The 57671-nt window shown below is 38.4% G+C and carries 57 protein-coding genes and 1 riboswitch (2 of these 58 running past the window's edge); of the genes, 7 read left to right on the forward strand and 50 right to left on the reverse strand.

Going from position 1 to position 57671, the window contains the following annotated elements; translation table 11 throughout:
- The 18 genes from PGC35_RS02895 to PGC35_RS02980 form a co-directional block, all read right to left on the reverse strand.
- A protein-coding gene (locus PGC35_RS02895; protein ID WP_375218125.1) for a serine hydroxymethyltransferase crosses the window boundary here: on the reverse strand, positions 1–331 show its start. The gene continues 905 nt to the left of window position 1, outside the view; 331 of the gene's 1236 nt are visible here — the first part of the coding sequence; the start codon lies at positions 329–331; its stop codon lies off the left edge, out of view.
- A 20-nt stretch (positions 332–351) separates the two neighbouring features.
- Positions 352–897 carry a TIGR01440 family protein gene (locus tag PGC35_RS02900; RefSeq protein ID WP_056828050.1) on the reverse strand — a complete coding sequence of 182 codons (546 nt, stop codon included), beginning with the start codon at positions 895–897 and terminating at the stop codon, positions 352–354.
- A 28-nt stretch (positions 898–925) separates the two neighbouring features.
- A complete protein-coding gene (gene rpiB, locus PGC35_RS02905) occupies positions 926–1363 on the reverse strand; it encodes a ribose 5-phosphate isomerase B (protein WP_375218126.1) in 438 nt (145 codons plus the stop codon).
- Positions 1364–1580: 217 nt separating this feature from the next.
- Entirely contained in the window at positions 1581–2885 is a 1305-nt protein-coding gene (locus tag PGC35_RS02910; RefSeq protein ID WP_053590528.1) for a methyl-accepting chemotaxis protein, read from the reverse strand.
- Between the two features lie 2 nt (positions 2886–2887).
- Positions 2888–3328, reverse strand: coding sequence for a low molecular weight protein arginine phosphatase (locus PGC35_RS02915; RefSeq protein ID WP_375218127.1), 441 nt, complete (start codon positions 3326–3328; stop codon positions 2888–2890).
- A gap of 100 nt (positions 3329–3428) precedes the next feature.
- A complete protein-coding gene (locus tag PGC35_RS02920; RefSeq protein WP_053590530.1) occupies positions 3429–3932 on the reverse strand; it encodes a manganese efflux pump in 504 nt (167 codons plus the stop codon).
- Positions 3933–4152: 220 nt separating this feature from the next.
- Positions 4153–5178 carry an L-threonylcarbamoyladenylate synthase gene (locus PGC35_RS02925; RefSeq protein ID WP_375218128.1) on the reverse strand — a complete coding sequence of 342 codons (1026 nt, stop codon included), beginning with the start codon at positions 5176–5178 and terminating at the stop codon, positions 4153–4155.
- A 68-nt stretch (positions 5179–5246) separates the two neighbouring features.
- Positions 5247–5780: a stage II sporulation protein R gene (locus PGC35_RS02930; RefSeq protein ID WP_375218129.1), complete on the reverse strand. Its 534-nt coding sequence runs from the start codon at positions 5778–5780 to the stop codon at positions 5247–5249.
- 45 nt (positions 5781–5825) lie between these two features.
- Positions 5826–6683 (reverse strand): peptide chain release factor N(5)-glutamine methyltransferase, encoded by an 858-nt coding sequence (gene prmC, locus PGC35_RS02935; RefSeq protein ID WP_375218130.1) that lies wholly within the window; start codon positions 6681–6683, stop codon positions 5826–5828.
- Positions 6676–7755: a peptide chain release factor 1 gene (gene prfA, locus PGC35_RS02940; RefSeq protein WP_375218131.1), complete on the reverse strand. Its 1080-nt coding sequence runs from the start codon at positions 7753–7755 to the stop codon at positions 6676–6678. Before prfA ends, prmC begins: the two co-directional genes overlap by 8 nt.
- Positions 7756–8057: 302 nt before the next feature.
- On the reverse strand, positions 8058–8630 hold the full coding sequence (locus PGC35_RS02945) for a thymidine kinase (RefSeq protein ID WP_053590535.1): 573 nt from the start codon (positions 8628–8630) through the stop codon (positions 8058–8060).
- Between the two features lie 134 nt (positions 8631–8764).
- On the reverse strand, positions 8765–8980 hold the full coding sequence (gene rpmE, locus PGC35_RS02950; protein ID WP_375218132.1) for a 50S ribosomal protein L31: 216 nt from the start codon (positions 8978–8980) through the stop codon (positions 8765–8767).
- A 159-nt stretch (positions 8981–9139) separates the two neighbouring features.
- On the reverse strand, positions 9140–10423 hold the full coding sequence (gene rho, locus PGC35_RS02955; protein ID WP_056828064.1) for a transcription termination factor Rho: 1284 nt from the start codon (positions 10421–10423) through the stop codon (positions 9140–9142).
- A 507-nt stretch (positions 10424–10930) separates the two neighbouring features.
- Positions 10931–11893 carry a class II fructose-bisphosphatase gene (gene glpX, locus PGC35_RS02960; protein WP_056828065.1) on the reverse strand — a complete coding sequence of 321 codons (963 nt, stop codon included), beginning with the start codon at positions 11891–11893 and terminating at the stop codon, positions 10931–10933.
- Positions 11894–12072: 179 nt separating this feature from the next.
- The gene (locus PGC35_RS02965; protein WP_375218133.1) at positions 12073–13350 is read right to left on the reverse strand and encodes a UDP-N-acetylglucosamine 1-carboxyvinyltransferase; all 1278 of its coding nucleotides are present in this window, start codon (positions 13348–13350) and stop codon (positions 12073–12075) included.
- A gap of 19 nt (positions 13351–13369) precedes the next feature.
- Entirely contained in the window at positions 13370–14017 is a 648-nt protein-coding gene (fsa, locus tag PGC35_RS02970; RefSeq protein WP_375218134.1) for a fructose-6-phosphate aldolase, read from the reverse strand.
- A 93-nt stretch (positions 14018–14110) separates the two neighbouring features.
- A complete protein-coding gene (locus PGC35_RS02975; RefSeq protein WP_375218135.1) occupies positions 14111–14968 on the reverse strand; it encodes a class II fructose-bisphosphate aldolase in 858 nt (285 codons plus the stop codon).
- A 166-nt stretch (positions 14969–15134) separates the two neighbouring features.
- On the reverse strand, positions 15135–15494 hold the full coding sequence (locus PGC35_RS02980; RefSeq protein ID WP_053590542.1) for a response regulator: 360 nt from the start codon (positions 15492–15494) through the stop codon (positions 15135–15137).
- Between the two features lie 141 nt (positions 15495–15635).
- Between PGC35_RS02980 and PGC35_RS02985 the strand changes: the two genes are divergently transcribed.
- On the forward strand, positions 15636–16154 hold the full coding sequence (locus PGC35_RS02985; protein ID WP_375218136.1) for a DUF2529 family protein: 519 nt from the start codon (positions 15636–15638) through the stop codon (positions 16152–16154).
- Between the two features lie 984 nt (positions 16155–17138).
- Here the strand turns inward: PGC35_RS02985 and PGC35_RS02990 are convergent.
- From PGC35_RS02990 to PGC35_RS03095, 22 genes are all read right to left on the reverse strand, one after another.
- On the reverse strand, positions 17139–18734 hold the full coding sequence (locus PGC35_RS02990) for a CTP synthase (protein WP_275789260.1): 1596 nt from the start codon (positions 18732–18734) through the stop codon (positions 17139–17141).
- 297 nt (positions 18735–19031) lie between these two features.
- Positions 19032–19592 carry a DNA-directed RNA polymerase subunit delta gene (gene rpoE / locus PGC35_RS02995; RefSeq protein WP_375218137.1) on the reverse strand — a complete coding sequence of 187 codons (561 nt, stop codon included), beginning with the start codon at positions 19590–19592 and terminating at the stop codon, positions 19032–19034.
- Between the two features lie 319 nt (positions 19593–19911).
- A complete protein-coding gene (gene icmF / locus PGC35_RS03000) occupies positions 19912–23169 on the reverse strand; it encodes a fused isobutyryl-CoA mutase/GTPase IcmF (protein ID WP_375218138.1) in 3258 nt (1085 codons plus the stop codon).
- A 60-nt stretch (positions 23170–23229) separates the two neighbouring features.
- The gene (locus PGC35_RS03005) at positions 23230–23850 is read right to left on the reverse strand and encodes a TetR/AcrR family transcriptional regulator (protein ID WP_375218139.1); all 621 of its coding nucleotides are present in this window, start codon (positions 23848–23850) and stop codon (positions 23230–23232) included.
- A 9-nt stretch (positions 23851–23859) separates the two neighbouring features.
- Positions 23860–24999, reverse strand: coding sequence for an acyl-CoA dehydrogenase (locus PGC35_RS03010; protein ID WP_275789255.1), 1140 nt, complete (start codon positions 24997–24999; stop codon positions 23860–23862).
- Between the two features lie 120 nt (positions 25000–25119).
- Complete coding sequence (locus tag PGC35_RS03015; protein WP_375218140.1) at positions 25120–26256, reverse strand: acyl-CoA dehydrogenase; 1137 nt, start codon at positions 26254–26256, stop codon at positions 25120–25122.
- 12 nt (positions 26257–26268) lie between these two features.
- On the reverse strand, positions 26269–27120 hold the full coding sequence (locus PGC35_RS03020; RefSeq protein ID WP_375218141.1) for a 3-hydroxybutyryl-CoA dehydrogenase: 852 nt from the start codon (positions 27118–27120) through the stop codon (positions 26269–26271).
- Complete coding sequence (locus PGC35_RS03025) at positions 27117–28325, reverse strand: acetyl-CoA C-acetyltransferase (protein WP_375218142.1); 1209 nt, start codon at positions 28323–28325, stop codon at positions 27117–27119. Before PGC35_RS03025 ends, PGC35_RS03020 begins: the two co-directional genes overlap by 4 nt.
- A gap of 238 nt (positions 28326–28563) precedes the next feature.
- Positions 28564–30717, reverse strand: a complete 2154-nt coding sequence (locus PGC35_RS03030; protein WP_375218143.1) for a (Fe-S)-binding protein — start codon at positions 30715–30717, stop codon at positions 28564–28566.
- A 611-nt stretch (positions 30718–31328) separates the two neighbouring features.
- Positions 31329–31991, reverse strand: a complete 663-nt coding sequence (locus PGC35_RS03035) for a hypothetical protein (protein ID WP_375218144.1) — start codon at positions 31989–31991, stop codon at positions 31329–31331.
- Positions 31984–32466, reverse strand: a complete 483-nt coding sequence (locus PGC35_RS03040; protein ID WP_375218145.1) for an ECF transporter S component — start codon at positions 32464–32466, stop codon at positions 31984–31986. Before PGC35_RS03040 ends, PGC35_RS03035 begins: the two co-directional genes overlap by 8 nt.
- Positions 32467–32471: 5 nt before the next feature.
- Positions 32472–33062, reverse strand: coding sequence for a cob(I)yrinic acid a,c-diamide adenosyltransferase (locus PGC35_RS03045; protein WP_375218146.1), 591 nt, complete (start codon positions 33060–33062; stop codon positions 32472–32474).
- 5 nt (positions 33063–33067) lie between these two features.
- The gene (locus PGC35_RS03050; RefSeq protein WP_375218147.1) at positions 33068–33448 is read right to left on the reverse strand and encodes a bifunctional adenosylcobinamide kinase/adenosylcobinamide-phosphate guanylyltransferase; all 381 of its coding nucleotides are present in this window, start codon (positions 33446–33448) and stop codon (positions 33068–33070) included.
- Positions 33400–33999 (reverse strand): histidine phosphatase family protein, encoded by a 600-nt coding sequence (locus PGC35_RS03055; protein WP_375218148.1) that lies wholly within the window; start codon positions 33997–33999, stop codon positions 33400–33402. Before PGC35_RS03055 ends, PGC35_RS03050 begins: the two co-directional genes overlap by 49 nt.
- On the reverse strand, positions 33969–34721 hold the full coding sequence (gene cobS, locus PGC35_RS03060; RefSeq protein WP_375218149.1) for an adenosylcobinamide-GDP ribazoletransferase: 753 nt from the start codon (positions 34719–34721) through the stop codon (positions 33969–33971). The genes PGC35_RS03055 and cobS overlap by 31 nt, the downstream gene beginning before the upstream one ends.
- Positions 34718–35539 (reverse strand): cobyric acid synthase, encoded by an 822-nt coding sequence (locus PGC35_RS03065; protein ID WP_375218150.1) that lies wholly within the window; start codon positions 35537–35539, stop codon positions 34718–34720. Before PGC35_RS03065 ends, cobS begins: the two co-directional genes overlap by 4 nt.
- 9 nt (positions 35540–35548) lie before the next feature.
- Entirely contained in the window at positions 35549–36079 is a 531-nt protein-coding gene (locus PGC35_RS03070; protein WP_375218151.1) for a bifunctional adenosylcobinamide kinase/adenosylcobinamide-phosphate guanylyltransferase, read from the reverse strand.
- On the reverse strand, positions 36052–37128 hold the full coding sequence (locus tag PGC35_RS03075; protein ID WP_375218152.1) for a pyridoxal phosphate-dependent aminotransferase: 1077 nt from the start codon (positions 37126–37128) through the stop codon (positions 36052–36054). Before PGC35_RS03075 ends, PGC35_RS03070 begins: the two co-directional genes overlap by 28 nt.
- Positions 37115–38074, reverse strand: coding sequence for an adenosylcobinamide-phosphate synthase CbiB (gene cbiB, locus PGC35_RS03080; protein WP_375218153.1), 960 nt, complete (start codon positions 38072–38074; stop codon positions 37115–37117). Before cbiB ends, PGC35_RS03075 begins: the two co-directional genes overlap by 14 nt.
- A gap of 1 nt (position 38075) precedes the next feature.
- Positions 38076–39545: an adenosylcobinamide amidohydrolase gene (locus tag PGC35_RS03085; protein ID WP_375218154.1), complete on the reverse strand. Its 1470-nt coding sequence runs from the start codon at positions 39543–39545 to the stop codon at positions 38076–38078.
- 1 nt (position 39546) lies between these two features.
- Complete coding sequence (locus tag PGC35_RS03090) at positions 39547–40530, reverse strand: FecCD family ABC transporter permease (RefSeq protein WP_172794321.1); 984 nt, start codon at positions 40528–40530, stop codon at positions 39547–39549.
- 4 nt (positions 40531–40534) lie between these two features.
- Positions 40535–41503, reverse strand: a complete 969-nt coding sequence (locus PGC35_RS03095; protein ID WP_275789225.1) for an ABC transporter substrate-binding protein — start codon at positions 41501–41503, stop codon at positions 40535–40537.
- Positions 41504–41631: 128 nt separating this feature from the next.
- Positions 41632–41771, reverse strand: a riboswitch (cobalamin riboswitch).
- Between the two features lie 684 nt (positions 41772–42455).
- Here PGC35_RS03095 and yyaC point away from each other — a divergent pair.
- The gene (gene yyaC, locus PGC35_RS03100) at positions 42456–43067 is read left to right on the forward strand and encodes a spore protease YyaC (RefSeq protein ID WP_375218155.1); all 612 of its coding nucleotides are present in this window, start codon (positions 42456–42458) and stop codon (positions 43065–43067) included.
- 58 nt (positions 43068–43125) lie between these two features.
- Here the strand turns inward: yyaC and argS are convergent, their stop codons facing one another.
- Complete coding sequence (argS, locus tag PGC35_RS03105) at positions 43126–44793, reverse strand: arginine--tRNA ligase (RefSeq protein WP_375218156.1); 1668 nt, start codon at positions 44791–44793, stop codon at positions 43126–43128.
- A complete protein-coding gene (locus PGC35_RS03110; protein WP_375218157.1) occupies positions 44794–45213 on the reverse strand; it encodes a YwiB family protein in 420 nt (139 codons plus the stop codon).
- A gap of 188 nt (positions 45214–45401) precedes the next feature.
- On the opposite strand from PGC35_RS03110, the gene PGC35_RS03115 reads away from it, so the two are divergent.
- Positions 45402–46487 (forward strand): GGDEF domain-containing protein, encoded by a 1086-nt coding sequence (locus tag PGC35_RS03115; RefSeq protein ID WP_375218158.1) that lies wholly within the window; start codon positions 45402–45404, stop codon positions 46485–46487.
- A gap of 392 nt (positions 46488–46879) precedes the next feature.
- On the opposite strand, the gene speB is transcribed toward PGC35_RS03115, so the two are convergent.
- Positions 46880–47752, reverse strand: a complete 873-nt coding sequence (speB, locus tag PGC35_RS03120) for an agmatinase (RefSeq protein WP_375218159.1) — start codon at positions 47750–47752, stop codon at positions 46880–46882.
- A gap of 4 nt (positions 47753–47756) precedes the next feature.
- Positions 47757–48590 carry a spermidine synthase gene (gene speE, locus PGC35_RS03125; protein ID WP_056828117.1) on the reverse strand — a complete coding sequence of 278 codons (834 nt, stop codon included), beginning with the start codon at positions 48588–48590 and terminating at the stop codon, positions 47757–47759.
- Positions 48591–48768: 178 nt separating this feature from the next.
- Between speE and PGC35_RS03130 the strand changes: the two genes are divergently transcribed.
- Entirely contained in the window at positions 48769–50835 is a 2067-nt protein-coding gene (locus tag PGC35_RS03130) for a transglycosylase domain-containing protein (RefSeq protein ID WP_056828120.1), read from the forward strand.
- Between the two features lie 266 nt (positions 50836–51101).
- Here the strand turns inward: PGC35_RS03130 and PGC35_RS03135 are convergent, their stop codons facing one another.
- Positions 51102–51617: a YwhD family protein gene (locus PGC35_RS03135; RefSeq protein WP_375218160.1), complete on the reverse strand. Its 516-nt coding sequence runs from the start codon at positions 51615–51617 to the stop codon at positions 51102–51104.
- 66 nt (positions 51618–51683) lie between these two features.
- Between PGC35_RS03135 and PGC35_RS03140 the strand changes: the two genes are divergently transcribed.
- Complete coding sequence (locus PGC35_RS03140) at positions 51684–51869, forward strand: 2-hydroxymuconate tautomerase (protein WP_053590572.1); 186 nt, start codon at positions 51684–51686, stop codon at positions 51867–51869.
- Between the two features lie 556 nt (positions 51870–52425).
- Here PGC35_RS03140 and PGC35_RS03145 read toward each other — a convergent pair.
- The 3 genes from PGC35_RS03145 to PGC35_RS03155 all read right to left on the reverse strand — a co-directional run bounded on the left by PGC35_RS03145 (position 52426) and on the right by PGC35_RS03155 (position 54594).
- Positions 52426–52941 carry a YwgA family protein gene (locus PGC35_RS03145; RefSeq protein WP_275789210.1) on the reverse strand — a complete coding sequence of 172 codons (516 nt, stop codon included), beginning with the start codon at positions 52939–52941 and terminating at the stop codon, positions 52426–52428.
- 13 nt (positions 52942–52954) lie between these two features.
- Entirely contained in the window at positions 52955–54250 is a 1296-nt protein-coding gene (locus PGC35_RS03150; RefSeq protein ID WP_056828127.1) for an HD domain-containing protein, read from the reverse strand.
- Positions 54251–54366: 116 nt separating this feature from the next.
- Positions 54367–54594 carry a YuzB family protein gene (locus PGC35_RS03155; RefSeq protein WP_375218161.1) on the reverse strand — a complete coding sequence of 76 codons (228 nt, stop codon included), beginning with the start codon at positions 54592–54594 and terminating at the stop codon, positions 54367–54369.
- 158 nt (positions 54595–54752) lie between these two features.
- On the opposite strand from PGC35_RS03155, the gene PGC35_RS03160 reads away from it, so the two are divergent.
- Positions 54753–55376 carry an RsfA family transcriptional regulator gene (locus tag PGC35_RS03160; protein ID WP_053590576.1) on the forward strand — a complete coding sequence of 208 codons (624 nt, stop codon included), beginning with the start codon at positions 54753–54755 and terminating at the stop codon, positions 55374–55376.
- A 154-nt stretch (positions 55377–55530) separates the two neighbouring features.
- Here PGC35_RS03160 and lipL read toward each other — a convergent pair whose 3' ends face one another.
- Together lipL and pta are read right to left on the reverse strand one after the other, a co-directional pair.
- Entirely contained in the window at positions 55531–56370 is an 840-nt protein-coding gene (lipL, locus tag PGC35_RS03165) for an octanoyl-[GcvH]:protein N-octanoyltransferase (RefSeq protein ID WP_375218162.1), read from the reverse strand.
- 12 nt (positions 56371–56382) lie between these two features.
- Entirely contained in the window at positions 56383–57327 is a 945-nt protein-coding gene (gene pta, locus PGC35_RS03170) for a phosphate acetyltransferase (protein WP_375218163.1), read from the reverse strand.
- A gap of 151 nt (positions 57328–57478) precedes the next feature.
- Between pta and hemQ the strand changes: the two genes are divergently transcribed.
- Positions 57479–57671 carry the start of a hydrogen peroxide-dependent heme synthase gene (gene hemQ, locus PGC35_RS03175; protein ID WP_053590579.1) on the forward strand. Its footprint extends 557 nt past the window's final position, so 193 of the gene's 750 nt are visible here — the first part of the coding sequence; it begins with the start codon at positions 57479–57481; its stop codon lies off the right edge, out of view.

Here is a 57671-nt window from a genome sequence, read left to right on the forward strand (position 1 = left end):
TGTCACCTGGTTGTAACGCAGTCATATATACTGCCATATTCGCTTGAGAACCTGAATGTGGTTGAACATTTGCATGCTCAGCTCCAAAAATTTCTTTTAATCGATCACGAGCGATATTTTCCACTACATCAACATGCTCACAGCCACCATAGTAGCGTTTACCTGGATAGCCTTCTGCATATTTATTTGTCAGTACAGAGCCTTGCGCTTCCATAACTGCTTCTGAAACAAAGTTTTCTGATGCAATTAACTCAATATTTGCTTGTTGACGTTTTTTCTCTGCCAGCATAGCTTCATGTACCGCTGGATCTTGTGCTAAAATCTTTTCCACTCTTAGTTCCTCCTCCAATATCATCCGTAAAATGCACGTTCTCCGCCAATTAGCTTTGGACGTGTTCTCGCAATCGTAACGATCGCTTCCCCAATATGCTTTGTGGACACGCGAATCGGAACAGCAACAGGTTTCAATTGCATACCAATAAGCGTTTGTCCTATGTCAATGCCGGCATGTGCTTGTACATGCTCGACAACTACAGGGTCTTGAAATTGAGTGTACGCATAGGCAGACATAGAGCCACCTGCACGAACAACTGGAATAACCGAAACTTCTGGTAATCGATAGAGAAGCTGGGTTTCTCTTTCCATTGTTATTGCTCGATTTATATGTTCACAACCTTGAAATGCTAAATGAACCTTATTTCGATCAGCAAAAGCACGCAAAGGTTCATATAAAACCTCGGCTACCTCTAAGCCACCAGCAGTACCAATTTTCTCGCCGATAATTTCCGAAGTTGAACAGCCAATAACAAATAGATCATTCTCTTTTAAGAACGCTTGCTGCTCAACCTCGAGTAGAAGCTGTTCTATTTGTTGTTTCCACAAACTTTTCGCTTCCATCTAATAATCGCCTTCTTCTATTTATAAATTAGTTCTCTAATGCCGAAATTTTTTCTACACGGCGCTCGTGACGTCCACCTTCAAAGTCTTGTGCAAGCCAAGTAGCTACGATTTCTCTAGCAAGTCCTGGACCTATTACACGTTCACCCATTGCAAGAACATTAGAGTCGTTATGACATCTTGTTGCTTTTGCAGAAAATACATCATGCACTAATGCACATCGAATACCTTTTACTTTATTCGCCGCAATCGACATACCAATACCTGTACCACAAATTAATATACCACGATCAAACTTCCCATTTGCCACACCTTCTGCTACCGGCATTGCATAATCAGGATAATCGACTGAATCATCGTTTGCTGGACCGAAATCCTCATAGGAAAGTCCAAGCTCTTCTAATTGTTGAATAATTTCTTTACGGAGATTATTACCACCGTGATCGGAAGAAATCGCTATTTTCAAATCGTTCCCTCTTTTCTGTTCATATTCCTACTCATCATACCATTATTCTGCACAAAAAAATACAATTCACACGAAGTGAATTGTATTTTTTGACGAATTTCTGTCATTTCTTTTAAAATACTTGTTATTTTAATATATTCTTCACTAAAAAACGAACAATAACTATTATTATATCATTATTATTCGGTTTTTTTATTATACGAACAAAATGTATACATTATTTTGTATTACGATCAAAAAGGCTTATTACATTATATAATTCTTCAGATTGTTTCTTTAAATCAACTGATAAGTGATCGATTTCTTCAATAGAACGTGCTTGTTCATCAGTAGCACTTCGTACCTCTTCTGCTCCTGCGGATGTTTCTTCTGCAATTGCTGCAACCTCTTGTGATTGTTGGGCTGTACTTTCAATATTTGTTAACTGCTTTTCAACCAATGAAGATATTTCTACTACTGATTCAGCCATCTCATGTATTTTATTGGACATACCTTCTACTGCCTCGTTTGTCTCAGAAACACGCTTCGCTTCACCTACAGCAAAGCTTACTTGATTTGTCATTTGTTGAACGACAGTTTGCACATCCGTTTGGATAGCAAGGATAAGCTCAGATATCCCTTGTACCGCCTTAGCACTTTCATCCGCTAGTTTGCGAACTTCTTCAGCTACAACTGCAAACCCTTTTCCATGCTCTCCCGCACGTGCAGCTTCAATAGACGCATTTAATGCAAGCAAGTTCGTTTGAGCAGCGATATCTCCAACTAACTGAATAATACTTTCTACTTTTCCTGCGTTTTCTTCTAATTGATGCACATTTCCTAATGCTGCCTCACTGCCAGAAGCAATCTTCTGGATCCCATTAACAAGCGATTGTATAGCTTGCGTAGTTTGGGCTAGTCCATGAATCATTTCCTGCGATTGTACAGAAGACTTTTCAGCACGTTTATTTACTTCTGAAGCAAGCGTTCTTACGTCTTCTACAGATTCTGCTGTTTCTTGTACTGCTATCGCTGATTGTTCTGCACCTTGTGAAATTTGCGCAATTGTACTTGCGATTGCTTCCGCTTGTTCCGATGCCACAGATGATTGCGCTGATAGTTGTTGAACAGTATTATTTGTCTTCTCAAAGTTCTTTTCAATACCTTGGACCATTTCTCTTAAATTCACAAGCATCGCCTGAAATGCCACTGCAACGGATTGAATCTCATCTTTGGATTTCGGAACTTCCACATCCACTCCAATTTTTCCTTCTGAAGCAAGATTTGCAACTTTTTCTAGATTAAATAAAGGCTTAATAAGTAATCCACTAAAAAAGTAAGCCAATATACCAGACCATAAAATACCTAACGCGTACATAGCAATCTCAAAAGGTACAGATTTAGTAGTAGTATCAAAGATAAGCGGTTGTATAAAATTAATAAAAATAGCACTTGTTGTATATGTAATTAAAGCTAAAACAGTGACAAACAACACAATCTTCTTTTGTATTCCGAACGCATACTTCTTCTTTTTTTCTTTCATCCTTAATCCCCCTGAAGTTTTTTCACTAGTTCATCCGTTAGTACATTCAATTCTCTATACGTAGCTTCATATGTACGCAAGTCTCCACCATATGGATCAGATACATCACGTACAGCTTGGGGTGTTACGTACTCTGTGTACATGTAGACTTTTGATATCGCATGCGGAAATGCAAAGATGATAGCTTGTTTATGGGATGCCGTCATTGTTAATATGATATCTGCCCAGTCAACTATTTGTTCATTTAATGCGGATGATTTATGTTTAAACTGGATAGATTCATTCTCCAATACTTTTTGCCCATTTGAAGACATATTACCTCCAACCATCGCATAAATACCTGCTGAACGAACCTCCACACCATTTAAATGACGCTCTTTCAACAATGCCTCTGCAATTGGACTACGACACGTATTTCCTGTGCAAACAAATAATATATTCATCGTACTAATTCCCCATCTCTAGTATATAATAAAAAGTCCTATAATTGTTTTAAATTTTATGATTATTTTTGACTATATTTTGTGAATCTACATAATTCGGTTAATTATTTTGTAACGTTAAAATTCCCATTATTAATAAAATCAATCCCGCAAATCTCATGATGAAAGCACGGTTCATAATTGCATACTTATAAATTATATTTTGCGCAATAAACACTGCTAAAAATGAAAAAATTCCCGAGCTGAGTATGAATATAAACTTCTCTACTTTTAGCATACCAAATGAAATACTTACTGAAAAGGTATCAACGCTTGCTACGACGGCCAATAGAAACGGAGATAAAAGAGGAGCCTGCTTTGGAGATTGTGTAAGAATCATTTGTAATCCCAGTAATGAAAGAAGAACTCCAGATAAATAGGGACTTGCATGCTGAAGATAATTCTGCACGATAATCCCTGCGTAATAACCTATCAAAGGAAAAAGCATATGTAATGCTGCAACCCATGCAGCAAGAGTAAATACTTGTTTTCTATAAGATACAAGAGAAAACAATATTAGTACATCCACAGACATTAATACACCAGCCAAAATTTCACGCCACAAAAAAATCTCCCCCGTCCATTTGCATAATTAACTATATGCAAACTATTAGGAGAGAATACACTCAGACTGTATGAGAAACGCCTTCATTCTTCGTTGCTAGCACTCGTTGTAAGCTCATGAACTTAAGTTCTATTCACTTTCGACTCGCCCGACAAGCTTTTCCATTACAGTCTTAAAACTATTCCTCTACATCTATATCGCTGATACATAAAGAGATTTATTAACTATACCAATTACCTTTAGCGGCCTTTTCTAATCTATTCATGATCGCACTTCCAACTCCATGTTTAGGAAAAGCTGGTACAAGGACTAAATCAGCATCTGATTCATCACATTTTCTAAGGGCTTCATACAACAGGTGTGCAGCATCTCTTAGTTGATTTTCCTTGCCTAATGTAAAAAAGTAATCCGCATTACTTTCACTGTATAGGTCACTTGCAATTAGAGCTACTTTTTTATGATCACTATGTATGCTTTCCACTGCTTTTTGAACTTCAATTATAGAAGCTTCTATTAAATAGACTGGAGCATCCGGTGCGTAATGTGCGTACTTCATTCCTGGCGCTCTCGGAGCTTCTGCTTTGTCTGTCAATTTTGCTTCATTTACTGGACCAATCACTTTTTCAAGCATTTCTTTTGTAACTCCACCAGGACGAAGAATTGTTGGTTTGTCTGTTGTAACATCCAAGACAGTAGATTCTAAGCCAATCCCTGTTGTACCTCCGTCTACTATTAAAGGTATCTTTCCTTTTAAGTCATGTAGCACGTGGACTGCCTGAGTCGGACTAGGTTTTCCGCTTCTATTTGCACTCGGAGCAGCAACTGGTTTTTTTAAACGTCTAAGTAATTCTAGGGCTACTGGATGGTCAGGCATTCTCACACCAACTGTATCTAATCCGGCAGTAACGTTTTCAGCAAGAGTATCTGGTTTTAATGGCAAAATCAACGTTAGGGCTCCTGGCCAAAATGCATCCATACATTCCATTGCAAGCTTTGGTATATTCATCGTAAATGAATGGAGATCTTTTTTATCACCAATGTGAACAATTAATGGGTTATCCTGAGGTCTTCCCTTTGCCTCGAATATTTTTCGGACAGCAGCTTCTTTGGTAGCATCAGCACCCAAACCATAAACTGTCTCTGTTGGAAATGCGACCGTTTCTCCATCATTTAATAAATCCACAGCTTGTGTATAACCATGTTCTTTTGTGGACAAGTTATCCACACTCACAATTTGTGTTTTCATGTCGTAATTACTCCTTTCTCTAAATGTTGTCCACATTTTGTGTATAACTATTAATTATATGTGGATTATTATGTGGAAAACTTCTTTTTTAACCATTCCCATACAAAAAATTTAGGTTTCTCTTTTTTCTTTTCTTCATCCTTATAACAAACTTTTGGAAACAGTGCACACCACCAATTATCCCCACGACCACTGCCTATTGTAATAACAATCGAGTCTACGTGTGTTTGTGCTACTATCCCATCATTCCACACTTTCGGAGGAAATAATGCTTGTCCTGTGGATAAAGTGATTTTTTCTTCATATTTTTCTGACAACTTATCCACAACTTGCTCTAACTCGACATATGTTTCCTGTGGATTACTTTGGTACGTTCTTAAAATGGGCTCAATATTATCTCTTACTTCATTTTTAAATTGTTGATCTTCTACCGAATTGCTATTGGCAATAAGACGAAATCTTGTTCCATCTGTTTGCTCCATAGGTTGAAATAGAATAAATAAACAAAATTGAATAAGTAGCAACATCCATACAAATAAAATAACCGCGTCTATTTGTTTGCCAATCCTCGGTGCTCTTTTTATCTCGTAATCTGGTAACATATAACATTCCTCCCTTAGGAACATTGTTACCAATAGATTCATAACTTATTCATTGATTGTACAAAAAACAAAACGATTTTTTTTATTAATGTCCTTAACCACTTCTACTGCCGCATTAGGAAATGCTTTTTGAAGCATCTTTTGGACAGCCGCGCCCTGCTCGTAGCCAATCTCAAAGCCTATTAAACTTGGGATATTCATCATGGCAGGGAGCTGTTCTGCCATTTTTCTATATAATTGCAAGCCATCTTCTTCTGCAAACAACGCTAGATGTGGCTCGTATTCTATTACAGTATCGGAAAGGGAATCTGCTTCATGTTGTCCAATGTAGGGTGGATTAGATAAGATGATATCCCATTTTCGATTTGCAATAGGTGCGAGTAAATCACCTTGTTTAAATTGAACTTCGGCTTCTAAACGCTGAGCATTTTTCATCGCAACTCGGAGTGCTTCGGTCGAAATATCGGTTGCAGTTACTATAGTATGTGGCATTTCTTTTTTTATGGAAATCGCAATAGCACCACTTCCAGTTCCGATATCAGCGACCTGTATGACTTTATTGATATCGAACAATTTTAATGCACGTTTTTTTACATCTTCTATTAATTCTTCTGTTTCGGGGCGAGGGATTAAGACGTTTTCGTTTACTATAAAATCTCTCCCATAAAACGTTTCCTGTCCAATAATGTATTGAAAAGGACGACCAGTTGCATGCTCCTCCACATATGCCCAAAAAGTTTGGAACGCTTCTTGGGATATTTCTTCATACATAGCCATCATCAATTCGGAATAATTTTTCTTTAATACATGCTGCAACAAATAACGAGCCACTTCTTTTTCTCGATTATTCTCTTCTAAAAAAGAAGAAGCCCGGGTTAGGGCCTCATAAGTTGTTTTACACATTCGTATCATTCATTCTTTCTAATTTTTCTGCTTGATCCTCCAATATTAATGCATCCACTATTTCATTCAGCTTTCCTTCTAAAATCTGGTCAAGCTTTTGAATTGTTAAACCGATGCGATGATCCGTCACACGATTTTGTGGATAATTATATGTTCGAATTCGCTCTGAACGGTCACCAGTCCCGACGGCAGATTTACGAACTGCATCATATTCGGCTTGTGCTTCTTGACGGAATTTATCAGCAACCCGAGCACGTAGAATTTTCATAGCCTTTTCTCTGTTTTTAATTTGCGATTTTTCATCTTGCATGGAAACTGTAATGCCTGTTGGTAAATGCGTCATACGAACGGCTGACATAGTCGTATTAACGGATTGTCCACCCGCTCCAGAAGATGCAAATGTATCCACACGAACGTCCTTTTCATGGATATCAACATCCACTTCCTCCGCTTCCGGAAGAACAGCAACAGTTGCAGTAGATGTATGAATACGTCCACCAGACTCTGTTTCTGGTACTCGTTGTACTCGATGTGCACCGTTCTCATATTTCATTCTGGAATAAGCATTCGTTCCATTAATCATGAAAATAATCTCTTTGAATCCACCAAGTCCAGTAGGAGAAGATTCCATAATATCAATTTTCCAGCCTTGTGTTTCTGCATATCTACTGTACATTCTGAATAAATTCCCTGCAAATAAAGCGGCTTCGTCTCCTCCAGCAGCTCCACGAATTTCCATAATAACGTTTTTATCATCATTCGGATCTTTTGGAATTAATAGAACTCTAAGACGTTCTTCAAGCTCTGCAATTTGGTTCTCCAAATCATTTACTTCTTCTTTTACCATATCACGCATATCCGCATCGAGCTTTTCTTCTAACATTAGTTTTGCGTCATTATATTGACTTTTTGCATCCTTGTATTCACGGTACGCATCAACTGTTGGCTGCAAATCTGATTGCTCTTTTGAATATTCTCTTAGTTTTTTTGTATCGTTGACCACATCTGGGTCACTAAGCAATTCATTTAAATTATTATAACGATCTTCTACCGATTGTAATCGATCAAACATCGAGCTCACCTCGTTCATTTAAGTCTATATCATTCCTATTATAAAGAAAAAGTCTCTTCCTCGCTACTTTTTCTAATAAAATAGCGAAGGGAGACTAATTTGTCCGTGGGAGCAACCATTTCTCATACTCTGATATATTGCGTGTACAAAATGGCACTTCGAGCCTAATTACGTTGCAACCGAGACCGATTCACGGCTATACGAGACCATTTCCCTCTGAAACGAGACTAAATCCAGAGAAGTCAGGCCATTTCTCAAAATAAGAGTTATCTCACGTGAGATAACTCTTTGAAGTCCATTATTTATAGAGGTGGATTGGCGTGGCATTTTCGACATACAGGGTAATAAGTGTCATTGCCACCAATTTGAATTTGCTCCCCAGTATATACAGGCTTTCCTGCTTCATCAACACGTAAATTCATAATTGCTTTTTTATGGCAGAACCAGCAGATCGTCTTCATTTCCTCGATTTTATCGGCATAGATCAGCATATAACGGCTACCTTCAAATAACTCATTTTGAAAGTCATTTTTTAATCCAAAGCCCATCACCGGAATGTCTAGCTCGTCCACTACTTTAGTCAATTGTAAAACATGCTCTTTTTTCAAAAATTGTACTTCGTCAATTAACACACAATAAGGTTTTGGTGAATGCTCTTTTACCAATTCATATAAATTCGTATCGTCATATGTAGCTGTTGCTTTTCTCTTTAAACCTATTCTACTAGAAACATATCCTACTTCATCTCTTGTATCGATTCCAGGTGTAAAAATAAGAACAGGTTTATTTTGTTCTTCATAATTATGTGCAACCTTCAAAATCTCAATAGATTTTCCGCTATTCATTGCACCGTGCTTAAAAAATAATTGTGCCATTTGAATTCTCCTTGTGAATCTTCTAATTTTCCTCTATTCATTTATAACATAAAGAGGCTGGCATCTACATAGATAATAATCAAAAAATCAAAAATACCTGCAAAACACAAATGTGCTTTGCAGGTACTTGGTAATTAGTTATTAGCTTCTTCTTTGATACCGTATTTTTTGTTGAAGCGATCAACACGGCCATCCGCAGCTGCGAATTTTTGACGTCCAGTATAGAATGGGTGACATTCGTTACAGAACTCGACACTGATGTTTGATTTTACAGAACCAGTTGTGAATGTGTTACCACATGAACATGATACTGTTGCTTCTTTGTAATCGGGATGAATTCCTGCTTTCATCTCTATCTCTCCTCTCGCCCTGAACCATCTGGAACAGAGTTGGTTATAAAACTGATACCTTACACGATCCGATTGATTGCCAATCGTATATGTAGCAGAAAATTGTAAACTTACATTGAACATAATAGCATGTCTGATATTAAAATGCAAGTTCTTCGATTATAGAGAAACTTTCCCACTACGATGCGCTTTCATTTCTACTGCCAGTTGCTCAAAGAATGCTTCGTTCGTTTTTGTTTGTCGGAGTTTTTTCAAGAAACGCTCCGCAAAATCGGATGAATCGGAAAAAGTTTTGCGAATAGCCCAAAGCTTGTCTAATTGATCTTTTGGAATGAGAAGTTCTTCTTTTCGCGTACCCGAGCGACGAATATCGATTGCCGGGAAAATACGACGTTCTGCAAGACTTCTATCTAAATGAAGTTCTAAGTTACCTGTACCTTTGAACTCCTCATATATTACTTCATCCATACGAGACCCAGTATCAACTAATGCAGTAGCAAGAATCGTTAAACTGCCGCCTTCTTCAATATTACGGGCAGCTCCAAAAAATCTTTTTGGACGATGGAATGCAGCAGGGTCAATCCCTCCGGAAAGTGTACGTCCACTTGGAGGGATTACTAAATTGTATGCACGGGCAAGACGCGTGATTGAATCCATTAAAATGATTACATCACGTTTATGCTCTACTAAGCGCATTGCTCTTTCTAAAACAAGTTCCGCTACTTTCACATGATTTTCTGGAACTTCATCAAACGTGGAGCTCACAACATCCGCCTTTACTGAACGTTCTATATCTGTAACTTCTTCTGGACGCTCATCTATTAATAAAACAATCAGTTCCGCATTTGGATGATTCGTCGTAATAGCATTTGCGATTTCTTTTATTAATAACGTTTTCCCTGCTTTTGGAGGTGCAACAATTAAACCACGTTGTCCGTATCCAACAGGTGCTACCAAATCCATTATGCGAGTCGATAGTTTTTCAGGAACGGTTTCTAATTTAATATGGCGGTCCGGATATAAAGGTGTTAGAGCAGGAAAATGAACTCGTTCCTTCGCTATTTCTGGATCTTCACCATTTACTAGTTCCACATGAAGTAGGCCGTAATAACGTTCACTTTCTTTTGGAGGACGAACTTTTCCTGTTACTTTATCACCATTTCGAAGGTCAAATCTTCTAATTTGAGATGCCGAAATATAAATATCCTCTGAACTCGGAGAGTAGTTAATAGGACGTAAGAATCCAAAGCCCTCTTGTTGAATAATCTCTAAAACACCTTCCATGAAGAAGAAGCCTTCTTGTTCTGCTCGAGATTTTAAGATAGCAAAAATAAGTTCTTTCTTTGTAAGCTTGCTATACGCTGCAATTTTGAACTTTCTTGCAAGTGTATAAAGCTCTTTTAGAGTCATACTTTCTAACTCATTAATTGTTGTTTGTGTCATTGGCGTTGCACCACTCTTTATTTTATTTTTATGTTCCTATTTATTTTTGGGAATCAAATACAACAAGTTGAATTTACGACAACTATTGCTCTCCTTTAGATTCGCTACATAATTGATGGCTTCATCTAAATGGATTGTCTACACTTATCTATTTGTAACTGTTGATTAAGGTTAATAGGATTGAAGTTTGTTAAGAGGATAGATACCCAATCAGAATTGGCTGTAACAAATGCAGTTTTAGATGTCGTGAACTTAGAATACCTCGACTGACAAGCGTTTTCAAGACTTTTTGAGGTCCGACCTTCTGATTTATGCATTTGTCTCCAAGATGGCCTAATCTGTTATGGAGGATATTCATGTGAGAAGTTTTATTTTATCACGCTTTATGTAAGACTCTCATGAAGGAAGCACAACAAAGGTTATGTTGACAGGCAACATCTTTGAAAGCTTCCTAAGAGTCTAAACTACTAATCATTTTAGAATTGAATTAAGCGATAAAAGTTATTCTTATAGAACTAAATTCGGTTTTTTCTTTAAGCTGTGTCTTCCTTCAACAAAACGAATTGTACCTGATTTAGCTCTCATAACGATTGAGTGCGTTGAACCAAATGCACCTTTGAATTGTACTCCACGAAGAAGTTCACCGTCTGTTACACCAGTTGCTGCAAAAATCGCATCGTCACCTTTTACTAAGTCTTCCATACGTAAAATTTTGTTTACGTCTAGTCCCATTTTAATACAACGAGCAAGCTCTTCATCATTTTGCGGCACTAGTTTTCCTTGTATTTCTCCGCCTAAACATTTTAATCCAACCGCAGAGATAACTCCCTCAGGAGCTCCACCCATTCCAAATAAAATGTCAACGCCAGTATTATCAAAAGCTGTGTTAATAGCTCCAGCTACATCACCATCATTAATTAGCTTAATACGTGCACCAGCAGCTCTAATTTCATCAATAATTTTTTGATGACGGTCGCGACCTAAAATCGTTGCAACTACGTCTTGTATGTCTTTATTTTTTGCACGTGCAACTGCTCGTAAATTATCAATAACAGGTGCGTTAATATCAACTTGACCAACAGACTCTGGACCTACTGCCAGTTTGTCCATATACATGTCTGGAGCATGAAGTAGATTTCCACGATCAGCAATTGCAAGAACTGCAAGAGCATTCCATCCACCTGAAGCTACAATATTTGTACCTTCTAACGGATCCACTGCCACGTCAACTTGAGGACCACCAGTTCCATGTCCAAGCTTTTCTCCGATATATAACATCGGTGCTTCGTCCATTTCACCTTCCCCAATTACTACGACACCTTCCATTGGAATTGTGTCAAAAACTGTGCGCATTGCAGTAGTTGCTGCGTCATCTGCTTCATTTTTTAATCCGCGTCCCATCCAGCGTGCAGATGCGATTGCTGCTGCCTCTGTTACACGAACTAATTCCATTGATAAACTACGTTCCATTTAATATATGCCTCCCGTTTTACGGTTTATATTCCGGTCTGTGTTTCTTCCTGTACCATTGTAGCATATTTGTCAAATAAGAAAAGTAAGGCGCCGGTTATCAGCAACGAGTTTGTTAACATGCAAAATGGGCATTTTGCCTTGTGCTGATAGGCGCCTATAGTCTGAGTGGAAGTACTTTATTCTGAGTTTACTTCTATTTCTTTAATTTCCACTCTTCTAATATCTGCTCCTAGTCCTCGAAGCTTTTCAATAATGGAACTATAGCCACGTTCTATATGGAAAATATCTTGAATCTCCGTATCACCCTCAGCGATCAATCCAGCAAGTATAAGAGCTGCTCCAGCTCGCAAATCACTCGCTCGAACAGTGGCTGCTTCTAGCTTGGCTGGCCCCGTAATAATAGCTGTTCTACCATCCACTCGCCCATTAGCGTTCATACGGCGTAATTCATCAATTTGCTTAAATCGAGCTGAGTAAATAGTATCGGTAATAACGGAAGTTCCGTTAGCTTGCGTTAACAACACCGAAAAAGGTTGTTGTAAATCCGTAGGAAACCCAGGATACACAAGAGTTTTCACATCGACAGCTTGTAAATTTTGAGCTTTTGGAATGAATATCTTCTCTTCATGCTCCTCCACTTTTACTCCCATTTCTCGTAGTTTTGCTGTTAATGCTTCTACATGAAATGGAATCACATTGTCAATCGTGATACCGTCACCTGCTATAGCAGCCATAATCATAAATGTTCCGGCTTCAATTCGGTCTGGAATGATTGTGTGCTTCGTCCCGTGTAATTCTTCAACACCGTCGATTCGAATGACATTCGTCCCAGCACCTTTTATATTCGCTCCCATATTTGATAGCAATGTGGCAACATCAATGATTTCTGGTTCTTTTGCAGCATTTTCAATAATCGTTCTACCTTTTGCAAGTACTGCAGCAAGCATTATATTAATAGTTGCCCCAACACTTACGACGTCTAAATAAATTTTCGTGCCAACCAATTTTTCTGCACGTAAATAAATAGCGCCATGCTCATTCGATACGTTAGCACCTAATGCCTCAAAGCCTTTAATATGCTGATCTATTGGGCGAGGTCCCAAGTGGCATCCTCCAGGTAATCCAATAGCCGCTTTATTAAATTTTCCAAGAAGTGCACCCATTAAATAGTATGATGCCCGCAACTTTTTAATATTGCCATTTGGCAAGGGCATATCTACCACATTTGTAGGATCAATTGTCATCGTTCCGTCTTCAAATGTGATTTTTGCACCTAATTCTTCTAGAATATCTTTCAATGTCCATACATCTAAAATCTCTGGCAGGCCTTCAATAGTTACTGGAGAGTTCGCTAACAAGGAAGCAGGAATTAGCGCTACTGCACTATTTTTTGCCCCGCTTACCTTAATCGTACCATGTAAACGATTAGCTCCTTTTATTTTATAAACTTCCATACGTTTCTCCTTCGTCTTGTTACTCGCTCTTACGATTGTTCCAATCCGCTAGAAATCCTTCAATTCCTTTATCTGTTAAAGGATGATGGAATAGTTGTTTTAATACTTTAAATGGAGTTGTAGAAATATGAGCACCATTTAAAGCTGCATACGTAATATGCTGAGGATGTCTGATAGAAGCTGCAATAATTTCTGTATCAATGTTGTGAATAGCAAAGATTTGAGCTATTTTCGCAATCAGTTCCATTCCATCATGCCCAATGTCATCTAAACGGCCTAAAAATGGCGATACATATGTTGCACCTGCGCGAGCTGCCAATAGCGCTTGGTTTGCACTAAAGATAAGCGTCACATTTGTTTTGATTCCTTCTGAACTAAAAACTGCGCATGCTTTTAACCCTTCAGGTGTCATCGGTAATTTCACCGTAATATTCGGTGCAATTGCTGCAAGTTCTCTACCTTCTTTAATCATACCCTCTGCATCCAATGCGATTACTTCTGCACTTACAGAACCATTTACTAATGCTGTAATTTCGCGAAGGCGATCATGAAATGAGATATTTTCTTTCGCTACTAGCGAAGGATTCGTCGTAACACCGGATAAAATACCCCATGCGTGTGCTTCTTTAATTTCCTCAAAATTAGCTGTATCTATAAAAAATTTCATCTTAATAAGTTCCTCCTTATGATGGAAAAATAGGAGAAGCTTCTGTATGTTCACTAGAAGACTTCTCCCCACATTCTATTATATCTTACTGATTTATGCTTTATTAGAGCTTCCAAATTCACGCATTTTACCGATAACGGTTGTTTTAATAGCATCACGTGCTGGTGTTAGGTATTTACGTGGGTCATACTGTTTTGGATTTTCATCCAAATATGCACGAATCGCTTTAGTAGCAGAAATTTGGTTTTCCGTGTTCACATTGATTTTAGCAGTCCCTAATGAGATTGAGCGTTTAATATCATGTGTAGGAATACCTGTTCCACCGTGTAATACTAATGGAAGATCTGCTAATTTTGAAATCTCTTCCATTTCTTTAAAACCTAAATTAGGTTCACCTTTATAAGGCCCATGAACTGAACCAAGTGCTGGCGCTAAGCAATCAATTGCAGTACGTTTCACTAATTCCGCACATTCCGCAGGGTCTGCATAAATAACACCATCTGCTATTACGTCGTCTTCCTGCCCGCCGACTGTACCAAGTTCTGCTTCTACAGAAACGTTGTGTGCGTGGGCATAATCCACTACCTTAGAAGTAATTTCTACGTTTTCTTCAAATGGATGATGAGAAGCATCAATCATAACAGAAGTGAATCCAGCATCGATTGCTGCTTTACATTTATCAAAACTTGAGCCGTGATCTAAATGAATTGCCACTGGAACTGACGTTTTATAGTCTTCCATTAGACCTTTTACCATATGTACAACTGTTGTAAAGCCGCCCATATATTTTGCCGCACCTTCGGATACACCTAATATAACTGGTGATTTTTCTTCCTCTGCCGCTTGTAAAATAGCTTGAGTAAATTCAAGGTTATTAATATTGAATTGCCCTACTGCATAACCTTCTTTTTTCCCTTTTTCAAGCATTTCTTTCATCGATACTAAAGCCATTCCAATGGACCTCCTCTATTTTCATACACTCTCATTTGTACATCATTTTTCTCTCTATTTTATCTGTTGCAGACGCCTGTTATTCAAGTTACAGAAATATTAAACTGCGTCCTCCACTTTTCATCATAACAAAAAAAGGCCATGTTTTCCACTGCCTGCCTCTGTACTACTTCTTTAATATATTATTTACTGCATCACGCACTTCGAATATATCAAAAGGCTTAGTAAAGTAAAGAGAAGCACCTAAATCCTTTGCTTCTTGAATTAGGTTTAACTCTCCATATGCTGTCATCATCATGACAGGTAAATTTGGATACTTTTCTTTAAGTAAAGTTAAGATTTTTATTCCATCCATACCTGGAATTTTCATATCTAATAATACACCATCTAAACTTTCCTCACTAGCAATATCCAAAGCTTCTGGGCCGTTAGCCGCTAAGCTCACTTCGTAGCCTTCCTGTGAAAAAACTTCTTTTAAGAGCATTCGTATTCCTAGTTGATCATCTACGATTAATATGTGTTTCATGATGTACAAACCCCTTTTATTAAATTTTCCCCTTCTATACTATTCGCTATTAATATACATTTTCCTTCTTGAGATTCTAAAAAATACCCATTTTACGTTTATCTTTTCCTACACTATAATAAAAATTGAGGTGAAAAAAGAATGAAAATGTTAACGACACAACTGACAGGTCTCCTCCAAAGAATAGTAAATTCGGAGGAAGAAAATATTGAAGAAACTGCTAGACTTCTTGCACAAGCGGCTGCAAGAGAAGGCTTTATATACTTTGCAGCATTCGGTGAAATGGAAAGTATTACGATAAATGCAGAAAATGCCGTAGAAAAATTCCCAAGTTTGAAAGTTTGGACTTCAGATACCGAACTTACAAGTGCAGATCGCGTTTGGATCATCGCTAGATCTAGCGAAAACGAAGATGCTCTAGCGCTTGCAGAGAAATTAAGTGCAGAATTTATTCCGTTCAGTGTACTTGCTGCTGAAAATCATAATGATGAAAACAAGCTAGCGAATCTTGCTTATACATATATTTCTTTAAAACTTACCAAAGGCTTACTACCTGCTGAGGATGGCAGTAGAATTGTTTTACCTTATGCGCTAAGTGCAATGTTCGTATACGAAGCTGTCAAAATGAAGCTAGACGAGATTCTTTTAAGCGAAGATTAAAAATTAGCTATATATGCCCATGGAAACAAGAAATTTTCGTGGGCATTTTATATTAATTTGGATTCGAAGTGTACAACCTAAAGATTAGTCGGAGTTTTTATAGTTTAGTTTCATGGTTAATAAATTTTTTTGAGAAATTGTCGTGCGTATGGTGGAAATGGTTGCCTTTCAGACGAGAATTGGTCTCGTTCAGAGAGTAATTGGTTGCTCTAACGCCAATATTGGTCGCTCTTTGCCATTTAATGCCTAATACTGGACTCTTGCATAAGAAATCCATTTCTCAAGTGAAGTAAACTCTTTATTGTGAGAAATGGTCGCCCTTATGATGGAATTGGTTGCTTTCATACGAGAATTGGTCTCGTTCATAGTATAATTGGTTGCTCTCACACCAATATTGGTCGCTCTTTGCCATATAATGCCTAATTTCTAGACTCCTGCATAAGAAATCCATTTCTCAAGTGAAGTAAACTCTTTATTGTGAGTAATAATCGCTCTTATGTTGGAATTGGTTGCTTTCAGTCGAGAATTGGTCTCGGTCAGAGAGCAATTGGTTGCTCTCACACTTAGATTGGTCGCTCTTTGCCAATTAATACCTATTTACCTGGCTCCCGCATAAGAAATCCATTTCTAAAGTGAAGTAAACTCTTTATTGTGAGAAATGGTCGCGCTTTTGGTGGAATTGGTTGCTTTCAGTAGAGAATTGGTCTCGCTCAAAGAGTAATTGGTTGCTATCACACCAATATTGGTCGCTCTTTGCCATTTAATACCTAATCACTAGGCTCCAGCATAAGAAATCTATTTCTCAAGTGAAGTAAACTCTTTATTGTGAGAAATGGTCGCGCTTATGATGGAATTGGTTGCTTTCAGACGAGAATCGGTTGCGCTCATAGGGTAATTGGTTGCTCTCACACCGATATCGGTCGCTCTTTGCCGTTTAATTCCAAATAAAAAAGCAGTTCGACAAGTCGAACTGCTTTTTCTTTTTTATTCTCCTACGGATGCTTTGATGAACTCACGGAATAATGGTTGTGGACGCTGTGGACGTGACACAAATTCCGGATGGAACTGAGAAGCTACGAAAAATGGGTGATCTGGTAGCTCGATAATTTCGATTAGACGACCATCTGGGCTTGTACCAGAGAACATAAATCCTGCAGCTTCAAATTGTTCACGGTATTCGTTATTGAATTCATAACGGTGACGGTGACGTTCATATACAAGTTCTTCACCGTATGCATCATGTGCTTTAGAACCAGGAGTTAATTTACATGGATATAATCCTAGACGAAGTGTTCCACCTAAATCCTCTACGTCTTTTTGTTCTGGCAATAAATCAATAATAGAATGTGGAGTTTTTGGATCTAGTTCAGTTGAGTGAGCACCTTCAAGTTCCAATATGTTACGAGCAAATTCAACTGTTGCTAGCTGCATTCCTAAGCAAATACCTAAGAATGGTACATTGTTTTCACGAGCAAATCGTGTAGCTGCAATTTTTCCTTCTACGCCGCGGTCTCCAAATCCACCAGGAACAAGGATGCCGTCTACATCTGAAAGAATTTCTGCAACATTTGCATCATTTACTTCTTCCGCATTCACCCATTTCACTTCTACATCCGCATCAAATTTGTAGCCAGCATGTTTCATTGCTTCTACTACTGAAATGTATGCATCTTGAAGCTCTACATATTTACCAACTAACCCTATGCGAACTTTTTTAGATAAAGATTTCACTTGATCAACAAGTGCTATCCAATCTGTCATATCTGCTTCTTTCGTAGTAAGTTGGAAATGATCCACAACAATTTGATCTAAATGTTGCGCTTGAAGATTTAATGGAATTTCATATAATGAATCCGCATCAATACATTCGATTACTTCTTCTGGTTTAATGTCACAGAAAAGAGCAATTTTGTCTTTCATATCTTGAGGAACTGGCATCTCTGAGCGAACAACAATGACATTTGGTTGAATACCTAGACTACGTAACTCTTTAACACTATGTTGCGTTGGTTTTGTTTTCATTTCACCGGCAGCTTTTATAAAAGGAACTAATGTACAGTGAATGTACATTACGTTGTTACTGCCAACATCACGTTTCATTTGACGGATTGTTTCTAAGAAAGGTAGTGATTCGATATCTCCTACTGTTCCACCAATTTCAGTGATAACAATATCCGCATGTGTTTCTTTTGCAGCTAAGAATAAACGATTTTTAATTTCGTTTGTAATATGTGGGATAACTTGTACTGTTCCACCATTGTAATCGCCACGGCGTTCTTTTCTTAGTACAGAAGAATATACCTTCCCAGTAGTGATATTCGAGTATTTATTTAAATTAATGTCAATAAAACGCTCGTAATGACCTAAATCTAAATCTGTCTCTGCCCCATCGTCAGTTACAAAAACTTCTCCATGCTGATACGGGCTCATAGTCCCTGGATCTAAGTTGATGTAAGGATCAAATTTTTGAATTGTTACGTTTAATCCTCTGTTTTTTAATAAACGACCTAGAGATGCAGCCGTAATTCCTTTACCTAGTGAAGATACAACCCCACCAGTAACAAAAATAAATTTAGTCATGCTTGTTCCTCCTAATATAGTATCTATTTCGCCTTGGTCTTTTAAGCTCAGATTTTACACTCAAGTAAAGATGATAACATATTACATTGCACAGAGCCCAATGATTTTTTCTTTACATAATCTGTAGCATTCGCCTTAGGCTATAACCTTATTCAGTAGGACTTAGATGAATAAGGTTATAAAATAACAAAAAGCGCCCCACCTGCTTTTGGCAGGGGAGCGCATATGCACATGAGTAATGTCTCTTTAAAAAGAGCCCAATAAAATCTTATAGCGTTTGCGTATAGAAGTCAAGAATTATTCTTCTTCGTCTTCTAATTCTTCTTCATCTTCCAACTCTTCGTCATCGATGATATCAAATTCATCTTCTTCTTCGTCGATTAAATCCTCTTCGATTACTTCATCGATTTCTCCTACGAAATCAATTACTGGATCATCGTCATCTTCGTCTTCATCCTCATCATCGTCTTCGATAAATTCATCGAATTCTTCTTCGAAGATAATTTCATCTTCTTCTAGTTCAAGATCTAAATCGTCATCGTCTGAAACTTTAGCTTTCTTTTTACGGACTTTAACAGTAGGAGCAGTCTCTTCTTCAATTTGTTCTACAGGATACCATTCTCTTAGTCCCCATTGATTTTCTGCAGTAGCTAAAAAGCGTCCATCAATATTCATATCTGTATAAAATTGAGGTTTGCGAGCTGCCATTTCTTCATCTGTTAAACTATTCAGTTTTTGAATTTCACTAAAAAGTTCAGATAAAGTTAAAGAGTTTTTCTTATCTTCTAAAATCGCAAATCCTAAATCTATTAACGATTCTTCTTGTAATTGTGCTGTTGTCATTTCACGAAAATTCAAATCGTGCACGTCCTTTCTATGTCCGTTTGCATACTTCCCATTATATACAAACAAGTATGTTATATGCTACATTCATTTATTCTTTTTGAAAAGGAATAATTTATTAAAAGCTAAGGTGAATAAATAAAACGAAAGTAATAGTAATGGAATAGCTCCCAGTTGTTTATTATAAAGGAGAATGGTTAGTAATAGGAATATTATAATGATCATTATGTGTATTGGGGTTTTCATTCCATATCTCCCTCACTACTTAATAGTTCCATTATACAAAATAAAAGGAAAAAAGTGTTCCGATATATGATCGGAACACTAATTTTTTTTACATGTTTCTTCGATACTGGCCACCCACCTCGTAAAGAGCGTTCGTTATTTGCCCAAGACTTGCTTTTTGGACAGTTGTCATAAGCTCCTCGAAGATGTTTCCTCCAGTCATTGCTACTTGCTTTAGACGATTAAGAGCTTCAGCAGCTTCTAACTCATTTTTCTTTTGAAAGCTTCGAAGGTTCGTTATTTGAGTTTCTTTTTCTTCCTTTGTTGCACGTGCTAGTTCCATATTATCGATATCCTCTTCAGAAGCAGGATTCGGATTTAAGTATGTGTTCACACCGATGATCGGAAGTTCGCCCGTGTGTTTTTTCATTTCATAGTACATAGATTCTTCTTGAATTTTTCCACGTTGGTATTGTGTTTCCATTGCTCCAAGAACACCACCGCGGTCATTTATACGATCAAATTCAGAAAGAACTGCTTCTTCTACTAGGTCTGTTAGTTCTTCTACAATAAATGCACCTTGTAATGGATTTTCATTTTTTGATAATCCGTGTTCTTTTGTAATGATCATTTGAATTGCCATAGCACGACGAACAGATTCCTCAGTTGGTGTTGTTATCGCTTCATCATAAGCATTTGTATGAAGAGAGTTACAGTTATCCTGAAGTGCCATCAACGCCTGTAAAGTTGTTCGAATATCATTAAAGTCAATTTCTTGCGCATGTAGACTTCTACCAGATGTTTGGACGTGATATTTTAACTTTTGACTACGGTCATTTGCACCGTATTTATCACGCATCACAACTGCCCAAATACGACGGGCAACACGTCCGATAACTGTGTACTCTGGATCCAACCCATTTGAGAAGAAGAAAGATAAGTTTGGTGCAAAATCATCTATATTCATACCACGACTCAAATAGTACTCCACATAAGTAAAGCCATTTGATAATGTGAATGCCAGCTGAGAAATTGGATTCGCTCCAGCTTCTGCAATATGGTATCCAGAAATAGAAACGGAATAGTAGTTACGAACCTTATGGTCAATAAAGTATTGTTGAATATCCCCCATCATACGTAAAGCAAATTCAGTAGAGAAAATACATGTGTTTTGACCTTGGTCTTCTTTTAATATATCTGCCTGAACAGTACCACGAACTACTTGGAGTGTCGCAGCCTTTACTTGTGTAAATTCTTCCACAGTTAGAGTACGTCCAAGCTCCTCCTCGCGAAGGCGAACTTGCTGATCAATTGCTGTATTCATAAACATTGCCAAAATGATTGGTGCAGGACCATTGATTGTCATTGAAACGGATGTTGATGGTGCACATAAATCAAACCCGTCATATAGCTTTTTCATATCCTCTAACGTACAAATGCTTACGCCAGATTCGCCGACTTTCCCATAAATATCAGGTCGATGATCTGGATCTTCACCATACAATGTTACCGAGTCAAATGCAGTTGAAAGACGTTTTGCATCGTCATCTTTAGATAAATAATGAAAGCGACGGTTCGTACGTTCTGGTGTTCCCTCTCCTGCAAATTGTCTCTTTGGATCTTCCCCTTCTCTTTTGAATGGGAAAACTCCAGCTGTATATGGGAATGAGCCAGGTACATTTTCTTTGTAAACCCATCTTAAAATTTCACCATAATCAACGAATTTTGGAAGTACAACTTTTGGTATTTTCAGCCCTGATAAGCTTTCTGTACGAAGAATCGTGCGAATTTCCTTATCACGGATTTTAGTTACGAATTCATCTCCAGCATATGCTTCTTTTAGAGCTGCCCAGTTCTCCAGTATACGTTTTGATTCAGCAGTAAGTTCGTCTCGTACTCCGTTAGCTAATGATTCTAGTGAGTGAATTAATGCATCATCTGCCGCTCTTTCTTTTACTGCTTCTATTGCACCTTCTAATTGGAACAATCTTCTTGCAAAAGCTACTTGTTCCTCGGATTTTTTATGATATCCACGAACAGTATCTGTGATTTCACGTAAATAATAGCGACGATCATTTGGAATTATTACGTTTTGCTTTTGAGTTTTCACAAATTGCTCGTAGGTTGTCTCCCAGTTGGTGCCAGTTTTTTCATTCATTACAGCAACTAAAGCTGCAAATAAAGAATTGGTGCCTTTATCATTAAATTGGCTAGCAATCGTTCCATAAACTGGCATAGTATCTAAATCATCATGCCATAATTCACGGCTGCGTTGATACTGTTTTTGTACTTGACGAAGTGCATCTTCTGAACCTTTTCGTTCGAATTTATTGATAACAATCAAATCTGCGTAATCGATCATATCAATCTTTTCTAATTGAGATGGTGCACCAAATTCACTTGTCATTACATACATAGAAACGTCTGATACATTAGTGATTTCTGCATCACCTTGCCCGATACCACTTGTTTCTACAATTATTAAATCAAAGCCCGCTACTTTAACAACATCAAGGACATCTGCAATCGCACCAGATAATTCTGTACGAGATCCACGTGTTGCCAAACTACGCATAAATACACGTTTATTGAAAATAGCATTCATTCGGATACGGTCACCTAGCAGTGCCCCACCAGTCTTTTGTTTCGTCGGGTCAATGGATAGAACGGCAATCTTTTTATCCGGTAATTCGTGTAGGAATCGGCGAATTAATTCGTCTGTTAATGAACTTTTCCCTGCCCCACCAGTACCCGTGATACCTAACACTGGTGTACCTTTTGATAAAGCTTTCGCTTGTTCTAGCATTTCTTTTGCTTCAGCATCATTTGTTTGATGTGCTTCCTCTGCTAATGTAATCAAATGAGCTAGCACTTCCGGTTTCTCCGTAGATACTTCGGAAATCTCGTCTTTTGCTCCTGAAGCTTTCGTCGGAACATCACATTCCATAAGCATTTGATTGATCATACCTTGAAGGCCAAGTTTACGGCCATCCTCTGGAGAAAAAATACCTGATATACCGTATTCTTGCAGTTCTTTTATTTCTTTCGGAATGATTACTCCGCCGCCACCGCCAAATATACGAATATGAGGCGCACCACGTTCTACGAGTAAATCCTTCATATATTTAAAATACTCAACATGTCCTCCTTGATAGGAAGATATGGCAATCCCTTGAACATCCTCTTGAATCGCAGCATTCACCACTTCTTCTACCGAACGGTTGTGACCTAAGTGGATTACTTCCGCTCCGCTAGCTTGTAAAATACGTCGCATAATATTAATCGACGCATCATGTCCATCAAATAGACTCGATGCTGATACAAAACGGACATGATTTTTTGGACGGTATACTTCTACAGTAGACATGTCGTTCCCCCTTTGTTTGAATTAGTCTTAATGTCTAGACTCTAGGCACTTGCGCTTTTCTTATTTCCTCATCCCATTTAGTACAAATTCTATTTGTAGTTCCGTAAATTGTTCAATTGTAAATTCCTTACGCAATGCCCATCTTCTAAATGCCCACATTTGACCTTGGACTACAAGGGTATGCGCGTAAAGTTTTGCTTGGGCATCTGTCAATTTCAGTTCCCCAGTTTGTATACAACCATTAAGAATTTTATGGAAAATATCAACCATTTCTAATTCTTTCTTTAATACGTAATCTAGTGCGTTTTTTGGCAAGGATTTGGATTCTTGATACATGACAACGAACTCATCTTGCATGTCATTAATTACCCCATAATAATGACGGATAGCATTTTTGAGGTCGTCTATCGTACCATTCTCCAACGTTATTTGCGAGAGCTTGTCATGTACTTCATTGTATATACTATCGCATACTAAATAGAGGACATCTTCCTTTGTGCGAATGTATTCATACAGGGTACCTATACTAAACCCGGCTTCCTTTGCAATTTCTCGCGTTGTTGCTCGGTGAAAGCCTTTCTCTTTGAATAAAGTAACAGCTGCACGAATCATTTGGTGACGTCTTTTTTCAATGAGGTTTTCATCTTTCACCGAAGTCTTTACTTCATGCTTTTTTTCCATAGGCATCGATTACTTTGTTAGCATACGAGAAATAACAAGGCGTTGAATTTCTTGTGTGCCCTCGTATATTTGTGTAATTTTTGCATCTCGCATAAAGCGTTCAACCGGGTAATCTTTTGTATATCCATATCCCCCAAATACTTGCACTGCCTCTGTTGTTACTTTCATGGCTGTATCTCCAGCCATCAATTTTGCCATAGCAGATTCTTTCCCATAAGGAAGTCCGTTGGATTCTAACCAAGCTGCTTGATACGTAAGCAGACGTGATGCCTCTGTTGCAGTTGCCATATCAGCAAGCTTGAATGATACACCTTGATTTGCAACAATTGGCTTTCCGAATTGAACACGTTCCTTTGCATAACCTACTGCTGCATCAAGTGCTCCTTGCGAAATCCCCACTGCTTGCGCAGCAATACCATTACGTCCACCATCCAATGTTTTCATCGCGATAATGAAACCTTCACCTTCTTCACCAAGAAGATTTTCTTTTGGTACTCGGCAATTATCAAAAATAATTTCTGTTGTAGGAGAAGAACGAATTCCTAGTTTCTTTTCTTTTTTCCCAACAGAGAATCCTTCGAAATCAGCTTCTACAATAAATGCGCTTGTGCCTTTATGTTTGGACGTTGGATCAGTAACCGCAAAAACGACATAGATGTCTGCGATACCACCATTCGTAATAAAGATTTTAGATCCATTCAATACATAATGATCGCCATCTAATTTAGCTGTTGTTTTCATCCCACCAGCGTCAGATCCTGAACCTGCCTCTGTTAAACCGTATCCACCAATTTTTGTACCTTCTGCCATTGGACGAAGATATTTTTGTTTTTGTTCTTCATTGCCATATTTGAAAATCGGCCATCCTGCAAGAGAGGTGTGTGCAGAAAGGGTTACTCCTGTTGATGCACAAACTCGGGATAACTCTTCTACGGCGATGCAGTATGCAAGGTAATCAGAACCAATTCCGCCGTATTCTTCTGGCCAAGGAATACCCGTTAAGCCTAGCTCAGCCATCTTATCGAAAATTTCACGATCAAAGCGTTCTTCCTCGTCGCGCTCTGCAGCAGTTGGTGCTACTTCGTTTTCTGCAAAGTCACGCACCATTTTACGAATCATTTCATGCTCTTCGGATAGTTGAAAATTCATTGTTTTCCCGCCTTTTTAGGTATATTTTTATATTCAGCTTCAATTTAGTCGTTCTCGATGTAGAATTAGTTGTTGCTAATAAGAAAGGTTTGGTCGCCCCTCTCCACTTTTAGGAAAAAATTAATTAATCACATGCTTCCCAATTACGATTCGTTGAATTTCACTAGTTCCTTCGTAGATTTCCGTAATTTTTGCGTCACGGAAATAACGTTCTACCGGGTAGTCTTCTGTATAGCCATATCCGCCGAATACTTGAACTGCCTCTATTGCAACGTCAACCGCTGTTTTGGATGCGAATAATTTAGCCATTGATGCTTCTTTTCCGCAAGGAAGACCTTGTTCGCGAAGACTTGCTGCTCGGTAAACAAGAAGTCTTGCTGCCTCTACTGCTGTCGCCATATCAGCAAGCTTAAAGCCAACACCTTGATTTGCTGCGATCGGTTTACCAAATTGTACACGCTCTTTCGCATATCCTACTGCCGCCTCCAGTGCTGCTTCCGCAATGCCTAATGCTTGAGTAGCAATTCCGATACGTCCAGTATTTAAATTAGCCATAGCGATTTTAAAACCTTCTCCCTCTTCACCCAGTCTATTTTCTACTGGTATTTTCATATCTTCAAATGTGAGTTGGACTGTTCTTGAGCCATGCAAGCCCATTTTCTCTTCATCTTTCCCAACAATAAACCCTGGTGTATCCTTTTCTACGATGAATGCAGTAATGCCTTTTGACCCTTTGGATGTATCTGTTGAAGCAAACACGATGTTAATATCTGCTTCTCCACCATTTGTGATAAAAACCTTAGAACCATTCAAAACATAGTGGTCGCCCTTCAACACTGCTTTTGTTTTTAATGCACCAGCATCCGATCCAGCTGAAGGTTCTGTTAAACAAAATGCTCCAAGGGATTCTCCAGAAGCAAGCTTTGGTACGTATTTATTCTTTTGCTCTTCATTTCCAAAATAGAGTATCGGACTTGTTCCTACGGATGTATGAACGGAGAGAATCACACCTATAACAGCACTTACCTTTGAAAGCTCGTTGATCGCTATAACATAGCTCGTAAAATCCATTTCAGAACCGCCGTATTTTTCAGGAACCGTGATTCCCATCAAGCCAAGCTCACCCATTTTTTTTATAATTTCACGGGGGAACTCTCCTTGCTCCATTCGTTCAATAAAAGGCTCGATTTCCGTTTTTGCAAAGTCTCGAACCATATTGCGCATCATAAGTTGTTCTTCTGTGAATGTTAATTCCATGATTCACGCTCCTTACTCGTATATGTAGAAACCACGGCCTGACTTCTTCCCTAACCAACCTGCTTTGACGTATTTTCTAAGTAGTGGACATGGACGATACTTACTATCTCCAAAGCCTTCGTGCAAGATTTCCATAATGTATAAGCATGTATCTAAGCCAATAAAATCTGCAAGTTGTAGTGGTCCCATTGGATGGTTCATTCCCATTTTCATCACATCATCGATTGCTTCTTTTGAAGCGACACCCTCATATAGTGTGTAAATAGCTTCATTGATCATCGGCATTAGAATACGGTTGGAAACGAAACCTGGAAAATCATTTACTTCAACAGGTACTTTTCCAAGTTTTTTTGTCATATCTTCAATCGCTGCATACACTTCATCAGAAGTTGCTAAACCACGAATAATTTCCACTAGTTTCATCACTGGAACTGGATTCATAAAATGCATACCTATTACTTGCTCGGGGCGATTCGTTACTGCTGCAATTTCTGTAATTGGTAGAGAGGATGTATTTGTTGCTAGAATCGTATGCTTTGGTGTGATTTCATCTAATTGCTTAAAAATAGATTGCTTGATTTCCATGTTTTCAACAGCTGCTTCGATAACGATATCCACATCGTTAGCATCCTCAATGGAAAGGGATTTTGTAATGTTACTTAGTACTGCTTGTTTTTCCTCTTCTGTCATTCGTCCTTTTTCTACATTACGTGACAAGTTTTTGGTAATCGTTTGGATTCCACGATTGTAAAATTGTTCCTCACGGTCATTAAGCTTTACTTCAAAACCTGCTTGTGCACAAACTTGAGCAATCCCTGATCCCATTTGCCCTGCCCCTATTACCATTACTTTTTGGATTGTCATGCTTCTTTACCCCCTGTTTTTGGAACTTCAATCATAATAGCGTCGCCTTGACCACCACCGGAACAAATAGCCGCAATCCCAATCCCGCCACCACGGCGTTTTAATTCATATGCAAGTGTAAGAATAATACGGGCTCCGGATGCTCCAATCGGATGTCCAAGTGCCACAGCTCCACCGTTCACGTTTACTTTTTCTTCATCTAGACCAGCTATTTCACTGCTTACTAATGCTACAGCAGCAAAAGCTTCATTTATTTCAAATAGATCGATATCTGCAAGATTTTTCCCTGTTTTATCTAACAATTTATTAATCACGATACCAGGTGTTTGTGGGAAGTTTTCTGGTTCAATCGCTACCTCTGCATGACCTAAAACGTATGCAAGTGGCTCTTTTCCAAGCTCTTTTGCTTTTTGTTCATTTGTCAAAACGATTGCACATGCCCCGTCATTTACTCCAGGTGCATTTCCTGCTGTTATCGTTCCCTCGCTACCAAATGCTGGCTTTAGCTTAGCTAGTGACTCTAAAGATGTATCACGTCGAGGTGCTTCGTCCTTCTCAACAACGATTGGTTCTCCCTTTCGTTGAGGTATTTCTACTGAAACAATTTCCTCTGCTAAAATGCCATTATCGATTGCTTTTAAAGCACGGTCATGACTTCTAAATGACCATTCATCTTGCTTCTCACGTGATAATTCAAAAGATTCTGCTGTAGAGTTTCCGTACGTTCCCATGTGTACATTTTTTGGATGGAATGAACAAGAAAGTCCGTCATAAACCATTCCATCTACTATTTGGCCATCCCCCATACGAAGGCCAAATCTCCCTTTTGGTAAATAATAAGGAGCATTAGACATGGATTCCATTCCACCTGCCACGATGATTTCTTCATCACCTACACGAATTAATTGATCCGCAAGCGTGACACTACGCATTCCAGAAGCACAAACTTTATTAATCGTTTCTGTTTTAACAGACCAAGGAATACCTGCTTTTGTTGCCGCTTGTCGCGAAGGAATTTGACCTTGACCTGCTTGTAATACAGACCCCATTATGACTTCATCCACTTGATCTGCCTCTATACCAGCACGAGTTAGTGCCTCTTTAATAGCTACTCCACCTAAATCAGAAGCCGTTAAACTACTCAGTGCTCCCCCAAACTTTCCAAAAGCTGTACGTGCTCCATCTAAAATAACTGTCTTTACCAAAATAGCCACCCCTCACTTTAATGAAATCGCTTTCAAATAAAATAAAAAAATTTAATTGACTGAACGCTCGCTCGACATGAAATGTTAGAAAAAAGGGAGTAAAAATACTCCCTTACTATTAATTCTAGTTTACGAAACTATAAAAATATTTGCAATATAAATATGTCTTGTTCGATCCGCTCGAGACAGAAGCGAATAGAAGTGCCAGTACGCTCACTTGCTAAATTGAGCGGGAATATTATTGAACAGTTGGTGCTACTTCTTCATCTTCCGCTGATGGCATAATTTCTCCGAAAATAGATTTTTCTAGAAGCTCGGCGATATCGTATGTTCCAACTGTTTCTTCGACTTCCTTCGCTTTCGTGCCATCTGAGAGCATTGTTAAGCAATAAGGACATCCAGAAGAAATAATCGTTGGATTTACTTCTAAAGCCTGTTCTGTTCGAGCAACGTTGACTCTGTTTCCAACATGCTCTTCCATCCACATCAATCCGCCACCTGCTCCACAGCACATTCCTTTTTCACGGTTACGATCCATTTCAACTAATTTCACTCCTGGGATTGCTTTTAACACTTCACGAGGTGCGTCATAGACATCATTGTATCGCCCTAAATAACAAGAATCATGGAATGTAATTGTTTCTTCTACTGCGTATTGTGGTTTCAAGCGACCAGCTTGAACTAAATCATATAGCATTTCTGTGTGGTGAAGAACTTCTCCATTCCATCCAAAATCACTATATTCATTTTTAAAGATATTATATGCATGTGGGTCAATTGTTACTATTTTAGTTACCCCAGCTTTTTCAAATTCTGAAATATTGTTCGATGCTAGCTCTTGGAATAAAAACTCGTTCCCTAGGCGACGTGGTGTGTCTCCAGAGTTCTTTTCTTTATTACCAAGAATCGCAAATTTCACTCCAGCCTCGTTCATCAAGTGTGCAAACGATAAAGCGATTTTTTGTGAACGGTTATCGAAGGATCCCATTGAGCCAACCCAGAATAAGTACTCAAATTCTTCTCCAGCTTTTGAAACTTCTTTCACTGTTGGAATATGAATATCTGGACGTGCATCTCTCCAGTTTTCTTTTTCTTTACGATTTAATCCCCATGGATTACCTTGACGCTCGATATTTGTCATCGCGCGTTGTGCATCTGCGTCCATTTTTCCTTCTGTCATTACTAAATAACGGCGAAGATCGATAATCTTATCGACATGCTCATTCATTACAGGACATTGATCTTCACAGTTACGGCAAGTTGTACATGCCCAAATTTCCTCTTCTGTAATAACATCTCCAATTAGGGATGGGCTATAAATGTCTTCGATTACTGCTCCTTCTGCCCCAGCAGCCATCGCAAGTTGATTACCTTTTGTTCCTTGGAACGCAAGTGTAGGTACCCAAGGTTTTTTCTTCGTTTCTACTGCACCAGTTAATGTTAAGTGATCACGAAGCTTCACGATCAAGTCCATTGGAGAAAGCATTTTACCTGTTCCCGTTGCTGGACACATATTTGTACAACGACCACATTCTACACATGCGTAGAAATCAATCATCTGTGCTTGAGTAAAATCTTGAATGCGACCTACTCCGAATGAAGGCATTTCATCTTCATTTGCTTCTTCGTCTTCTTCCTCTTCAAAATTTATTGGACGTAGCTTTCCAACATTGTCTAATCGGTGGAAGTACACGTTTGCCGGACCAGTAATCAAGTGGAAATGCTTTGATTGCGGTACATATACTAAGAATGTTAATAGGAATAAAAGATGTACCCACCACATTGCATAGAAAACTACTGCTGCAGCTGTCGGTGGAACAAATCCAAAAAGGATTGCAATAGAAGATGCAATTGGCTCTGACCATACAGCCTCATGACCATGCCAAATCATTCCCATACCATTACCTACTAAAACAGAAACCATTAACCCGCCGATGAAAATCAGAACTAGTCCATTTTTCCAACCGCGTTTTAAACGTACTAATTTTTCAATATAGCGTCTGTAAAATGCCCACAAGACAGCTATTAAAATAACAAATGTCACAATTTCTTGGAAGAACGTAAACGCTGGATACAATGGACCTAATGGTAAATGTGAATCTGGCGCTAACCCTTTCCAAATAAAATCAATTGCTCCAAACTGAACAAGTAAGAAACCATAAAAGAACATAACGTGAATCGTTCCACTTTTCTTATCCTTTAAAAGCTTCTTTTGCCCAAACACATACACCCAAATTTTGCGAAGTCTTTCCTTCACATTGTCTTCAAATTCGACTTTTTTCCCCAGTTTGATATATGCATACCTCGTTCTAAGTAGATATACGAATAAACCAATTGCATACAAAGTGACTGCGATGAACAGTAACCAGTTTGCGATTAATAATGGACTCATCTTATTCTCCCCCTCTAAGATGTAAAATGATATCATGGATAGAATACCATTAGGTTAATAGATTTATAAAGAATTAATTTAATATTAAAACTGAATGAGCATTCAGTCAACACTTATTTATTCTAAATTGCGCGAAATTAGTAGAAAATTTGTTTTAGTAGTTCGGAAATGCTAGGTGATCAAATAAAATTGTACAAGACACTACTTGTACAATATATGTTTCAGAATATGTAAACTTGCCTGGGATTATTTTCAATTAATTGGTATTATACGTCACTTCGAGACCAATTGCTCCCTAACAGCAACCAATTGATAACTCAACGAGACCAATTTACAACAATCCGCAACCAATTCCTACACAAGCGAGACCATTTCTCGTAATAAAGAGTTATGTTGATGTGATAAGAGTTAATTACTACTGACCTTATATTCCTTCTGGAATTATTTTCCGTTAAAAGTATCTATACGGCACTTCGAGACCAATTGCTCCCTAACAGCAACCAATTGATTGTCCAACGAGACCAATTTACACCAATCCGCAACCAATTCCTACACAAGCGAGACCATTTCTCCAAATAAAAAGCTATCTCCGTATGAGATAGCCCTTCTTTTCATCGAATCTCTTCAAAATATTTTTCAAAATGATTTTTCGCATCTTTTATTTGTTCGCTTGGAACTCCTAGTAATACAGAAGTAGCCGGGCCAGCCGATTTTATTATGTCCCACCCTGTTATTTCACCGCGCAAACCAAGTCGCATGCATTCGCCGGCAATTCCATTAGAACCGACCGGCCAAACTCGTTTGACAAACCCTCTTTCCATCGCATTCCATATCTTTTTTAAATCAGCAATTTTATCTGCATAATCCACTACCTCTTGCCCGACACATGGTTTCCCGTACACAAACCATGTAATTTCTGATTCACTGGCCCATCGCTTTTCGCCAATCATCGTAACAGCCATCGCAGATTGCATTGTCTCCATATTGGATTCCGTACTTCCGGTAATTGTTGGGCAGGGCCACTCTATTTCTTGAAACGCTTTTTCTATTCCTGCAACATATTTATCCCAGCTTTTATTGCCAGTAAAGTTGTGTACGATAACGGAGATTGGATGTGCATCTGCAGACCACTGCTCCAACAAAGCAACCCTTGTAGCAAAATATGCAACGATTTCGTCTTCCACTCGAACAATATCGTCCACTTTTTCTCCGATTCCCGCAGAATTATCAGTTGTCAAAACTAGCCCATTTGGCAATAAAACCGCGTTACGCATGCATTCTCACTCTCTCCATTACTCGCTCAACTACTGGAGAGACAATCATTGCGATTCCTGCATTTAATATAGTTGCAATCGTAATTCCAGGTAACGCTCCAGCAAAAAATGCAGGAGAAATGATCCAGTAAAATGGAAGTGTTGCTAGCAAACTATTGGCAACGATGAAAAATACCCATTTCATGAAATAATGGCCGGTTTGATGTAACTTCGTAAATACGAATAAAATAAGAAACATTTCTACTGCAATGATTATATGCAACGGTCCAAGTGGAAATCCTACGTACAACGACGAAGATAAATGTCCCACGAGTGACGCTGCTCCTGCATAAACGGGAGGCAGAAAAGCCGCTGACACTAATGCAGGAACCGTATCGAGTGCGGCACTTCCAATTCCAACTGGAATTTTCACGAATGCACCTATTGTAGATAGGGCTGCAAACATTGCTGCAAGTGTAAGTAAACGAAGTTTCATCGCTCTTACGCCTCCTCTTTTTTCACGCTTCCTACATTTTTGAATACTTTTGCACTACGCACATATTCAACATCAGACACATTTTCTCTAGCATTTGCAACCCTAGCTGCTGCAAATAAATAATCGGATAAACGATTCAAATAACGTTGTACAACTGCAGGAACGTCATCTTCCGTTTTCATTAGTGTCACCATTTGGCGCTCAGCTCGTCTCGTAATAGTACGCGCAATATGAAGCGTTGCTGCTGCAGGAGTTCCTCCTGGTAAAATGAAGCGCTCTAATACCGGGCCTTCCTCTACTAGCACATCAATACGTTTTTCCATTGCCTCTATTGGGGCATCCGTCATTTTATACACTCGACGGTTTGATACGTTCGCCAAGTCACCACCGCAATCGAATAATTCGTGTTGAATCGTTTCTAAGTCTTCTAAAATATCAGCAAAAATAGTAGAATCCAACTCTGTCACTGCTTTTCCGATAAAGGAATTTACTTCATCAATTGTCCCATATGTTTCCACTCGAATATCATCTTTATCTGTTCTTCCTCCGATTAATCCTGTTTGCCCTTTGTCACCTGTTTTTGTATAAATTTTCAACTCCATCATCTCCCTTTTATCGTTTGTGAAATGCCATACCAAATTCTTGTGACACGTTCTGCCTTTGTAAAAAGCTGCTGATAAAATCTTCCGATGTCATCTCGCAGTTTACGCATGCTCGCTTCCATCGGGACGATGCCTCGCCCAATTTCAGTCGCAATAACAATTACCTCAAAATTTTGATCCCATTGCTCCATATGCTCAAATAACTTATTCAATTTGTCTTCTAATACATTTTCTACTCCAAAAACAATTACAACTTCAGCTTTTGAAGATACAATCGGAAATTCCTCTGTAGCATCCAACCACTGTGCTTCTTTATCTTCTAGTAGTTGCTCTACATATGCTCTTTTTCCATTAAATGCTCCACCGAAAATGACGTGCACCGCATTCCCTCCAGTACATCTTTCTTTTCATTCCAATGCATTTTATAGCTGCAACCATGCAGCACTTTCCACTCCCAGAAGCTCTTTTCCACACTCCCAAACTTTGTTAATAAAAAACGAATGGGACCACCATGTGTAATAATTACTGGATTCTCATATTCACTAACAACATCATATAAACCTTGAAGCACACGCGCTTCCATCTTTTCAAGTGACTCTCCATTTGGAGGTGCTGCTTGCCGAGGGTTATCTAGCCATGCTTGATATAATTTATCGTCTTTTAATTCATTATATGTTTTTTCTTCCCAATCACCAAAGGAGCATTCTCGGAGATTTTCATTCGTCATATAAGGAATTTCTTTAAATAACAGTTCTGCTGTTTGTTTGCAGCGTGTCAGATCACTGCCAATAACTTGTTTTATTTCTGGAGATAATTTCTTCGTTTTCATTCCAGCTAAAATGGGTTCATCCGTCCAACCGATATACTTTTTCTCTAGGTTTCCTTGCGTTGGCAAATGTCTTATGAGAGTAATAGTAAAAGCGTCAGCCATAATACCGCCTCCGTAATTTCAACACTCGCCCCTAGAATATCGCCGGTCACACCACCAAAATTTTTAAGTGACCAATTGCGATACAAGCAAATAAAGAAGAGCAACACCGCTGCAAATGTAACGGGAATAAACCAACTTGACGACATCCATCCAATTAGAAAAAGACCAATAAACGTATTACATATAGTCGCTAGAATAACAACTTTCACATTCATCTTCTGCTTAAAAAAATATGCAAGCCCACTCTCTTTTGCGCTTCGCGTTAACCCAAAAAGCATTGCAAGTGTTGCTCTTGAGAAAAATGGGAGAAGCAATACAAAAATCCAATGAAACGATTCCGCTGCCAATACTTCTGAAACAATAATCACTTTGCCGACGATTAATAAGACAACTGCCATCACTCCAAATGCTCCAACCCTTGGATCATCGAGAATCTCAAACCTTTTCAATCGATCTCTATAGGAAAAAAATGCATCCGACGTATCTATAAAACCATCCAAATGGAGACCCCCAGACAATAGAATTCCAACAAAAACAATACTGAACCCTGTCATTAATGGACTCCACTGGAAAGATAGTAATACACAAGCAATTGCTCCTATACTCGCACCAATCCACGGGAATATGCTATACATTCCAGAGATTTGCCGCTCTTCCATCGGTAAATTTTTATGAACTGGAATGATTGTGAAAAACTGAAGTGCCAATAAAAGACTATTCACTTGCCCACCTCTAATATATCCACTATTTTTTCCCATTTCACATGCTTCCGAAAATGTGCTGCCCATTCCTCTATTTGTTCATCGGAAGCAGCGTTCGTACTCTTTTCAACCCCGTCCTCTTCCTCCAATTCATTTGGAAAGTAAGGAACAGTGCCTAAAACCATTACTCCAGTATAATTTTCAAGAAAATCAATTCCATCTTGAAATAGTGTAATGTCTCCTTGAAACTTATTAATAATAATCCCTTTCACTCTTGCTCTTTGCGATACTGGTAGCAATGCAAGGGTGCCAACGATGGAAGCAAACACTCCACCATATTCAATATTAGCGACTAATAGTACAGGTACGTCTGCCAAGTCAGCAACGCGCATATTCACTAATTCTCGATCTCTTAAATTCATTTCGACAGGACTTCCAGCACCCTCCAAAATCAGGTACTCATAGGAATCTGAAAGCTTCTTTAAACTTGTTTTAATAAGTTTTTGTCCTTCTTCAAAAAACTGTTCACGATAAAGCATTCCATTCATTTTATTTACTTTTTCGCCTAAAACGATAATGTCTGTTTCCATATTTCCATTTGGCTTTAATAATATTGGGTTCATCTCAGGCAAATAAGAAGTTTTAGCTGCTCTTGCTTGTAATGCTTGCGAAACGCTTATTTCAAGGGCATCTTTCGTTTGTATGCTTAAACTGGACATATTTTGTGATTTAAAAGGTGCCACTTGTTTCCCTTCGTTCGCAAGTAATCGGCAAATAGCTGTACATACTAAGCTTTTTCCTACACTTGAAGCGGTTCCTTGCACCATTAGTCCTTTCACTTATACCCCTCACTTCCACTGATGACTTAAACCATATTCCATCTCAAAGGCATAATCTGCTTTCGCCACAAGCCGTTGATGAATTTGTCCGATCCACTTTTGATAGAGGATAACCTCTTCATGGTTGGATAACGGTTCATCCAGCACTTCATTTGAAACAATGACCATAACTTTTGCTTTTTCTATAACTTGATTAATTGCATCATGGAGACGTTCTTCTATCAACTCCATGTCTCCCTCATAGAGCTCATTGGCAAGCCAGGTGGTAACACAATCCCATAGGACTCCGTCTCCATCCTGGATATGGGAAAGGATTTTCTCGAAGTGTCGAGGCTGCTCAATGGTCACCCACTCGACCGGATAATTTTCGCGATCTTGCTGATGCCGTTCAATTCGTTTCTTCATTTCTATATCCACCGCAACTCCTGAAGCTACATACACGTTGCGTTTAGCGTGCTCATTCATCAAATATTTCTCGGCAAAGCTACTTTTTCCGCTACGTACACCACCCGTTATGAAGACCAGTTTCCCTCGAACCATTTATTCATCTCCTTCTGCAATCGCTCCATGTGTATTTCTTCCTTCATTCCTACACGAAACCATTTACCATCCAGACCTTTAAAGTTCTCGGTATGTCGAAGTACATAGCCCTTTGTTAATAAATACGTAAAAAATTCCATAGAACGTTCAGGATTAGAAAGTTGAAAGCAAATAAAATTCGTTCTTGATGGAAGTACTACACAATGCCATTTTTCAAGAAATATAGTAAATTTCTTTCGCATTTCTTTCGCAAATGCAATAGCCTGTAGTCGATAATCCTCTTTCTTTAGGCAAGCTGCACCTATCGATGTCGCAATGGCATTACTATTCCAATGCGGCATGGTTGTACGAGTTTCTTTAATAATTTGTTCACTAGCAATTGCATAGCCAAGTCGCAACCCAGGAATTGCATACATTTTAGTCATCGAACGAACAACGATAACGTTCGGAAAATCTTTTAAATGCGGTATAAAGGATTCTCCTTCATCGATAAAATCAAGAAAAGCTTCATCTAAAATGACTTCACATTTATATCTTTTCGCATACTCTGCAATTTGTATAATTTCTTTTAAAGGAATTAAATACCCAGTAGGATTATTTGGTCTGCAAATATAAATAACTTCTGCAAATTCTACTTCATCCAATACTTCCTCTAAAGGTAAAGCTTGTATGGCAATAATTTCTTTTATGTACACGTGATAGGGTGCTAACGTTGCAGCATATTCTGAAAACGTAGGATGGATCAAAACGGCACGCTTGTTTACATAGCGTTTTGCAAGACTTGAGAATATTTCAGCAGCCCCATTCCCTACTATCACCTGGTTGATCGGAACTTTATGATATGTAGCGGCAGCTGATAAAAATGGCTCTCCGTGTGGATCAGGGTATTTAGTGATTAAACTTGCATATGATGCCCAATTCTCTTTAACAAAAGGTGGTGGTCCTAGAGGGTTCACGTTTTCACTATAATCTATTATTGCTTCAGGTATGTTAATCCCAAGACTTTCATAGAGATGATGAGCATTTGCACCATGATTAGGTAATGACAAGTAAAACTCCTCCAATCACCATCAACCAAAGCCAAAATAGAAATACTGCTGTATTTAAATGGGAGATGGTACTTAATATATGACTAGGGTTAAGCGGAATCTCTCCAATACCCATTAATGCCCGGTTAGAAATGATTCCTTTATATGTATTTATTCCACCTAGTTGAATTCCAAGTTGATAGGCAGTCGCAGCTTCTAAATAGCCACTATTTGGGCTTGGATGTTTTTTCGCATCCAGCCACCATCCTTTCATCCGCTCTTTAAAAGGAAGTGTGCTTTCTTTCTTACCCCAAAGCATGATGATATAGCCAGTCATGCGACTTGGAATGTAGTTTGCAATATCATCAAGTTTTGCAGATGCATAACCGAACTCCTCGTACTTTTCATTTTTGTACCCGACCATTGAATCTAGTGTATTAATTGCCTTATAGACCCAAAGTCCAGGGGCACCTGCAAATAAAAATGCATAAAAGAGAGGAGCGGTGATCCCATCGCTTATATTTTCAGAAACGGTTTCTACGACACCTCGCGTGATCTCCTTTTCATCTAATTTTTCAGTATCTCGACCAACAATCCACGAAAGTTTTTGTCTTGCTGCTGGTAAATCTTTATCCACCAATGGTTTATAAACTTCCATCGCAGCATCCTTCAAGCTTTTTTGCGCTAGCCCAGAAGCAATTAATATACTTTCCAAAGCAATCCCTACAATTACGTGAACAGAATAAGCAGCAATTAAAACAACTACTGTAAAGATGAAAGTAATTCCTACTACGATGAAAACAAGTAAAAACCCTTTTGCTTTCCGTCCATTCCCTCTATTTAGCAAAGCAGTAAGCTTTGAAATGAGATTACCAATCCATCGAACGGGGTGAGGCCAATTTGGCGGGTCACCTATTATTTTGTCTAGTATTAGACCAATTGCTATGGCAATAATATGCGGACCCATCCTACACCCAGCCTTTTACTTTTTTATAAGTTTGGATTGCTTCTACGGTACATTCAAACACACCGAGTCCAATTTTCTTTCCTATTTCTGTGATTGGCCCAGCATATGGAATATAGCTCCCTTGCTGCGTCGCAGCCACTAAAATGCTATCTGTAGATGTACCAGTTGCGATTGTGCCTGTTCGTGGATCCATTACAGATTCAGCGGTTAGCGCTTTCGTTTTTGCTTCTGTTGCAGTTATCACTGCTTGTAGAAATGCTTCTTCAGCAAGAGTTCCGTTTATTATAATCCAAGTATTAATAGTTCCTACTACCGGAAAATTTTCAACTTCATACGCTTTTGATACATCTACTGCATTTCCAACACCTGCTGTCACCATGATGAAGACAGAACCAAAGTCTCCTTCATACTCCTTAATAACAGCATCTTTCGTTTGAACAGCTGTCATCATTCCAACTGTCTCTGTTTCAGAAAAACCATGATTTGCAAGGAACTCCTGCATTTCCATCTGAGCATTATCAATATTATACTGTGCATCTACTCTTCTATTTACAAATGATCGATACCAGCCACTTCCTGCATTTATGACAGCAGATGACCATGTTCTTAGCTGCTTTTCTGCTTGAAATACAACGAGCTCATCTGTAACCTGAAAGTTTTCGGTTGTTATTTGGTCATTTACTATCTTTTCATTCACATCAGGAAGAATAGTGATCTGCGGCTTTGGAAGTTCTGGATGTGGATTCGTACTAACTCGTGCTTGGTACACTGTTTCAATCTGATTTTTCTTAACTACTTCATGAGGCTCTCCGATTGCTTTAATTTCCCCTTGCTCCATTAATAACAGCCTATCACAATATAGGGATGCAAGGTTTATATCATGAAATACACTTATGACGGTAATTCCTTTTTCAATTGTTTGCGTTTTAATAGTATCGAGTAATTGTTTTTGGTGTGCAATGTCTAAATGGTTTGTCGGTTCATCGAGCAAAAATATTGGTGCTTGTTGTGCAAGTGCTTGAGCAACAAATACTCGCTGCTGCTCCCCACCGGATAATAGGTCAAGTAATTGATGCTCGTACACTTCCATTGCTGTTAGTTTCATTGCTTCCTTAACAGCTACTTCATCTTCATGTGACCAAGAGGAAAACCATCCGCTTTGGTGCGGATATCGGCCAAGAGATACTGTATCCCTAACCGTATGTGAAAATGCTTGACTATGTAATTGTGGCAAAACTGCCATTTTTTTAGCTAGCTCTTTAGATGAGTACGATTGCAGTGATTTCCCCTCTATTAATACGTCCCCAGAACTCATTGGTAAAATCCCACTCATCACCTTCAGCAAAGTAGATTTCCCACTTCCATTGGGACCAAGTATTCCAAGCATTTCACCCTTTCCAACTTCAAAGGAGACGTCCTTAACGATTAATTTATGGTCGTAACCACCTGACAAGTTTCCTACCTTCAACATGTTAAACGCCTCCTTTTTTTCGCTGTCTAAAGAAAATAAATGCGAACACTGGTGCACCAATAAATGCAGTGATTACTCCAATTGGTAGCTCGGTTGGTGAAATTATTGTACGAGAAACTAAGTCGCAGATAATGAGTAAGGATGCTCCATTGATGAAGCTAAGAGGTAATACATGTCGATGATCCGATCCAAATAAAAGTCTCGTCATATGTGGAACAACAAGCCCAACAAAACCAATTGTTCCAGATACTGCTACTGCTGTTCCCGTCAACATAGACCCGCCTATCAAGATCATCATTTTTCTTCTTTTTACATTAACTCCAAGATGCTTTGCACGTTCTTCACCAAATAACAGTGCATTTAATTCTCTTCTGTTTAAAGCTAATAAAATCGAACCTATGACGATAAAAGGTAATGCCATCTGTACATAGCTCCAGCCTCGCATCGATACACTACCAAGCAGCCAGCCGATGATTTGCCTAAGCTCTTCTCCTGTTAACGCAATCATTAATGATATAACCGAGCCTAAAAAAGAACTAAAAATGATTCCAGTTAAAATAATCGTCTCCATTTTCATCGCACGATCGACTAATTTGGCAAATGTAATGACAAGAAGCATCGTAACTAATGCACCTATCATACTGAAAATGGGTAACGTATAAATTCCTAGAAATGGTACCGAAATACCGAAAAAGAGCGTAGCCACAGCGCCTACTGAGGCACCGGACGACACTCCTAACGTATAAGGGTCGGCAAGCGGGTTTTTTAATAAACCTTGAAACGCGGCTCCTGCAATGGCTAGTGATGCACCAACTAACCCTGCAAGAACAACCCGCGGCAAGCGAATTTTCCAAACGATATTGGTCGCAATTTCATCTGCTCCCCTATCCCATAATGTGCTGATCGGTACCTTTACGGATCCGACCGATACACCTAGCCATATCGCCACTAAAAGAGCAATAATAGACAAGGTGTAGCCGATCATGGATTTACTCACTAAAAGCCTCCGGATAGATTGCTTTCGCTACTTCTTCTAATCCTTCTGCAAGACGTGGGCCTGTTCGACTAGTTAAGTTTTCATCAACCTGTACTACTGCATCATTTTTAACAGCATTAATCGTATCAAAACCATCACGTGCCTTCACACTATCTACAATTCCTTCTACGTAGCTATACATTACGATAATCACATCTGGATTACGGTTTACAATTTCCTCTGGAGCTATCATAAACCAGCCCTCTTGATCAGCCGCAATATTCTCCGCATTTACCATATCTAAAATTTCTTGCATAAATGTCCCTTTACCAGGTGTATAAATTTCCGGAACATCAGAAGTTTCAACGAACACAGTTTTCTTTGTTTCTACATTCGCCACTTTTGCTTTTACTTCTTCTACTTTTGCTTTCATATCTTCCACAATTTTTTGTGCCTCTGGTAATTTTCCTGTAGCACGACCAATTTGTTCGATAGTTGTATATGTTTCATTAAAATCAGCCGCATTTTTTACGACAAACACTTTTACACCAGCATCACGGATTTGTTGTAAACCTGCATCGCCAGCTCCCAACATTGACTCATGTGCAAACACGATTTCTGGATTCATGGATACAATTTTTTCTACGTTGAATTCCATACCGCCGATTTTCTCTTTTTCAAGCGCTTCCTCAGGGTAGTTATCGTAGTCATTTACTCCAATAATTTCTTCATTAAGTCCAAGCGCAAATAAAATCTCTGTATTACTTGGCAACATCGAAACGATTGTTTTTGGTGCCTCTTCCAACGTTATCTCATTGCCAACCGCATCGGTCATCGTAATCGGGAATTCTGTTTCTTCTATTGTCGCTTCCTCTTGAGTAGTGTCCTTGTCTTCAACAGGTTTTGCTTCTTCTTGAGAACATCCAACTAACAATAATACTGCAAGTGCGGATGTCATCCATAATTGCCATAACTTCTTCATCTGTAATTCCTCCATTTTTGTGCAAATAAAAATCTCTCGTTCCATGAACGAGAGATAGAATAGGTATAAATCTGCTAGGTTAAAACATGCCAAGCGGACTTACACATAACCTATCCTCGTAGGTAGTAAAGTGTAAACGCATAAAGGCAGGTTTTCTGACTTGTGATCATGTACAATCACTTACAGTGGCGGGACCGCGCTGGACTTGCACCAGCTTCCCTTTTAACTTACTAGTAAACTAGCAAGCACCTTTATGTTCAAAATATTCTTGATGCATCGATTTCATTATACCTTAAAACATTTTATTGTCGACAGAAGTTTTCATAGTATTCGACTGATATTAGTTGTATTCAACCGATTATCGACTTTATTCAACCGATTCATTTAAAATATATTAGAAAAGCGCAAGCGAGCCCTTTAAAAAGCAAAAACTGGTTACAATTGTTTTCGGATTGCTTTGGACAGACTTTGGCTTCAAAGTTACCGCAGGATTATTTTGAAGGGTTGGCCGTGACTGTCGTCAAGATCAACCCTTCTTTTTTCGGTAATATTGTTGCTGCAGTCTGTTCGTCGCTCTCCTTTAACTTTTGAAAACTGGTTAATACCTTTTTGGATAATTAGTGAATAGATGCTATCTTATTCAATTGCAAGCTACCGAATGCCCCACTGAAGAAAAAAGGCAGTAGGTTAATTGATATCGATTTTTATTTTGTTTTTTTGTCCATTTTATTGGTTTGGAAGGCGGCGACTCCAGCCGGAATAGCATGAGCTGAAGACCCTGGACTGAGCGGAGCGAGGGAAGCGGCTGAAGCCATGCCGGCGGAAAGCGTCCGCCTGGAACGGAAATTAACGGTTCCAAAATTAAATTCGAGTTGTTATACAAAACTTTCAGTGAAAACGTTTTCATGATACTCTAATAAAAAATCTATTATTTTCAAGGGGGCGCAACGGGTTGTTTCCTTTTAAGAAAAAAAGAAGAGTGCATACACAAACTAAGAAGTTGTATTACAGTTATTCATTAAATTCTTCGACAGAAGAAGATATGAATGAGATGTCTTATCTGCTTAGTACATTATGTGAGACTGGCACCATTGATATTGTCTTTTTATGTATTGGGTCAGATCGATCGACTGGGGATTCTTTCGGTCCCTTTGTTGGAACGATGCTAAAAGAAAAAAACTTTCCATATCATGTATTCGGAACAATCGAAGAGCCCGTTCACGCACTAAATTTAGAAGCTGTATTAAAAGAAATTAATAGCCAGTTCAATGAACCAATTATTTTTAGTGTGGATGCCTGTTTAGGAGATAATCACCAAATCGGATCAATTATATTAAAAGATGGTCCCCTCATTCCTGGAAATGCTATTAATAATCCGCTTCCCGAAGTGGGAAACTATCAATTAAAAGCGATTGTAAACTATTTAGATCCGAGCTTTCCTACATACTCTTTAAATAATACGAGATTAAGCACTGTTATGAGCCTTGCAAAAATTACGTCTGCAATTTTATTGAAGTCAGTCCAAAACAAGAACAATATAAAAATGACAATGAATCCTTTTTGATTCATCGTCATTTTTGTTTTATCCAATTGTTATAACACCTAGAATGAAGTGTTCATTATTACATTTTTTCAGGAGCAGCTACGCCAATTAAACGTAGAGCGTTTGAGATTGTTTGACGAGCAGATGTCACTAAAGCAAGTCGAGCTTCTGATAATGCCATGTTTTCTGCGTCCAATACTTTATCGGCATTGTAGAAGCTATGGAATGTTGCAGCTAGCTCTTGAATATATGTTGCCACTCGGTGAGGTGCACGAAGTTTTGCAGCGTCCGCTACTACTTGTGGGAAGTCACCTATTTTTTTCAATAAGTCTAATTCTTTTTCACTTTGTAATAACTCAAGTGAATCGGTCGACGCTTTCATCTCTTGTGTTTCAGCTGAGCGTAGAATAGAGCAAATACGTGCATGCGCATATTGTGCATAATATACTGGGTTTTCATTCGACTGGGAAACAGCTAAATCAAGATCGAAATCCATATGAGAATCACCAGAACGCATACCGAAGAAATAACGAACCGCATCCAGTCCAACTTCTTCTACAAGCTCGCGCATTGTAACTGCCTTCCCTGTACGCTTACTCATTTTCATTTTTTCGCCGTCTTTATACAGCTGAACCATTTGAATAACTGATACTTCCAGTTTTTCACGTTCGTATCCTAGTGCCTCGATTGCCGCTTTCATACGTGGGATATAACCATGGTGGTCTGCTCCCCAAATATTGATCAGTTGGTCGAACCCACGAACTAATTTGTCCTCATGGTATGCAATATCCGGTAATAAATACGTGAAAGAGCCATCACTTTTAATTAATACACGGTCTTTGTCATCTCCAAAAGTAGTAGAGCGGAACCATGTAGCTCCTTCTTCCTCAAAAATATGTCCGTTTGCTTTTAATTTATCTAAGGCAACGTCAATTTTTCCTGTTTCATATAAAGAAGTTTCTGAGTACCAGTTATCAAATCCAACTCGGAAATCAGCTAAATCCTTTTGTAATTTAGCAAGCTCTACTTTTAATCCATGCGCACGGAACGCTTTATAGCGCTCTTCATCTGACATAGAGACAAATTTATCGCCATGCTCTTTCACAAGTTCTGCTGCAATATCGATAATATCTTGTCCACGATAGCCGTCTTCTGGCATTTCTCTTTCTAGTCCTAATGTTTCAAAATAACGAACTTCAATGGACACTGCCAAGTTATGAATTTGATTACCAGCGTCATTAATATAATATTCGCGTGCAACATCGTACCCTGCAAAATCAAGTACATTACATAATGAATCCCCTACAGATGCACCACGAGCATGACCTAAATGTAAGTCACCTGTTGGATTCGCTGACACAAATTCTACTTGAATCTTTTCTCCAGCACCTGAAGTAGTACGTCCGTAATTCTCTTTTTCCGCAAGGACCGCTTTTACAACTTCTTGTAAATAATCTTTACGAACTGTGATGTTCATAAATCCTGGTCCAGCGATGTCGACTTTCTCCATCATCGTGCCTGACATATCCAGATTTTCAACAATTGCTTCTGCAACTTGACGAGGATTTCTTTTCGCAAGCTTTGTTAATTGCATCGCAATATTAGTTGCATAATCGCCATTGGCTTTATCTTTTGGTGTTTCTAGATGAATAGAAGGAATTTGCTCTACCTCTACTAATTCCGCTTTTATAATTGCTTCTTGCAATGCCGTTTTAATAGACTGTTGTACCTTTTCTACTGCGTTCATTTAATCCGCCTCCGTATAAATTAGTTCCAATGTATATGTACCAGCAACCTCATCATTGATCAGCAGTTCATATTCGACATGAAAATAGCCATCTTCAAAATGTAGATGCGTTGTATTTGTAGTTATCATTAATGTGCCATAAACCGTATCGTAGCTCCCAGTTTGAAGCTCACCGCTTTCAAACGGTAATCGCATTTTGACTCCACCACTTCGCAATATAAGAGCAGATTTACCGCCAAGCTTGACAGTTGTTCTGACAATTTTCTCATCCTGGACTTCCTCATAAACTAAATAAGACTGATTTCCTTTTAGCGCTAGTTCTCCAGTCGTTTCAATATCGAATGTTTCCTTCTCGACATTTGGATGACAAATGGTGGATTTTAAACGAACATGTACTGATTTTTTTAATGGTTGAGCCATTGCTTTCATCCTTTTAACATTTTTACGTAAAATATCTCTTTTATGTACATTTTAAATAACTCATGGATATATATAACTTTCACATTATATCTTAAAATTTACTTATGTGACAACTAATCCAAAAAGGAATACCTTATTCCACCTGAAGAGGTTATAATAGACGCAATCTGTCATTTGAGGGTGAATAAATGCTTTTAGATATCATCATAAATTTTTGTATATTATTTACATTTGCTATTCTTACATATATTCCATTTCAAAATAAGTTAAATCTTTTCATCCCTTCCACTAAATATCATCCGTTTATACTTGGGATTTTAAGTGGTTTAACTGGGTGTATCTTAATGTTAACAGCCATAGCTGTATCAGAACATGTAATTGTTGATGGTAGAATGGCTGTCATTTCCTTATCAGCGGTCCTAGGCGGGCCTATCGCTACCTTTATTAGTGCAACGATTATTGGTATTTTTCGGATGTTTCTGTATGACTTTTCAATAGACTCTTTAATTGCTGGCGGAAATACGATTGTTATAGGAATTATTATAAGTTTATTTATTAGGAATAAACCAATTGAACTTCGTATTCGGTATGTTCCCTATTATTTTGCATATTCAGTTATTCAAGCTTCTTTGGTAATTTGTTTATTAAATAACTGGTCATTTACTAGTTATTTGGCAGTCTTCGGTTTCGTCATATATTCTATTGTGTCATTTTCGATTGTTTTTATTATTTTAAAGCAATTAAATAATCTTTTTAATAAAATTCGCCAAATAGAAGAAATGTCCGTAACTGATTATCTGACAGAATTAAATAATAATCGGAAATTTCAAGAATATGCTCAAAATCTATTGAATACGAATGATAGATTTTCACTAATATTACTAGACATTGATCATTTCAAAAAAGTAAATGATACATACGGTCACCCGATTGGAGACGAAGTGTTAAAGGAATTAGGGCTTCGATTAAAGGGTGCATCGAATTTTTGGGGAGGAATAGTTTCTAGAAATGGTGGCGAGGAGTTTTCTGTCCTTCTTCCAAATGCAACGGTAGAAAGTAGTTTAGAAGCCGCTGAAATAATTAGACAAGCTATTGAGAAGAGTCCTTTTCATGTTTCAACGGGAGATAATTTACATATCACCGTCTCAGGTGGAATAAGCTCCTACCCCGAAAATGGTGACAAAGTGAATGAGTTGTATAAGTTGGCTGATGATGCTCTTTATATCGCAAAGTCATCTGGAAGAAAAAAAGTGATTCATATCCTACAAACATAAAGTCAAAATTAGAAAAACGTGATGTCCATTTAAGGACATCACGTCATACTGTAGACAAACTCAAAGAAATTTGAAATTGTCTATAGTATTTTTTATTTACAATACATACAAAGAAATCGTCGATTTCCGTTTCAGGCGCTACGCTTTCCACGGGCACGGCCTCAGCCTTCTCCCTCGCTACGCTCAGTCCGGGTGCTTCGGCTCGTGCTGTTCCCGTAGGAGTCTTCGCGCCTTCCACTCTCTTCCGCTTCTCTTCGTTCAGCTCCGCAATAAAAAAGAAAATTGCTTTCTATTTCACCCAGCCTAAGATCATTTCTCTTAGTAATTTACTAGCAGTATTCGCTGTTTGCTCCTGCGCAAAGCTCGTCGCAGTAACATGGTTATTTTGCTTTCTATTTAACCCAACCTAGAATCATTTCTCTTAGTAATTTACTAGCAGTATTCGCTGTTTGCTCCGATGAGTCGTAAATTGGGGCTACTTCTACTAAGTCAAAACCGACTACATTAACACCTGAGTTTGCGATTGCATGGATTGAAGCAAGTAGTTCGCGACTTGTGATACCACCGCAGTCTACTGTTCCTGTTCCAGGTGCATGAGCAGGGTCAAGTACATCTATATCAATCGTTACATAGACAGGTCGTCCTTCTAACGTAGGAAGCACTTCTTTCAAAGGCTCCAATACTTCAAATTTAGCGATATGCATACCATTTTCTTTTGCCCAGTCGAATTCTTCTTTCATTCCAGAACGAATTCCGAAAGAATATACATTCTTTGGACCAATGTGTTCCGCAATTTTACGAATCGGTGTGGAATGGGAAAGTGGTTCTCCTTCATATTGCTCGCGTAAATCTGTGTGAGCATCCATATGAATAATCGCAAGGTTATCGTATTTGTCCGCTACTGTTTTCATAACAGGCCATGATACTAAGTGCTCTCCGCCCATCCCTACAGGAATTTTACCATCTTGTAGCAGCTGACGGATAAAACCAGCGATTAGATCCAGACTTTTGGAAGCATTTCCGAAAGGAAGTGGAATATCGCCCGCGTCAAAATAGTTTACATCATCTAGCTCACGATCTAAATATGGGCTATATTCCTCTAAACCAATTGATACCTCACGAATTCGCTGTGGACCAAAACGAGAACCTGGACGGTAGCTTACTGTCCAGTCCATCGGCATGCCGTAAATTACAGCTTGGGCTTCTTCGTAGTTTTGATTACTTTTGATAAATACATTTCCTGAATAAGCTTCATCAAATCTCATCGGCTTACTCTCCTGCTAGATCCTTCACAAATTTCGGTAAGACGAAAGCTGCTTTGTGAAGCTCTTTTGTGTAATATTTTGTTTCAATATCAAAGAATTGCTCGTCCGGCACTTGTAATGGATCGTATTTTTTCGAACCAATCGTGAAGCACCATAGACCACTTGGATATGTTGGGATGTTTGCCAAGTACATATTTGTAATTGGGAAAATTTCTTTCACGTCTTTTTGCACTTGTCTGATTAAGTCAGCCTTGAACCAAGGGTTGTCCGATTGTGCAACGAATATCCCATCTTCTTTAAGTGCTTTGGAAATCCCAGCATAGAAGCCTTTTGTAAATAGATTCACAGCAGGTCCCACTGGCTCTGTAGAATCAACCATAATTACGTCGTATTCGTTTTCAGATTCTGCAATGTGCATGAATCCGTCTCCAACTTGAACGTCCACACGTGGATTTTCTAACTCACATGCGATTTCAGGTAAATATTTTTTAGAATACTCGATTACTTTTCCATCTATATCAACAAGCGTTGCTTTTTTCACTTTCGGATGCTTCATAATTTCACGAATTACTCCACCGTCTCCTCCTCCAACAACTAATACGTTTTCTGGATTAGGATGTGTAAATAAAGGAACGTGCGCAACCATTTCATGGTATACAAATTCATCTTTTTGTGACGTCATTACCATTCCGTCTAAAAAGAGCATGTTCCCCCACTCTTCTGTCTCTGCCATCTCTAACAGTTGAAAATCCGTTTGCTCTGTATGAAGTGTACGTTTTACCTTCATTGTGATGCCAAAATTCTCGGTTTGTTTTTCTGTAAACCAAAATCCAGCCATTTATCTATCTCCCTTGCCAATATGATTTTTTGTTATTTGTAGTTTATCAAAAAAATAAATACAAAGGAAAGTATAGAGGTTTTTGAAGAAAGTGCAATAGTTTTTTCTTTCTCTGTTTAATTTGAATCTATTGTTCTCATACTAATGAAAACATCGAAAAAGAACGGAGTAGATTTTTATGCGTCGTGCACAATACCGAAAAAAAGCCAGTCGTTCAAAACGCATGAAAAGGATTATTCTACTAAGTGTTGCTGCTATTTGCGCGTTTTTCAGTGCATTTATTACCCTTCGTATTTATGCACAAATCGTTGGGGCTCCTATTATTCAAGTACCAATTTCTTCGGTCTTTTTAGACAATCAAGGTAACGTGATTGGTGACCGATTTAACGAACAACGTCGTTATTGGATTTCCTTAGAAGAAATGTCGCCTTTCGTTGCACAAGCTGCTATTGCAGTAGAAGATCAAGAGTTCTATGAACATAATGGATTTGATTATTCTCGAATTGCTTCCGCATTATTAAAGGACGTAAAAGCGGGCAAAAAAGTAGAAGGGGCCAGCACAATAACCCAACAATATGCACGTAACTTATTCTTAACACACGAAAAAACATGGAATCGTAAAATTAATGAAGCATTATATGCGTACCGATTAGAAATTTTTTACGAAAAAGATGACTTACTTGAAGGCTACTTGAATACCGTCTACTTTGGACATGGAATGTACGGTGTAGAAGCAGCAAGTAGATACTATTTTGGTAAAAGCGCAAAATCACTGACACTTGCAGAATCCGCTTTATTAATGGCTGTACCAAAGGGGCCAACCCATTATTCTCCGTTAGTAAATGAAGAAAAAGCAGTCACTCGACAACAGCTTATCTTGAAGCTAATGGAAAACCAAAAATTCATATCAGCAGATCAAAGAAAACTGGCATTAGAGGAAAATTACGTCTTAAAAGCAGAAGATTCTATTTTAACAAAGAAAACAGCCCCATATTTTTTAGAAGAAGTTTGGAAAGAAGCAAGCCAAATTGTTAAAAGCAAAGGTCATCGTATAGAAGAAGGTGGCTGGACAATTCAAACAACTTTAAATAAGCACCATCAACAAGCAGCTGAGGAAAGTATTGAAAAGTGGATGCCAGATGGCGAACTTCAAATTGGTTTTGTTAGTATGGAGCCGAAAACAGGTTATGTTACCGCAATGGTAGGTGGACGCAACTACGCAGAAAGTCCATTTAACCGTGTGACCCAAGCAAAAAGGCAGCCTGGTTCGATTATTAAGCCATTATTATATGCAACTGCACTCGAAAACGGCTTTTCCCCACTCACCTATTTGAAGAGCGAGCGTACAATTTTCACTTATGATAGTGGGCGTCAAGAATATGAACCTAAAAATGTGAATGGTCAATTTGCAGATCATCCTATTTCTATGGCACAGGCCCTTGCAATTTCTGATAATATTTATGCCGTAAAAACACTAGAAGAAGTTGGGTATAAACGATTCCAACAATTAGTTGAACGATTTGACATCAATATGAAAGTTGCTGATACACCAGCAACTGCTCTTGGAACATCGGAAGTTTCTTTGCTAGAAATGACAAAAGCTTATAACACTATTTCTGCAAAAGGAATTCAAAGAAAACCAACTTTTATAACTAAAATTACAGATAACGAAGGCAAAGTTATTTACGATGTGGAAGAAGAAAAATTGAAAGAGAAAAAAGTGCTGCTAGAACAAGATGCATTCCTTTTATCCCATTTAATGACAGGAATGTTTGACCCTATTTTTAATGATTATTCTCCGGCAACAGGCATTAGCATTCGTGCGAAGCAATCTCGACCATATGCTGCAAAATCAGGGACGACCAATACTGATCAATATCTAGTCGGATTTTCTCCTCAATTAACTGCAGGTGTATGGAATGGCTATGACCAAGGAAAACAAGTAAGTGATGCAGAAGCTAAGCAAGTTACAAAGCAAGTTTGGATTGAATTTATGGAGAAAGCCCATCAAGGATTGCCAGTGGAGCCATTTATATCTCCACCTGGTGTTCGAGGAGTTATTGTCGATATAGAAACGGGTGGAATTGCAACTTCTGCTTGCAGCAAGCAACGACTCGTCTATTTGAAAGAAAAAGATGTTCCCAAAAAGTTATGTACAGATCCTAAATTGAAGCAACATACATTTGAAGAAAATGAAGATGACGATCCGTGGTCCCTATTTCCTTTCTCCTTTTTTGGGGAATAGATAGCTTAACTAAATAAAGCAAAATAAAAAGCTTTCTAATACCTAAATTAGGTAATAGAAAGCTTTTTCTTAGTTAAGTATCTTGCAGAAAACTGTAGTAATCGGGATTGGGTTGTCACAATTCCACTAGTTCTTACATGGTGACTTTCACTAAGGTGTCCTAGCATTACTTTGAAGTAAGCTTTAAGTAAATTGTACTTTCTTTTTTGCATTAATTCAACCATATTAAGCATAAAACTGAAATGTCACAATTTCCATGCAATAATTTAAGTGTTCAAATCTTTGTGGAGCTTTTCTTCGCTTCGATCCCACATTTCTTTATTGTGAGATTGCAGAAAGTCACGCAAAATAGCTTTGGAACGATCGTCCATAAAGTCTACAAGTATATGGCGTTTCATTGATTTATCCATTCGGTTTACGTGATCCGCTAACATTTTATAGCCACGACGTTTTTCTCGGTTAATAACCATTTCACATGCCGCCACTCCAGCGTAATAGGGGCCATCTTGTTTGTGATCTATCGTCACCCATACAAGCCAGTACCCTTTTCCCCCCTCAGAATCCTCACGATTAGTCGTAAACTTGATACCTCGCTCTGTATCACTTCTTGCATGCATCGCTCCAATTTCTACTCTTGCAACGCCTTCTTCTATATCAATAATGACTGGCGACACGTTCTCTAATGATAGAGAACCTACCCCAAATCCTTTATGTCCGTCCGTCGGATCATTTTTAATAATGGTAAAGCCCATTTTTTGTTTTGTTTTTTCTTCATTACCCATTCGAAAGTTCCCTCCGTTCTGTTATGATATTAGTATACAGAAAATCTCACTAAAGGAGGAAATGAAATGCCATACGTAACAGTAAAAATGCTTGAAGGTCGTACAGAAGAGCAAAAAAAGGCATTAGTTGAAAAAGTAACAGCAGCTGTTGCAGAAACTTCCAATGCACCTGTAGAAAATGTAGTAGTCTTCATCGAAGAAATGCCAAAAAATCATTATGCAGTAGCTGGCAAACGCTTTAGTGATCAATAATCAGATTCGAACCCCTTTCTATAAGGGGTTCTATTTTATTTACAATAAAGTTGGCTTGTTGATCTTCGCTGGCGGACGCCTTCCGCGTGCGGGGCCGAGCCGATTCCTTCGCTCCGCTCGAAGGCAAAAGTCTATAGAATTTAATTTTGCTAAACAATGTCACCGATAAATAAGAAAATCGGTGAAACGGCTCCCTTTCCGTGGGCGTTGCCTTAGCCTCCTCGCTGCGCTGCAGTTCATCTTCGGCTAACGCTATTCCCACAGGAGTGTCGCCTTTTTCAACGATTTTCTATAAATACTAATTGAAAAACGTAATTAAAAACTTGTTCTCTTAATGGCATGATGATTTTCTAATTGAAAAGCGGATAATAGTTTATTGGAGTGGAAGGCGGCGACTCCAGCCGGAATAACATGAGCTGAAGACCCTGGACTGAGCAGAGCGAGGGAAGCGGCTGAAGCCATGCCGGCGGAAAGCGTCCGCCTCGAACGGAAATTAACGGGTCCATTAATTCGACAATTTCGATATTTTCATGAAAATTAATAAAAAAAGCTGCCCTTATTGGACAGCTCGTTCATTCATTAAATTCATTACAAAAGAAAATGCCTCTTCAATTTCTTCTTCCGAAAAATTAAGTTTTCCTTTAACAACGTGAAGCTTTTCTATTTGCTCATCTTTTGGCAGATGGTCGAAGTACAGCAAAGTGGAAACTAACTCTAAGAATCTAGAGCTTTTGTCTTTCATCTGCGTAATACAAGAAACTAATGCTGGACTTGCATCCTCTAATTGGGCCATTTGAGCAAAGTGCTCTCCCTCGTCAGTCATTTGGTATTTATACTGTACGTATGACCCTTTATCTTGTCTTTCTTCATTCAAAAATCCCATATTGCATAGCTCTTCTACACGAGTTGTTAGCTCCACTGAATAGGGTCCATATACATGAAATTCATATTTTTCTTTAAATGAAAACTGTAGTTTTTTCGCTATATATACCATCTTTTGAAGTTTTTTTCTTCCAGTAATTCCGTCAGCTGCTCCGATAAATTGTACAATTTTTGCATGTTCTTCTAGCAATTTGACCCCACCTTTATGTTAACAAATCTAATATTTGCTTCTTCAAAGCTTTTTTCTTGCCGTCTTCTGTTAAAAAATCTTCTGGAAAATATAATTTATGGTCTGTTCGACGTTTTCCTGATATTGCTTCGACTATTTCTGATTCTCGGGAGAGCTCTCGAATTTCACCATTTGGCATAAGTAGATGAATCGGAATTCTTTCTCCTTCTTCGCCAGGACGATAAAAATCGTATGGTAAGTCTGATGACGAATCAAAAACTAAATAATACTCTGGGTCTATACCCGCTTTTTTAAATAATAACTCCAACTCTCTCATCTTCATATAATCCTTAGCCAAATCAAATTCAATGTATTGAAACAGCTTACGATTGACAAAACGATCACATAAATCAGCTAAAATCGAGTCTTTTTCCGTTATCCATAGTTGAAAGTAAGTTAGTAAAACTCCCTCATCTAATGCGAGGTATTCTTTTAAGGAAAAAGTGCCATCAAAAAAAGATTTAAAATGAGTAGGTTGTTGCTCGAAATCATAACCACTTTCACTTAAAGCCTTTGCACGATGTAAAATTTTCGTTAAAATTACTTCTGCACTACGAGATACTGGATGAAAATACACTTGCCAATACATTTGATATCTACTCATTATGTAATCTTCTACCGCATGCATCCCACTTGATTTTATAACTACTTGGTCTTCTCGAGGTCTCATGACACGTAAAATACGTTCCATATCAAAGTGACCATAGCTAACGCCTGTATAATAAGCATCACGCTGTAAATAATCCATACGATCTGCATCGATTTGGCTGGATATCAAGCTGACTACTTGTTTGTTTGAATAGGTTTTTGCGATGACATCTGCTACTTTTTGCGGGAAATCCTCGCTTACTCTCTGTAAAATTTCATTTACTTCCGTATCACCAAGCAATATTGCCCTCGTAAACTCTTCGTGATCAAGATCAAACACATTTTCAAACGCGTGGGAAAAAGGGCCATGTCCCAAATCGTGAAGAAGAGCCGCACATAATACTACAAGTCTTTCAGATTCATCCCATTCGAGTCGATTTTTAAAACTATCATCCACTATACGGCGAACAATTTCATATACTCCGAGAGAGTGATTAAAACGACTATGTTCTGCGCCATGAAAAACTAGATAGGTAGTTCCAAGCTGTCTAATTCGACGAAGTCTCTGAAATTCCTTCGCTCCAATTACGTCCCATATTACTTGATCACGGACATGAATATACCGGTGAACTGGGTCTTTAAACACTTTTTCTTCTGCTAGCTTCTGCGATGCATAGCTCATATAGCCACCTCCGTGATTTAAAGCATAAGCACCTATCTCTACCAAGGTGCTGAGCTGTATGTATTTCATCTATTATAAAGAAAAAAACCGCTTTTTGAAAGCGGTATAGGTTCTATTTATGCTTCAAGTTTGGCTCGTACTTTTTCCATTAATTCATCTTCGGTCAAGGCAGCAACTGGACGGTTATTAATAAAGGCGAACGTCTTTTTTCGACCTGGTCCACAGTATGATTGACATTCATTAATTTCAATTTCTGCCTCTGGATCTATCGCTTTGAGCTTTGGAATTAACGTTTTTAAATTAACGGCCTGACACTCATCGCAAACTCGAAAATGGTTTGCCATATTGTCCACAACCCTTTCTATATATAGTAATAGTCTACAGGTCATTGTATCTTAAAGTTTATATTGCTATCAAGTGTATTTTACGTGAATAAAAGAGCACTAAGTTGTCCATTATGTTAATAGAACAACGAAACTATGAACATGGTAGGAGGACAAACATGGTAAAAATAAGACAAGACGCATGGATGGAAGAAAACGACGAAATGCTTGCAGAGATGGTGCTACGACATGTACGAGAAGGCAGCACACAATTAAATGCATTTGAAGAAGCTGGGGATGAATTGAATCGTACAGCTGCTGCATGTGGATTTCGCTGGAATGCAGTAGTACGTCATCAATATGAAAAAGAATTGAAAGAAGCAAAAAAAGAACGCAAAGAAAAACTTCGTCTATTAGGAAAAGACTATAGACGTAGAGGAAATGGTATTTATCTAGCAAAGCCAGTTGAAAGCGGTGAGCGTCCAGCTTCTATACCAGTTTCTGCATTATCAATTGATATAATCATTGCGTATCTTGTTCGATTACAACATAGTGATTCAGACATTTCAAGATATCGCCATTTAGCAAACGTTTCTACTGAGAAAATTAGAAAACTAGAAAGTGAAATTGCGAAGCTGGAAAAAGAAAATGCTGCAATTAAACAAGATTACGAGCAATTCGTTCAAATTATGAACCGTGCTAGACGATTGGTTACATTGAATGATGAAGACGCACCAACTACTCCAGTATTTCAAATGGAGAAAAACGGTAACCTAATATCAAAAGAACCACCAACCATTTAAAAAGTTGGTGGTTTTTTTCTTACTGTTGAGAAACACTTTCACTTTTCCTTGCTTGCAATAAATCGCGTTTTGACTTCGTTGTAAGCTCATGAACTTATGTTATCTTCGCTTCCAACTTGATTGACAAGCTTTTTCGTTCAGACTGAAAGTAAAACTACTTATCAAGCATCTTTTTGTTTCGATCTACTACCCGCTGCAAATAAAACATGTAGAGTTCCATTTCTTCTTGTGTGGCAGATTGAGAGACAACGTTAGTAGATAGATGTTGTAAGATTTGTTGGGTGCGAATGACGATATCTTCCACTGTAAAAGAGGCATCCAGTAATTCATTTAAAGATGCCATGACTTCTGGTTTGATTACTGGATAACTAAATTTAGTTTCTTCCCCTTGTACACCAATTTCATAAAATTGACGGATTAAATCTGCTCGCTCGCTTCCACTACCTTCCACACATAAATAAACTTGAACGGCGATTCCTTGACGCAGTCTTCTCTGAGAAATTCCAGCAAACTTCTTTCCACCAATACTTAAATCATATGAACCTGGACAATACGATCCTACAATTTCATAAGCTTCAATTTTCCCTTCTGCTTCTGGGAATAATAGACGAACAAATTCAAGCATTACTTCATATCCAGTAGGAATATCAATAGACTGATCGATTTCAGATAAGACAATTGAAATATTAAGAACTCCTTCATCCAAAACAACCGCAAGTCCACCAGAATTACGAACTATCGGAGAATACCCTCGTGTACGTATGAAATTCTGTGCATCCTCTACAAACGGGAGACGATGATCTTGAATTCCAAGCACAACCGTATTGTCGTGTACCCATGTTCGAACCGTTGCGGGGGACTGCCCTTGCCCAACTAAATGGCATAGCAAATCATCCGAAGCAAAGGACTCTAAGGCAGAACGACTTTTTCCACTAAGCGATTGATCCCAAAATCGCCATGTTTCTTGCTGTAATAAATCTTCTATTTGAGACATTTAGTTAACTCCTTAATTCAACACTTGTGCTGCTGTAATGTAAGCCAGCTTATATACATCCTCTGCAGAACATCCGCGTGACAAATCGTTTACTGGTGCATTCAATCCTTGTAGAATAGGTCCAATTGCTTCAAATCCACCTAAACGTTCCGCAATTTTATATCCTATATTCCCAGCTTCCAGTGATGGAAAAACAAATACATTTGCATCCCCTTGCACAACCGCTTCAGGTGCTTTTTTTGCAGCGATTGCTGGGACGATACTAGCATCAAATTGCAATTCACCTTCTATCGCAACATTTGGGGCTAATTTCTTTGCCATTTCTGTTGCTTTCACTACTTTCTCGGTCTCTTCTGATTGTGCAGAGCCTTTGGTAGAAAAAGATAGCATTGCAACTTTTGGTTTTATTCCGAAAGCTGCAGCAGTTTTCACACTTTCTACTGCAATTTCTGCCAAATCTTCACTCGTTGGGGCTATTGTAATTGCACAATCTGCAAATACATAACGAAGGTCGTCTTTCACCATAATAAAAGCCCCGCTTGTTTTAGAGATACCTGGCTTTGTCTTAATAATTTGAAGTGCAGGTCTCACCGTTTCAGCTGTTGTATGTGCTGCTCCACTTACTAATCCGTTCGCTCTCTTTGTATACACAAGCATAGTTCCAAAATAATTAACGTCTTTTAATAGCTCTCTGGCCTCATCTTGGGTAACTTTTCCTTTACGTCGTTCTACTAATGCCTGCACCAGCTCATCTATTTCTTCATACGTTTCAGGGTCAATAACGGTGAGATTTTTAGGAAGACTTTGAGAAGTGCCAATTACAACCGGCTTTATTATTCCTTCTTCTTGAAGTTTTAATGCAGCTTCAATAATACGTTCATCCGTTCCTTCAGGCAGCACAATGGATATATTGGCATTTCTTAATTTATCTTTTAACTCTTGAAATAAATCTGCCATATTTAGCCCTCCTACTATCTTTTTCGTTAATTCAAGCATACACGACTTTGTCACACATTGTCATGCGTAAGTGCATGCTAAACGGGAAAGTTTGGCGGTTGTATGATACACTAAAAATGCGAAATTTTAATTAAAAGGAGTGTCTTACTCAATGAATGAAGCAGCAATTACACTAGATGGTTGGTACGTATTACATGATTTCCGACAAATGGACTGGGCATCATGGAAGCAAGTTGATCCAGAACTTCGTAAACAAGCTACGGATGAATTTGTCGCATTCCTAGACGAATTACAACAAGCAGATGACGCAAAAACAGGCGCACATGCATTTTACACAATTGTAG

Origin of the sequence: Psychrobacillus sp. PGGUH221 (assembly GCF_042055255.1) — a bacterium.
Taxonomy (GTDB): domain Bacteria; phylum Bacillota; class Bacilli; order Bacillales_A; family Planococcaceae; genus Psychrobacillus.

Excerpts from the sequence above, each read along its gene's own strand:
- rpmE (WP_375218132.1), bottom strand. The coding sequence starts at position 8,980 with ATGAAAGCAGGAATTCATCCCGATTACAAAGAAGCAACAGTATCATGT.
- PGC35_RS03040 (WP_375218145.1), bottom strand. The coding sequence starts at position 32,466 with ATGAAACTTCGTTTACTTACACTTGCAGCAATGTTTGCAGCCCTATCT.
- speE (WP_056828117.1), bottom strand. The coding sequence starts at position 48,590 with ATGGCTGGATTTTGGTTTACAGAAAAACAAACCGAGAATTTTGGCATC.
- PGC35_RS02910 (WP_053590528.1), bottom strand. The coding sequence starts at position 2,885 with ATGAAAGAAAAAAAGAAGAAGTATGCGTTCGGAATACAAAAGAAGATT.
- speB (WP_375218159.1), bottom strand. The coding sequence starts at position 47,752 with ATGAGATTTGATGAAGCTTATTCAGGAAATGTATTTATCAAAAGTAAT.
- rho (WP_056828064.1), bottom strand. The coding sequence starts at position 10,423 with ATGACACAAACAACAATTAATGAGTTAGAAAGTATGACTCTAAAAGAG.
- PGC35_RS02965 (WP_375218133.1), bottom strand. The coding sequence starts at position 13,350 with ATGGAAGTTTATAAAATAAAAGGAGCTAATCGTTTACATGGTACGATT.
- icmF (WP_375218138.1), bottom strand. The coding sequence starts at position 23,169 with ATGTCTACTGTAGAAGTATACCGTCCAAAAAATCATGTCCGTTTTGTA.
- PGC35_RS03160 (WP_053590576.1), top strand. The coding sequence starts at position 54,753 with ATGGTAAAAATAAGACAAGACGCATGGATGGAAGAAAACGACGAAATG.
- PGC35_RS03055 (WP_375218148.1), bottom strand. The coding sequence starts at position 33,999 with ATGGCTGACGCTTTTACTATTACTCTCATAAGACATTTGCCAACGCAA.
- PGC35_RS03030 (WP_375218143.1), bottom strand. The coding sequence starts at position 30,717 with ATGAGTCCATTATTAATCGCAAACTGGTTACTGTTCATCGCAGTCACT.
- PGC35_RS03035 (WP_375218144.1), bottom strand. The coding sequence starts at position 31,991 with ATGCGTAACGCGGTTTTATTGCCAAATGGGCTAGTTTTGACAACTGAT.
- PGC35_RS03155 (WP_375218161.1), bottom strand. The coding sequence starts at position 54,594 with ATGGCAAACCATTTTCGAGTTTGCGATGAGTGTCAGGCCGTTAATTTA.
- PGC35_RS03140 (WP_053590572.1), top strand. The coding sequence starts at position 51,684 with ATGCCATACGTAACAGTAAAAATGCTTGAAGGTCGTACAGAAGAGCAA.
- PGC35_RS03070 (WP_375218151.1), bottom strand. The coding sequence starts at position 36,079 with ATGGTTCGAGGGAAACTGGTCTTCATAACGGGTGGTGTACGTAGCGGA.
- PGC35_RS03135 (WP_375218160.1), bottom strand. The coding sequence starts at position 51,617 with ATGGGTAATGAAGAAAAAACAAAACAAAAAATGGGCTTTACCATTATT.
- PGC35_RS03010 (WP_275789255.1), bottom strand. The coding sequence starts at position 24,999 with ATGAATTTTCAACTATCCGAAGAGCATGAAATGATTCGTAAAATGGTG.
- PGC35_RS02930 (WP_375218129.1), bottom strand. The coding sequence starts at position 5,780 with ATGTTACCAGATTACGAGATAAAAAGAGCACCGAGGATTGGCAAACAA.
- PGC35_RS03110 (WP_375218157.1), bottom strand. The coding sequence starts at position 45,213 with ATGGCTCAACCATTAAAAAAATCAGTACATGTTCGTTTAAAATCCACC.
- PGC35_RS02985 (WP_375218136.1), top strand. The coding sequence starts at position 15,636 with ATGAAAATGTTAACGACACAACTGACAGGTCTCCTCCAAAGAATAGTA.
- lipL (WP_375218162.1), bottom strand. The coding sequence starts at position 56,370 with ATGTCTCAAATAGAAGATTTATTACAGCAAGAAACATGGCGATTTTGG.
- glpX (WP_056828065.1), bottom strand. The coding sequence starts at position 11,893 with ATGGAACGTAGTTTATCAATGGAATTAGTTCGTGTAACAGAGGCAGCA.
- PGC35_RS02925 (WP_375218128.1), bottom strand. The coding sequence starts at position 5,178 with ATGAAAACACAAATTGTGAGTGTGGATAACTTGTCCACAAAAGAACAT.
- PGC35_RS03095 (WP_275789225.1), bottom strand. The coding sequence starts at position 41,503 with ATGAAGAAGTTATGGCAATTATGGATGACATCCGCACTTGCAGTATTA.
- argS (WP_375218156.1), bottom strand. The coding sequence starts at position 44,793 with ATGAACGCAGTAGAAAAGGTACAACAGTCTATTAAAACGGCATTGCAA.
- prmC (WP_375218130.1), bottom strand. The coding sequence starts at position 6,683 with ATGTGTAAAACAACTTATGAGGCCCTAACCCGGGCTTCTTCTTTTTTA.
- PGC35_RS03130 (WP_056828120.1), top strand. The coding sequence starts at position 48,769 with ATGCGTCGTGCACAATACCGAAAAAAAGCCAGTCGTTCAAAACGCATG.
- prfA (WP_375218131.1), bottom strand. The coding sequence starts at position 7,755 with ATGTTTGATCGATTACAATCGGTAGAAGATCGTTATAATAATTTAAAT.
- cbiB (WP_375218153.1), bottom strand. The coding sequence starts at position 38,074 with ATGGGTCCGCATATTATTGCCATAGCAATTGGTCTAATACTAGACAAA.
- pta (WP_375218163.1), bottom strand. The coding sequence starts at position 57,327 with ATGGCAGATTTATTTCAAGAGTTAAAAGATAAATTAAGAAATGCCAAT.
- PGC35_RS03090 (WP_172794321.1), bottom strand. The coding sequence starts at position 40,530 with ATGATCGGCTACACCTTGTCTATTATTGCTCTTTTAGTGGCGATATGG.
- PGC35_RS03015 (WP_375218140.1), bottom strand. The coding sequence starts at position 26,256 with ATGGAATTAACATTCACAGAAGAACAACTTATGATGCGCAATATGGTT.
- PGC35_RS02980 (WP_053590542.1), bottom strand. The coding sequence starts at position 15,494 with ATGAAACACATATTAATCGTAGATGATCAACTAGGAATACGAATGCTC.
- PGC35_RS02915 (WP_375218127.1), bottom strand. The coding sequence starts at position 3,328 with ATGAATATATTATTTGTTTGCACAGGAAATACGTGTCGTAGTCCAATT.
- PGC35_RS03085 (WP_375218154.1), bottom strand. The coding sequence starts at position 39,545 with ATGTTGAAGGTAGGAAACTTGTCAGGTGGTTACGACCATAAATTAATC.
- PGC35_RS03005 (WP_375218139.1), bottom strand. The coding sequence starts at position 23,850 with ATGGAAAAAAAGCATGAAGTAAAGACTTCGGTGAAAGATGAAAACCTC.
- fsa (WP_375218134.1), bottom strand. The coding sequence starts at position 14,017 with ATGAAATTTTTTATAGATACAGCTAATTTTGAGGAAATTAAAGAAGCA.
- PGC35_RS02990 (WP_275789260.1), bottom strand. The coding sequence starts at position 18,734 with ATGACTAAATTTATTTTTGTTACTGGTGGGGTTGTATCTTCACTAGGT.
- PGC35_RS02945 (WP_053590535.1), bottom strand. The coding sequence starts at position 8,630 with ATGGCACAATTATTTTTTAAGCACGGTGCAATGAATAGCGGAAAATCT.
- PGC35_RS03150 (WP_056828127.1), bottom strand. The coding sequence starts at position 54,250 with ATGAGCTATGCATCGCAGAAGCTAGCAGAAGAAAAAGTGTTTAAAGAC.
- PGC35_RS02900 (WP_056828050.1), bottom strand. The coding sequence starts at position 897 with ATGGAAGCGAAAAGTTTGTGGAAACAACAAATAGAACAGCTTCTACTC.
- PGC35_RS03115 (WP_375218158.1), top strand. The coding sequence starts at position 45,402 with ATGCTTTTAGATATCATCATAAATTTTTGTATATTATTTACATTTGCT.
- PGC35_RS03020 (WP_375218141.1), bottom strand. The coding sequence starts at position 27,120 with ATGACAATCCAAAAAGTAATGGTAATAGGGGCAGGGCAAATGGGATCA.
- PGC35_RS02975 (WP_375218135.1), bottom strand. The coding sequence starts at position 14,968 with ATGGCTTTAGTATCGATGAAAGAAATGCTTGAAAAAGGGAAAAAAGAA.